This is a genomic window from Flagellimonas zhangzhouensis, from assembly GCF_900102925.1.
GTDB lineage: Bacteria > Bacteroidota > Bacteroidia > Flavobacteriales > Flavobacteriaceae > Flagellimonas > Flagellimonas zhangzhouensis.
Genome location: NZ_FNKI01000001.1, coordinates 173,015 through 230,685, shown reverse-complemented (window position 1 = coordinate 230,685; position 57,671 = coordinate 173,015). Strand labels below are relative to the sequence as shown.

Annotated in this window: 53 protein-coding genes (2 of these 53 running past the window's edge); 16 read left to right on the top strand and 37 right to left on the bottom strand. The window is 39.4% G+C overall.

Annotated features, from left to right (window positions below):
• Positions 1-3,032, bottom strand: partial view of a SusC/RagA family TonB-linked outer membrane protein gene (locus BLQ18_RS00965; RefSeq protein ID WP_090291775.1) — the 5' portion only. It extends 31 nt beyond the left edge of the window; only the first 3,032 of its 3,063 coding nucleotides appear in the window; it begins with the start codon at positions 3,030-3,032; its stop codon lies off the left edge, out of view.
• Between the two features lie 363 nt (positions 3,033-3,395).
• On the opposite strand from BLQ18_RS00965, the gene BLQ18_RS00960 reads away from it, so the two are divergent.
• The 4 genes from BLQ18_RS00960 to BLQ18_RS00945 all read left to right on the top strand — a co-directional run bounded on the left by BLQ18_RS00960 (position 3,396) and on the right by BLQ18_RS00945 (position 8,443).
• A complete protein-coding gene (locus BLQ18_RS00960; RefSeq protein WP_090291773.1) occupies positions 3,396-4,415 on the top strand; it encodes a LacI family DNA-binding transcriptional regulator in 1,020 nt (339 codons plus the stop codon).
• 30 nt (positions 4,416-4,445) lie between these two features.
• Positions 4,446-6,320, top strand: a complete 1,875-nt coding sequence (locus BLQ18_RS00955; RefSeq protein WP_090291771.1) for an alpha-amylase family glycosyl hydrolase — start codon at positions 4,446-4,448, stop codon at positions 6,318-6,320.
• Positions 6,321-6,476: 156 nt separating this feature from the next.
• Positions 6,477-7,172, top strand: a complete 696-nt coding sequence (locus BLQ18_RS00950) for a glycerophosphodiester phosphodiesterase (protein ID WP_090291769.1) — start codon at positions 6,477-6,479, stop codon at positions 7,170-7,172.
• A complete protein-coding gene (locus BLQ18_RS00945; protein ID WP_090291767.1) occupies positions 7,172-8,443 on the top strand; it encodes a BaiN/RdsA family NAD(P)/FAD-dependent oxidoreductase in 1,272 nt (423 codons plus the stop codon). Before BLQ18_RS00950 ends, BLQ18_RS00945 begins: the two co-directional genes overlap by 1 nt.
• Here BLQ18_RS00945 and BLQ18_RS00940 read toward each other — a convergent pair whose 3' ends face one another.
• Together BLQ18_RS00940 and glpK are read right to left on the bottom strand one after the other, a co-directional pair.
• Positions 8,444-9,172 (bottom strand): MIP/aquaporin family protein, encoded by a 729-nt coding sequence (locus tag BLQ18_RS00940; RefSeq protein ID WP_090291765.1) that lies wholly within the window; start codon positions 9,170-9,172, stop codon positions 8,444-8,446.
• 28 nt (positions 9,173-9,200) lie between these two features.
• Positions 9,201-10,697 carry a glycerol kinase GlpK gene (glpK, locus tag BLQ18_RS00935; protein WP_090291763.1) on the bottom strand — a complete coding sequence of 499 codons (1,497 nt, stop codon included), beginning with the start codon at positions 10,695-10,697 and terminating at the stop codon, positions 9,201-9,203.
• A 60-nt stretch (positions 10,698-10,757) separates the two neighbouring features.
• On the opposite strand from glpK, the gene BLQ18_RS00930 reads away from it, so the two are divergent.
• The gene (locus BLQ18_RS00930; RefSeq protein ID WP_090291761.1) at positions 10,758-11,300 is read left to right on the top strand and encodes a DUF1697 domain-containing protein; all 543 of its coding nucleotides are present in this window, start codon (positions 10,758-10,760) and stop codon (positions 11,298-11,300) included.
• Between the two features lie 64 nt (positions 11,301-11,364).
• On the opposite strand, the gene BLQ18_RS00925 is transcribed toward BLQ18_RS00930, so the two are convergent.
• Complete coding sequence (locus BLQ18_RS00925; protein ID WP_090291759.1) at positions 11,365-11,841, bottom strand: TspO/MBR family protein; 477 nt, start codon at positions 11,839-11,841, stop codon at positions 11,365-11,367.
• 91 nt (positions 11,842-11,932) lie between these two features.
• Between BLQ18_RS00925 and BLQ18_RS00920 the strand changes: the two genes are divergently transcribed.
• The 4 genes from BLQ18_RS00920 to BLQ18_RS00905 all read left to right on the top strand — a co-directional run bounded on the left by BLQ18_RS00920 (position 11,933) and on the right by BLQ18_RS00905 (position 15,924).
• A complete protein-coding gene (locus BLQ18_RS00920; protein WP_090291756.1) occupies positions 11,933-13,018 on the top strand; it encodes a diphosphomevalonate decarboxylase in 1,086 nt (361 codons plus the stop codon).
• Between the two features lie 138 nt (positions 13,019-13,156).
• Complete coding sequence (locus BLQ18_RS00915; protein ID WP_090291754.1) at positions 13,157-14,095, top strand: mevalonate kinase family protein; 939 nt, start codon at positions 13,157-13,159, stop codon at positions 14,093-14,095.
• Positions 14,096-14,107: 12 nt separating this feature from the next.
• Entirely contained in the window at positions 14,108-15,013 is a 906-nt protein-coding gene (locus BLQ18_RS00910; protein ID WP_090291751.1) for a geranylgeranylglycerol-phosphate geranylgeranyltransferase, read from the top strand.
• 62 nt (positions 15,014-15,075) lie between these two features.
• Positions 15,076-15,924, top strand: a complete 849-nt coding sequence (locus BLQ18_RS00905; protein ID WP_090291750.1) for a pseudouridine synthase — start codon at positions 15,076-15,078, stop codon at positions 15,922-15,924.
• A 238-nt stretch (positions 15,925-16,162) separates the two neighbouring features.
• On the opposite strand, the gene BLQ18_RS00900 is transcribed toward BLQ18_RS00905, so the two are convergent.
• The 23 genes from BLQ18_RS00900 to BLQ18_RS00790 form a co-directional block, all read right to left on the bottom strand.
• Positions 16,163-17,005: an alpha/beta hydrolase gene (locus tag BLQ18_RS00900; RefSeq protein ID WP_245668047.1), complete on the bottom strand. Its 843-nt coding sequence runs from the start codon at positions 17,003-17,005 to the stop codon at positions 16,163-16,165.
• 110 nt (positions 17,006-17,115) lie between these two features.
• Positions 17,116-17,868: a class I SAM-dependent methyltransferase gene (locus BLQ18_RS00895; protein WP_090291748.1), complete on the bottom strand. Its 753-nt coding sequence runs from the start codon at positions 17,866-17,868 to the stop codon at positions 17,116-17,118.
• A 324-nt stretch (positions 17,869-18,192) separates the two neighbouring features.
• A complete protein-coding gene (locus tag BLQ18_RS00890) occupies positions 18,193-18,840 on the bottom strand; it encodes a hypothetical protein (protein ID WP_139150346.1) in 648 nt (215 codons plus the stop codon).
• A gap of 177 nt (positions 18,841-19,017) precedes the next feature.
• Positions 19,018-19,563: a cupin domain-containing protein gene (locus BLQ18_RS00885; RefSeq protein ID WP_090291744.1), complete on the bottom strand. Its 546-nt coding sequence runs from the start codon at positions 19,561-19,563 to the stop codon at positions 19,018-19,020.
• A gap of 84 nt (positions 19,564-19,647) precedes the next feature.
• Positions 19,648-20,451 (bottom strand): helix-turn-helix domain-containing protein, encoded by an 804-nt coding sequence (locus BLQ18_RS00880; protein ID WP_090291742.1) that lies wholly within the window; start codon positions 20,449-20,451, stop codon positions 19,648-19,650.
• A 149-nt stretch (positions 20,452-20,600) separates the two neighbouring features.
• Positions 20,601-22,787 (bottom strand): DUF5916 domain-containing protein, encoded by a 2,187-nt coding sequence (locus BLQ18_RS00875; protein ID WP_090291740.1) that lies wholly within the window; start codon positions 22,785-22,787, stop codon positions 20,601-20,603.
• A gap of 154 nt (positions 22,788-22,941) precedes the next feature.
• Complete coding sequence (locus BLQ18_RS00870; protein ID WP_090291738.1) at positions 22,942-23,784, bottom strand: DUF5694 domain-containing protein; 843 nt, start codon at positions 23,782-23,784, stop codon at positions 22,942-22,944.
• A 102-nt stretch (positions 23,785-23,886) separates the two neighbouring features.
• Entirely contained in the window at positions 23,887-25,482 is a 1,596-nt protein-coding gene (locus BLQ18_RS00865; RefSeq protein WP_090291736.1) for a M1 family metallopeptidase, read from the bottom strand.
• A 47-nt stretch (positions 25,483-25,529) separates the two neighbouring features.
• Positions 25,530-26,813: an argininosuccinate lyase gene (gene argH / locus BLQ18_RS00860; RefSeq protein WP_090291734.1), complete on the bottom strand. Its 1,284-nt coding sequence runs from the start codon at positions 26,811-26,813 to the stop codon at positions 25,530-25,532.
• Between the two features lie 73 nt (positions 26,814-26,886).
• Positions 26,887-27,957, bottom strand: a complete 1,071-nt coding sequence (locus tag BLQ18_RS00855; protein ID WP_090291732.1) for a M20 family metallo-hydrolase — start codon at positions 27,955-27,957, stop codon at positions 26,887-26,889.
• Positions 27,954-28,733: an acetylglutamate kinase gene (argB, locus tag BLQ18_RS00850; RefSeq protein ID WP_090291730.1), complete on the bottom strand. Its 780-nt coding sequence runs from the start codon at positions 28,731-28,733 to the stop codon at positions 27,954-27,956. The genes BLQ18_RS00855 and argB overlap by 4 nt, the downstream gene beginning before the upstream one ends.
• Position 28,734: 1 nt before the next feature.
• Positions 28,735-29,481, bottom strand: a complete 747-nt coding sequence (locus tag BLQ18_RS00845) for an SDR family NAD(P)-dependent oxidoreductase (protein WP_090291728.1) — start codon at positions 29,479-29,481, stop codon at positions 28,735-28,737.
• On the bottom strand, positions 29,478-30,419 hold the full coding sequence (locus BLQ18_RS00840; RefSeq protein WP_090291726.1) for a Rossmann-fold NAD(P)-binding domain-containing protein: 942 nt from the start codon (positions 30,417-30,419) through the stop codon (positions 29,478-29,480). The genes BLQ18_RS00845 and BLQ18_RS00840 overlap by 4 nt, the downstream gene beginning before the upstream one ends.
• Positions 30,419-31,543: an aspartate aminotransferase family protein gene (locus tag BLQ18_RS00835; protein WP_090291724.1), complete on the bottom strand. Its 1,125-nt coding sequence runs from the start codon at positions 31,541-31,543 to the stop codon at positions 30,419-30,421. The genes BLQ18_RS00840 and BLQ18_RS00835 overlap by 1 nt, the downstream gene beginning before the upstream one ends.
• Before the next feature lie 48 nt (positions 31,544-31,591).
• Positions 31,592-32,386: a pyrroline-5-carboxylate reductase gene (gene proC, locus BLQ18_RS00830; RefSeq protein WP_090291722.1), complete on the bottom strand. Its 795-nt coding sequence runs from the start codon at positions 32,384-32,386 to the stop codon at positions 31,592-31,594.
• 103 nt (positions 32,387-32,489) lie between these two features.
• Positions 32,490-33,464: an N-acetyl-gamma-glutamyl-phosphate reductase gene (gene argC / locus BLQ18_RS00825; protein ID WP_090291720.1), complete on the bottom strand. Its 975-nt coding sequence runs from the start codon at positions 33,462-33,464 to the stop codon at positions 32,490-32,492.
• On the bottom strand, positions 33,461-34,648 hold the full coding sequence (locus BLQ18_RS00820; RefSeq protein ID WP_090291719.1) for an argininosuccinate synthase: 1,188 nt from the start codon (positions 34,646-34,648) through the stop codon (positions 33,461-33,463). The genes argC and BLQ18_RS00820 overlap by 4 nt, the downstream gene beginning before the upstream one ends.
• Before the next feature lie 82 nt (positions 34,649-34,730).
• Positions 34,731-35,345 carry a GNAT family N-acetyltransferase gene (locus BLQ18_RS00815; RefSeq protein ID WP_090291717.1) on the bottom strand — a complete coding sequence of 205 codons (615 nt, stop codon included), beginning with the start codon at positions 35,343-35,345 and terminating at the stop codon, positions 34,731-34,733.
• A gap of 224 nt (positions 35,346-35,569) precedes the next feature.
• Complete coding sequence (locus BLQ18_RS00810; RefSeq protein ID WP_470303224.1) at positions 35,570-36,868, bottom strand: MptA/MptB family glycosyltransferase; 1,299 nt, start codon at positions 36,866-36,868, stop codon at positions 35,570-35,572.
• Positions 36,869-36,927: 59 nt separating this feature from the next.
• Positions 36,928-38,412 carry a cellulose synthase family protein gene (locus tag BLQ18_RS00805; protein WP_090291713.1) on the bottom strand — a complete coding sequence of 495 codons (1,485 nt, stop codon included), beginning with the start codon at positions 38,410-38,412 and terminating at the stop codon, positions 36,928-36,930.
• A complete protein-coding gene (locus BLQ18_RS00800; RefSeq protein ID WP_090291710.1) occupies positions 38,413-39,102 on the bottom strand; it encodes a glycosyltransferase family 2 protein in 690 nt (229 codons plus the stop codon). It abuts the gene before it with no gap.
• 113 nt (positions 39,103-39,215) lie between these two features.
• The gene (locus tag BLQ18_RS00795; RefSeq protein ID WP_090291709.1) at positions 39,216-40,820 is read right to left on the bottom strand and encodes a 4Fe-4S binding protein; all 1,605 of its coding nucleotides are present in this window, start codon (positions 40,818-40,820) and stop codon (positions 39,216-39,218) included.
• A 4-nt stretch (positions 40,821-40,824) separates the two neighbouring features.
• Positions 40,825-42,174: an NAD(P)/FAD-dependent oxidoreductase gene (locus BLQ18_RS00790; protein WP_090291707.1), complete on the bottom strand. Its 1,350-nt coding sequence runs from the start codon at positions 42,172-42,174 to the stop codon at positions 40,825-40,827.
• A gap of 127 nt (positions 42,175-42,301) precedes the next feature.
• Between BLQ18_RS00790 and BLQ18_RS00785 the strand changes: the two genes are divergently transcribed.
• The 3 genes from BLQ18_RS00785 to BLQ18_RS00775 all read left to right on the top strand — a co-directional run bounded on the left by BLQ18_RS00785 (position 42,302) and on the right by BLQ18_RS00775 (position 45,364).
• On the top strand, positions 42,302-43,315 hold the full coding sequence (locus tag BLQ18_RS00785; protein ID WP_090291705.1) for a glycoside hydrolase family 113: 1,014 nt from the start codon (positions 42,302-42,304) through the stop codon (positions 43,313-43,315).
• A gap of 99 nt (positions 43,316-43,414) precedes the next feature.
• Positions 43,415-44,335 carry an N-acetylmuramoyl-L-alanine amidase gene (locus BLQ18_RS00780; protein WP_090291703.1) on the top strand — a complete coding sequence of 307 codons (921 nt, stop codon included), beginning with the start codon at positions 43,415-43,417 and terminating at the stop codon, positions 44,333-44,335.
• Positions 44,336-45,364: an N-acetylmuramoyl-L-alanine amidase family protein gene (locus BLQ18_RS00775; RefSeq protein WP_090291701.1), complete on the top strand. Its 1,029-nt coding sequence runs from the start codon at positions 44,336-44,338 to the stop codon at positions 45,362-45,364.
• Positions 45,365-45,375: 11 nt separating this feature from the next.
• On the opposite strand, the gene arsM is transcribed toward BLQ18_RS00775, so the two are convergent.
• Genes arsM through BLQ18_RS00760 form a run of 3 tightly spaced genes read right to left on the bottom strand, consistent with a single transcriptional unit; the run spans position 45,376 to position 47,764 of the window.
• On the bottom strand, positions 45,376-46,341 hold the full coding sequence (gene arsM / locus BLQ18_RS00770) for an arsenosugar biosynthesis arsenite methyltransferase ArsM (RefSeq protein ID WP_090291699.1): 966 nt from the start codon (positions 46,339-46,341) through the stop codon (positions 45,376-45,378).
• Entirely contained in the window at positions 46,338-47,153 is an 816-nt protein-coding gene (locus BLQ18_RS00765; RefSeq protein WP_090291697.1) for a purine-nucleoside phosphorylase, read from the bottom strand. Before BLQ18_RS00765 ends, arsM begins: the two co-directional genes overlap by 4 nt.
• Positions 47,150-47,764, bottom strand: a complete 615-nt coding sequence (locus BLQ18_RS00760; RefSeq protein WP_090293616.1) for a TIGR04282 family arsenosugar biosynthesis glycosyltransferase — start codon at positions 47,762-47,764, stop codon at positions 47,150-47,152. The genes BLQ18_RS00765 and BLQ18_RS00760 overlap by 4 nt, the downstream gene beginning before the upstream one ends.
• A 168-nt stretch (positions 47,765-47,932) precedes the next feature.
• Here BLQ18_RS00760 and BLQ18_RS00755 point away from each other — a divergent pair, with 168 nt between their 5' ends.
• Positions 47,933-49,750, top strand: coding sequence for a pyruvate kinase (locus tag BLQ18_RS00755; RefSeq protein WP_090291695.1), 1,818 nt, complete (start codon positions 47,933-47,935; stop codon positions 49,748-49,750).
• Between the two features lie 463 nt (positions 49,751-50,213).
• On the opposite strand, the gene BLQ18_RS00750 is transcribed toward BLQ18_RS00755, so the two are convergent.
• Positions 50,214-50,441 carry a hypothetical protein gene (locus BLQ18_RS00750; RefSeq protein ID WP_090291693.1) on the bottom strand — a complete coding sequence of 76 codons (228 nt, stop codon included), beginning with the start codon at positions 50,439-50,441 and terminating at the stop codon, positions 50,214-50,216.
• Between the two features lie 278 nt (positions 50,442-50,719).
• Between BLQ18_RS00750 and BLQ18_RS00745 the strand changes: the two genes are divergently transcribed.
• Together BLQ18_RS00745 and BLQ18_RS00740 are read left to right on the top strand one after the other, a co-directional pair.
• On the top strand, positions 50,720-51,022 hold the full coding sequence (locus tag BLQ18_RS00745; RefSeq protein WP_090291691.1) for a hypothetical protein: 303 nt from the start codon (positions 50,720-50,722) through the stop codon (positions 51,020-51,022).
• Between the two features lie 98 nt (positions 51,023-51,120).
• Entirely contained in the window at positions 51,121-52,650 is a 1,530-nt protein-coding gene (locus tag BLQ18_RS00740) for a GH3 family acyl-acid amido synthetase (protein WP_090291689.1), read from the top strand.
• On the opposite strand, the gene BLQ18_RS00735 is transcribed toward BLQ18_RS00740, so the two are convergent.
• From BLQ18_RS00735 to BLQ18_RS00710, 6 genes are all read right to left on the bottom strand, one after another.
• Positions 52,651-53,217, bottom strand: coding sequence for a M48 family metalloprotease (locus tag BLQ18_RS00735; RefSeq protein WP_175443694.1), 567 nt, complete (start codon positions 53,215-53,217; stop codon positions 52,651-52,653).
• Positions 53,218-53,354: 137 nt separating this feature from the next.
• A complete protein-coding gene (locus BLQ18_RS00730; RefSeq protein WP_090291687.1) occupies positions 53,355-53,819 on the bottom strand; it encodes a hypothetical protein in 465 nt (154 codons plus the stop codon).
• A gap of 93 nt (positions 53,820-53,912) precedes the next feature.
• Positions 53,913-55,334 (bottom strand): cardiolipin synthase, encoded by a 1,422-nt coding sequence (gene cls, locus BLQ18_RS00725; protein WP_090291685.1) that lies wholly within the window; start codon positions 55,332-55,334, stop codon positions 53,913-53,915.
• Between the two features lie 121 nt (positions 55,335-55,455).
• Positions 55,456-55,695: a YtxH domain-containing protein gene (locus BLQ18_RS00720; RefSeq protein WP_090291683.1), complete on the bottom strand. Its 240-nt coding sequence runs from the start codon at positions 55,693-55,695 to the stop codon at positions 55,456-55,458.
• 43 nt (positions 55,696-55,738) lie between these two features.
• Positions 55,739-55,900, bottom strand: coding sequence for a DUF1328 domain-containing protein (locus tag BLQ18_RS00715; protein WP_090291681.1), 162 nt, complete (start codon positions 55,898-55,900; stop codon positions 55,739-55,741).
• Positions 55,901-56,043: 143 nt separating this feature from the next.
• Positions 56,044-56,748 (bottom strand): SOS response-associated peptidase family protein, encoded by a 705-nt coding sequence (locus BLQ18_RS00710; protein ID WP_090291679.1) that lies wholly within the window; start codon positions 56,746-56,748, stop codon positions 56,044-56,046.
• 199 nt (positions 56,749-56,947) lie between these two features.
• Between BLQ18_RS00710 and BLQ18_RS00705 the strand changes: the two genes are divergently transcribed.
• Positions 56,948-57,671, top strand: partial view of a helix-turn-helix domain-containing protein gene (locus BLQ18_RS00705; protein ID WP_090291677.1) — the 5' portion only. 314 nt of this gene lie beyond the right edge of the window; only the first 724 of its 1,038 coding nucleotides appear in the window; its start codon is at positions 56,948-56,950; the stop codon falls past the right edge of the window.

The following is a 57,671-nucleotide window of genomic DNA, read 5'->3' as shown; positions in this document are numbered from 1 at the left end:
GTTCTCGGTCTTGGGTATTGAAGATAATCAATAGAGGCTGATGGCAAACCATTTGCAGGTACATCACTAGTGCTTACTTCGGGATCTAAACCGCTGTAGTCTGTAATTAACCACAAGTTCTGACCGTTTACACTAAGACGCATACTCTTTAATGAGCCATCGCCACTTAATGGAACGTTATATGAAATCGAAGCCGACTGAAGTCTTACAAAATCTCCTTTTTCCAAGAAATATGTACTTGGGTTTGTTGCAGATAGTGTAACCCCGTTGTCCACTACGCTTTTCAAGTTGTTTCTACTACCAATCTGTGGAGCTGCAAACAAAGCGTTAGCTGTGTTATTGTACACATAGTGTCCAAATTGACCTGAGAAGAATACTGATGCATCCCAGTTTTTGTAGGAAGCAGAAGTAGAGAAACCTGAAATAATTTTAGGAAGACCTGACTTGTCCAAAATGGTTGGGTCGGTATCTACATTAAAGTTTTCGTCTACCTCACGCAAGTTGTATGTAAACAATGGTTTTCCATTGGTCAAGATTTGGGAAGTTGTTCCCGTAAGACCTTGTCCGTAAAGGTTACCCGCTTGAATGTTCGGGCCATTGTAATTGGTCAACTCGTTTTGGTTGTAAGAAATATTGAAGTTGGCATTCCAGTTGAAGTCCTCTCCTCTAAGAATGTCGTAATCCAATCCAAATTCAATACCTTGGTTGATGATTTTACCATCAACATTCTGGAAAACGAATGGTGAAGTTGCAGGCTGTACAGCTGGCAAGTTCAAAAGAATGTCTGTTGTTTCTTTACGGTACAAATCAATGTTACCTGTGAAACGATCGTTGTTGAATCCAAAATCAATACCAAAACCGTATTGGGTTGTTGATTCCCATTTAAGGTCTGGGTTAGCGAATGCAATTTCAGATGTTGCAGGTGAAGTGATCTGTGAATTAGCACCGATACCTAATTGGTTCCATCTTGTTCTGTTCACAAACTGCCCATAACCAAGACCATCTTGGTTACCAGTGATACCCCAGCTCAATCTCATTTTCAAAGTAGAGAAGGCATCGCCCGTAAAGTCTTCTTCGTTTAATTTCCATGCGAAAGCCGCTGAAGGGAAGTAACCGTATTGGTTATTTCCACCAAATCTTGAAGAACCATCCGCTCTAACGGTCGCAGTAAACAAGTACTTATCCATTAGCGTGTAGTTAACCCTTCCAAAGAATGACTGTAACTCATCAGTATTATCAAAAGTATCTACTGTAAAGGCATCGATTGGAATGTTTGGCAATGTCAAGGTAGATTCGTTCACATTTGGAGTTAGTCCCAAAATTCTGAATTGATCACCAGCATCCGCATCATCTTGAAAAGTACCGATTCCATAGGCTTGATAGTTACTTGCCAAATTGTAAGTAGCATCATAAGCACTGTTGGTAGCATCAATAATAGCTCCTAAGTTGGCAGTTCCGTAACCTTGACCCAACATGTTTTGTCCTTTCCTATTGAAATCTTGGAAGGAGAAACCGATAAGGGCATCAAGACTAGAGTTTTCGTATTGTTTGTTGTAGTTTAAAGTAAGTTCTACCAAACGGTTTTCAGTGTCTAGATTACTTACAGCAGCACGACCATTGTTTTCTGCACCATTGTTCAAGGCTAGAATTTGTGGTCCTGAAACCTGACCTCTTGTTGAACTGGAAGTATCATAACCAACGTTCAATTTAGCTGTCAATTCTTCCGTAATGTCATACTCCAAAGATAGGTTTCCAAGGAATCTATCGGTATGGGTATTATCATCGTAGTAAGCCAAAAGGTTGGCAGGGTTTCTATCTGGTGCAGCACTAATGCCAGGGTTTGCTGTTAGCGTTGGGTTTGCATAATAAGCGGCTGCAAGCAAGTCACCAGTACTACCCGAAGTTCTACTGATAAACGGTGCTTGATCGTTGATTCTTGAAACAGTAGCTTGTAAGTTAACTCTAAACTTATCATCAAAGAAACGGTGAGCAGCGTTTACTCTACCTGTGATTCTTTCCAAGTTGGTATTTTCGATAACACCAAATTGCTTAGAGTAACCAAAAGTGGCTCTCACATTACCCTTACCATAGTTTTGGGCATATGAAAGGTTGTTGTCTGTAGAAGCAGAAGTTCTAAAGATGTAGTTCTGCCAATCTGTGGCACCTCCTAAGTTGGAACCTCCACGCTCAATAAACTCTTCAGCAGTCAACAAATCATAAGTGTTGGCCACTTTGGAGATACTTAAATTGGTTGTGAAACCCCATTGTCCTTGTGATCCTCCACCTTTTCCAGATTTAGTGGTAATTACCACAACACCATTAGCACCTCTAGAACCGTAGATGGCAGTTGCAGAAGCATCTTTCAAGATACTCATGCTTTCAATATCATTTGGATTCAAGAAGTTCAAAGGGTTTTTAGAACCACTGGTACCTACACCAACATCGGCACCACTGGCGGATACACTTTCGTTGGTTACAGGAACACCATCAATAACAAATAATGGACTGTTGTTTGATCGAACTGATGCAGTACCACGAATTCTCAAGGCAATACCAGCACCAGGCTCACCACTTGATTGGGTGATCTGAACACCGGATGTTTTACCTTGGATCAACTGTTCCGGGGATGAAATTACCCCACCGTTAAAATCTTCCGAGGTTACAGCGGCAACCGAACCGGTCGCATCTTTAACTGTAGTTTGACCGTAACCAATAATTACAACCTCGTCCAATGCCTGCGCATCTTCTTGAAGTGTAACGTTAATTGTGGATTGGCCATTTACAGGAATTTCTTGGGTACTGTAGCCAATGTAGCTAATCACCAATACAGCAGAACTTCCAATGTCGCTTAAGGTATAATTACCATCAAAATCGGTCTGCGTACCATTGGTAGTACCTTTTACCAACACGCTCGCTCCTGGTAGCGGTCCGTTAGCGTCCGAAACGGTACCAGATACGGTTTGAGCCTTTGCCAATCCGAAGCACAGAAATGCCCCAAGAAGCAAAAAGCTTTTCAGTAGCGTAATCTTCATAATTAATTTAAAGTTTAGTTAATTTTAATTCAAGTGTTAAACATATATAAAAAAAAGGTTAATCAAAATTTAAGCATATCGCATAATAATACGAAAACGTTTTAGTGTTAATAACTTCGACAAGTGTAAAAACAACAATTATTATTTCCTTATTTTTAATTAAATAATATAAGTGATTGTAGAAATTGCGAATTCCGCAATATATGCCCTAATATAGTATTTTATTTTTTGATTGCCCTGGGAAAGTGCAAATTGGGCATGTTAAACTGCTATTGAAATTGTTAAAAAGAAGCATTTTGACAATTTGTTAATGCTATATTGAGTAATTTTCCATGTTAATCCAGAATTGATAATTCCATATCGTTGAAAGCCAAGATTACGTTAAAAGATATTGCCCGGGAATTGGAGGTCTCCATCTCCACAGTTTCAAAAGCTTTAAAAAATAGTGAGGAAATAAGCCGTGATACCAAGGAGAAGGTACAGGCTTTTGCCAAACTCTATAATTACAAGCCGAATAATATTGCCATCAGTTTAAAAAACAAACGCACCAAAAATATTGGAGTGGTTATTCCGGATATAGTCCATCACTTTTTTACTACGGTTATTCGAGGTATTGAAAAGTATGCCAATGCCAAAGGGTATAATGTTATTGTATGTTTGTCCGAGGAATCTTTTGATAAAGAAGTGATCAATATGGAAATGTTGGCCAATGGGAGTATCGACGGATTTATTATGTCCCTTTCTTCCGAAACCCAACGCAAAGGCGATTACAATCATTTAAAGGAAGTTACCGAACAAGGAATTCCTGTTGTTTTGTTTGATAGGATTACTCAGGAAGTTGAATGCGATAAAGTGGTCATTGATGATGAATTGGGAGCTTATCAAGCAACCAAAAAATTTATCGATCAAGGGAAGAAAAAAATAGCCCTGATTACAACGGACGATTATTTGAGTGTAAGTAAGGAGCGTACCAACGGCTATAAAAAAGCATTGGAAGAAAGCCCACTTGGGATTAACACCGATCTAATGCTTAAAATGGATTCCATGGAAATGGATGAGCAAGCCATAAAATCCTTCTTGAATAAATATGAGCCAGATGCCGTTTTGTGCGTCAATGAAATTTTTGCCGTTTACAGCATGCGCCTAGTACAAGAAAAAGGACTTAGAATTCCAGAAGACATTGCCTTTATCGGATTTACTGATGGCGTTTTGTCCAAATATGCCAATCCAAGTTTAACTGTTGTGGCGCAACATGGCGAAAAAATGGGAGAGGTCTCCGCTCAAATGCTAATCGATAAAATCGAAAGCGAAGCCGAGGAAGAAACTTATCAAACCAAAATACTCGAACCTACTTTGGTCATCAGGGATTCCATTGCCCATTAATTCTTTGGACCAAAAAATAGTTTCAACTACATGAAAACAAATTCCCTACTCACTTTTTTGGTTGTTTTTGCCATTATATCTTCGTGTAAGCAGAAAACCGAAACAAAAACCACTCAGCCCATAACTATGAAAAAGAAAGAAGTAGTTTATCAGGTTTTTACCCGTTTGTTCGGAAACACCAACACCACCAATAAACCCTGGGGAACAATCGAGGAAAATGGCGTGGGTAAGTTTGCTGACTTTACCGAAGAAGCACTTCAAGAAATTAAAGATTTAGGGGTTACACATATTTGGTACACCGGGGTTCCTCACCATGCAGTAATAAACGATTATACAGCATATGGAATCTCTAATGATGATCCCGATGTTGTGAAGGGGCGAGCAGGGTCACCCTACGCTGTAAAAGATTATTATAATGTAAACCCAGATTTGGCCCTAGACCCTGCTATTCGGTTACAGGAGTTTAAAGAGCTGATTGAAAGAACTCATAAGTCGGGTTTAAAGGTAATTATCGACATTGTGCCCAATCATGTGGCCCGTAACTATGAGGGTGTGACCAACCCAGAGGGTGTGTCCGATTTTGGAGCAGCTGATGATACCACTAAAGAATACGATGTAAACAATAATTTCTATTATATCCCAGGGCAATCCTTTAAGGTACCTGAGTGGCAAGATGGTTATTTGCCTTTGGGCGGTGATAAAAACCCTTTGGCCGATTCCAAATTCGAAGAAAATCCAGCCAAATGGACAGGCAATGGTTCACGTTTAGCACAACCAAATTTTAACGATTGGTACGAAACGGTAAAGATAAATTACGGGGTGCGTCCCGATGGAACAAAAGATTTTGAACAGCTGCCAGAACCCTACCGAAATATGGATTATAAAGCCCATTTCGAGTTCTGGAAAGATAAAATAGTGCCCGATTCTTGGGATAAATTCAAAGATATTGCCCTTTATTGGTTGGATTTTGGTGTAGATGGCTTCCGTTTTGATATGGCTGAAATGGTTCCCGTTGAATTCTGGAGTTATATGAATTCCAGCATCAAAATGAAAAATCCAGATGCATTCTTGCTAGCTGAGGTTTACAATCCAAGTTTGTACAGAGATTACATCCATTTGGGCAAAATGGATTACCTCTACGATAAAGTCGAATTATACGATAGCATTAAACACATAATGAAAGGTTATGGTTGGACCGACCATATTCCGGTAGTGCAACGTGGCATGGAAGATATAGAACACCATATGCTTCACTTTTTGGAGAACCATGATGAGCAGCGGATAGCCAGTCCTGATTTTGTTGGTGATGCAACCCTCGCAAAACCTGCCATGGTGGTTTCGGCAACTTTGAGCACTTCCCCTACCATGATATATTTTGGACAAGAAGTGGGGGAGCCCGGTGCAGAAGATGCAGGTTTTGGAGACCCTACCCGAACCTCCATTTTTGATTACATTGGAGTGCCACATCATCAAAGATGGGTGAACAATAAAAAGTTTGATGGAGGTCAATTACTTCCGCAGGAAAAGGATCTTCGTGATTTTTATAAACGTTTGCTCAACTTTACAATTAAAAGTGATGCTTTGATGGGAGCGTATCAAGAAATTCACTTTTATAATAAAGATAATACAGAGAATTACGACCATCGTGTGCTATCCTATGTTCGATGGAGCGATGAAGAAAAACTGATCATAGTTTCCAATTTCGATGCACAAAAAAATTATGCCTTTGATTTAAAACTTCCTGAAGATGTGGTTTCCAAATGGAATCTCATGGATGGTGATTATAGATTGATGGATGAATTGTATGGAGAGGAAAAACCCGAGCTTCATATAAAAGAGGGCAAAGGCCAATTCAAAGTGAAACTGGAACCATTGCAATCCTATATTTTTAGTGTAAAGGAGTAATCCTGAATTAAATAGCGTAAAGTAGGATTTGAAGGATGATTCCTGTTGCTTAATTTCATTTTCAAATCGTATTTTTAGCATCCAACTAACAACCAAAATAAAATGAGAAACTTACTTGTAACTTTAGCTGCCATTATATGTTTAACAAGTTGCGAAATGACTAATTCTAAACCGTTGGTGATTGGACATAGAGGTGCCATGGGCCACGAAACAGAGAATACCTTGGCTTCAATTCAAAAAGCTATGGACTTGGGTGTTGACATGATTGAAATCGACGTTTTTAAAATCGAAAGTGGAGAAATTGTGGTTTTTCATGATGAAACTGTAGATAGACTTGCCAATGGAAGTGGTCCTTTGGAGCTTTTCAATATAATAGACATGAAAAAGTTGACCTTGGATGGAGGGCATAAAATCCCGATGCTTCAAGATGTGTTAAGATTAATTGACAACAAGGTCGCTCTCAATATCGAATTAAAAGGTGATGGTACTGCAGACAGGGTGAATTTCATCACCTCCAGCTATATTAAAAGACAAGGATGGTCTCCTGAAAATTTCATCATTTCCAGTTTTAAATGGAACGAGTTGGAAGATATGCGAGGGTATAACGATAGTATTCAAATAGCTGTACTTACCAGTGAAGACCCTTTAAAAGCCATTGCAAAAGCAAAAGAACTTAAGGCAACTGCAATTAATCCACAGTTTGAAACCTTGACCCAAGAAAATGTAAACCAAATGCATGAAGAAGGCTTAAAGGTGTACACTTGGACAGTAAACGAACCTGCTGACATCGAAAAAGTGAAGTCATTTGGGGTAGACGGGATTATCACCAATTATCCGGAAAGGGTGAACTAATGTTCGATGTAATCATTGTTGGTGGCGGTGCAGCTGGTTTTTATGGAGCCATTCATATTGCCGAGCAAGCCCCTCATCTCAATATTGCCATTTTTGAACGGGGTAAGACCGTTCTGTCCAAAGTAAAGGTTTCAGGTGGGGGTCGCTGCAATGTAACCCATGGGGAATTTATCCCAAAAGAACTAACTACAAATTACCCAAGGGGTAAAAAGGAGCTTTTGGGCCCTTTCCATAAATATGCCCCAATGGATGTCATGTCATTTTTTGAAGAAAGAGGAGTTCCTTTAAAAATTGAAGAAGATGGTCGAGTGTTTCCAAAAAGCGATTCATCGCAATCCATTATTGATTGTTTGTTGGGAGAAGCGGAACGATTAGGGGTAGATATCCTTAAAAATAGTTCGGTAAAACAAATAACCAAGTTGGAAGAAGGGTGGCAAGTTACCACCATGAACAAACACTATCATACCAAAAAATTATTGTTGGCCACAGGAAGCAATCCCAAAATCTGGAACATTCTGGAGGCATTGGGTCATAAAATCATCCCTCCCGTTCCTTCACTTTTTACCTTTAATATAAAAGATGAGCGGATTGAAGGAATTCCAGGGATAAGCACCTATGCCGAAGTTGAGGTGTTGCCCAAGAAAACGTTTATGGTCGACAAAGGAGCATTGAATCTTAAAAGTAAGGTGAGCCAAGAGTCGGCACTATTTTCTGATGGACCACTTTTGATCACGCATTGGGGATTGAGCGGACCAGCTATCTTAAAACTTTCAGCTTGGGGAGCTAATTTGCTAAATGATTATAAATACAATTTTAGAATCAAGGTGAATTGGTTGCCAGAGTATACAGCTGATTCCATAGAAGCCTTTTTAAGAGAGGTAAAACAAAAGGAACCTAAAAAAACTGTTTTTAGAACCCAAGCTGTGGATTTGCCCAATCGACTTTGGAAAAAATTGGTAGCTGGTGCCCAAATCTCACCCGAAGAACGCTGGGCTGATTTAACCAAAGAAAAACTGCAGGAGTTGGCCAATCAACTTACGGCATGCTCCTTTAAAGTGGAAGGGAAAAGCACCTTTAAAGAAGAATTTGTAACCGCAGGAGGAATTGATCTTAAGGAAATTGATTTTAAAACCTTCCAAAGTAAATTATATCCCGATCTCTATTTTGCAGGAGAAATCATTAATGTAGATGCCATAACGGGTGGATTCAATTTTCAAAATGCGTGGACAGGAGCTTATTTGGCGGCCCAATCCATTGCCTCTTCCACTTAATTACTGCAAAACTATAGCAACCACAGCTGCAATCGTAGCTCCTAAAATTGGTCCAACAATTGGAATCCAGGAATAGCTCCAACCCTTATCCGCTTTATTTTTTATAGGTACTAAAGCATGTACAATTCGTGGCCCCATATCACGTGCAGGGTTGATGGCATATCCAGTTAAACCTCCCAAGGAAAGTCCAATACTCCAAACAATAAAAGCAACGGGTAATGCACCAAGTGAACCCAATCCTATTATGGTATTGTCGGAACTTAATGTGGCATCAGTAAAAAAGAGTACCGCAAATATGAGCACAAATGTTCCCACGATTTCCGAACCCAAATTGAGCAATGTATTTGGGATTGCAGGGGAAGTGCAAAAAACAGCTCTTTTTAATGCACCATCCTCGGTAGCTTCAAAATGTTTTTTATTGATTAACCAAACAGTAAATGCACCGCCAATTGCTCCAATAAATTGCGCTACCACAAAACCAGGTACAGAGGCCCAATCAAACTCTCCTGCAACAGCCAATCCGATAGAAACTGCTGGGTTGAGGTGGGCACCACTATAAGGTCCTGCAACCACAACACCCGTATAAACAGCTAAGGCCCACCCCGTGGTAATCACGATCCAACCAGAATTGTTGCCATAAGTTTGTTGCAAGCACACATTGGCATTTACGCCGCACCCTAAAACAATGAGTAAAAAAGTGCCTATAATTTCAGAAATAAAAGGAGTCATAAATCAAAAATAAGTTTGAAAGGAAATATTATTCGGTTTCGGTCCAGTATTCCAAAGCTTTGATTGCTCGGTACCAGCCCTGAATGTTTTTTTCAATGGTTTCACGATCTTCAGTAGGCGTAAAGTGCACATCAGATTGCCATATATCCTGAATTTCGGCAGCATCTTCCCAATATCCAACAGCCAATCCAGCTAAATAAGCCGCACCCATTACGGTCGTTTCCACAATTTTGGGTCGAACAGTCGTCGTATTCAAAACATCAGCTTGAAACTGCATCAGTAAATTGTTGACTGTGGCGCCACCATCAACACGAAGTTCTTTTATGGAAATTCCAGAATCAGCCTCCATGGCTTTTAAAATATCCATGGTTTGGTAGGCAATGGATTCCAATGCGGCACGAGCAATATGCGCATCGGTACTCCCTCGAGTAAGGCCAAAAATGGTGCCTTGGGCATGTTGGTTCCAATGTGGGGCACCAAGCCCCGCAAATGCTGGAACAAAATACACCCCATCCGAACTATCAACAGATGTGGCCAACATTTCCACTTGGGACGATTTTTTAATAATTCCCAATCCATCTCGCAACCATTGCACCACAGCACCAGCAATAAAAATACTGCCTTCGAGGGCATAATGTGTTTTTCCATTTATTTTCCAAGCTACCGTGGTCAACAAATTGTTTTCTGAAATGATGGGTTTTTCCCCAATGTTCATCAACATAAAACACCCTGTACCATAAGTGTTTTTTACCATCCCTTTTTGAGTGCACATTTGTCCGAACAAAGCAGCTTGTTGATCACCTGCAATACCAGCAATCGGAATTTTGGAGGCAAAGAAATTTGGGCAAGTGTTTCCGTAAACTTCACTGGATTGTTTCACTTCGGGAAGCATACTTTTTGGAATGGTGAACAATTCCAACAAATCCTCATCCCAATCCATAGTGTTGATGTTGAAGAGTAACGTTCGACAAGCATTGGTTACATCCGTAATATGAAGATTGCCCTCGGTCATTTTCCAAATCAACCAGGAATCTATCGTCCCAAGAACCAAATCACCAGCTTTTGCCTTTTCGCGAGCGCCTTCCACATGATCCAATATCCATTTGACCTTGGTGGCCGAAAAATAGGAATCGATGACCAAGCCCGTTTTTTCACGAATCATTTTCGATTTCCCATCCTTTTTTAAAGCATCGCAATAATCGGCTGTACGTTTATCTTGCCAAACAATGGCATTGTAAACAGGATGACCTGTATTTTTATCCCAAACCACAACCGTTTCACGCTGATTGGTGATGCCAATGGCCGCCATTTGTTCCGCTTTAAGTCCTTTTTTGCTCACCACTTCGGCAGCGACACCAGCTTGGGTAGACCAAATTTCATCGGGATCATGTTCAACCCATCCAGGTTTAGGGAAAATTTGGGTAAATTCTTTTTGGGCAATGGAAATTATAGTCCCTTTTTTGTCAAAGATTACAGCACGGGAACTCGTGGTGCCTTGGTCCAAGGCAAGAATATATTGGTTCATTTAATAAATTTATGTGCCCTTGAATTTAATAAATTTAATCTGAGTAACAGTTAGCTAATTATGGAGAGTATGTTTGTAGCCCTTTTAAGGGGCATTAATGTTAGTGGTCAAAAGAAAATCAAAATGGCAGATTTGAGAGCTGTTTTGGAGGGAGTTGGCCTGCAAAATGTACAAACGTATATCCAAAGCGGTAATGTTGTTTTTGAAAGTAAGGAACAGGATAAATCCAAGCTTGAACAATTAATTTTCAATACCATTCAAAAACAATTTGGATTTGAAGTTCCGACTTTAACTTTGAGAGCGAAGGAGATTGATGCTATTATAAAATCCAATCCATTTTTAGGCAAAGAGGAAGAAAACAAACTTTATTTTGTCCTTCTTAAACAAAAACCTTCCACAGATGTTACCTCAGAATTCAATCAATTAAAATATGTACATGAGGATTTTCAGGTTTCCGATAATTGTGTCTATTTACTTTGTAAAAATGGATATGGAAATGCCAAACTCAACAATAACCTCATTGAAAAAAAGCTTAAGGTTGAAGCTACTACACGAAATTTAAAGACCATGCAAAAATTGCTGGAAATGACCCAAACCATGTAATTGAACTTTGAATTTGACCTAGGACTTGAGTTTGAACTTGAACTTGAATTTGTTTTTGCCCTCGCTACGGATTAAGCTCCCAAATTTTATAGTTCAATGCTGCGGCAAACGCAACCCATAATAAATAGGGAACCATCATCAAAGCGGCAGGTTTGCTGATTACACGGAACCATTTAATGGTCAATATGATCATGGTCAATAAGGCCAAGATGACAATCATACCACCAAAAGGATTTTTCAAACCGAAAAAAACAATGCTCCAGAGTGCATTCAATAATAATTGGAACACAAAGTGATAAAGAGCAGTTTTCACCCAAATGTGGTGGTATCCTTTAGACCAAACCACTCCTGCGGCAACACCCATTAAAGTGTACAACAAGGTCCAAACTGGTGCAAAAAGTTCATTTGGAGGCGTAAAGGAAGGCTTGTTCAGTGTTACATACCAGTCGTTTACAGAACTTTGCGTGGCAATTCCCGACAGAAAACCTATAACAAGGCAAACAGCAACACTAATCGCTATGTAAACAATTCTTTTTTTCATGGTTGGCGCAACTTTGACTAAAATAATAATTTATTTCAATCCAATTCCCTGAATGTGGCATGCACCGTATATTTGTCCAAACAGCTTTGGTATGACAGAACAAGATTTTTTGCCCAAATCCTATTCCAATTTTCCAGATAATGGTTTTGTAAAATGGAAGGCTCCAAGCAATATTGCATTGGTAAAATATTGGGGAAAAAAGCCAGTCCAGATTCCAGCAAATCCCTCTGTCAGTTTTACGTTGGATACCTGTGCAACCACCACTTCGATTGCATTTACAAAGAAAGATGAACAAGAAGCCTTCTCGTTTGATCTATTGTTTGAAGGAAAGCCAAGGGAAGATTTTAAACCAAAAATCCAGACATTTTTTGAGCGTGTCGAAAAATACCTTCCATTCCTAAAGGAATATCATTTTCAAATAGAAACTTCCAATTCATTTCCACATAGTAGTGGAATTGCATCTTCAGCCAGTGGGATGGCTGCATTGTCCATGTGTTTGATGGATATTGAAAAGCAGCTAAATCCAGAAATGGACGATACCTTGTTTTATACAAAAGCATCCTTTTTGGCTCGATTGGGTTCGGGAAGTGCTTGCAGAAGCGTAAAAGGGGATTTAGTACAGTGGGGCGCCCACGAAAATATTCCAAATAGTTCTGATGAATTTGGAGTTCCCTATCCGTTTGAAGTACATGAGGTATTCAAAAGTTATTGTGATACCATTCTTTTGGTCCACAAAGGTGAAAAACAAGTGAGCAGTACGGTTGGTCATAATTTGATGCACGGTCATCCGTATGCCGAAACCAGATTTCAACAAGCATTTGACAACTTGGATGCCTTGAAACCTATTTTGGCTAAAGGGGATTTGGAAGGCTTTATCAAAATCGTGGAGAGCGAGGCCTTGACCTTACATGCCATGATGATGACCAGTATGCCTTATTTTATTTTGATGAAGCCCAATACGTTGGAAATCATCAACAAGATTTGGGAATATCGCGAAGAAACCAAAGTTCCTGTTTGCTTTACGTTGGATGCTGGAGCTAATGTACATGTGTTGTACCCTTTAAATCATAAAGAAGAAGTGCAAAAGTTTATTGACCAAAAATTGGCCCAATATTGCGAAAATGGCCAATATATAAATGATCAAGTAGGAAAGGGTGCCGTTGAAATAAAGGGTTAAAAATGAACAGCTAAGCCATTTTTTTGCGTTATTTGCCATGAATTTTGACAACAATACAGGATTTTAAAGATGATATAGTTTTGTTTATCGATTTAAATTAAAAATCAAACAAAATTGTTTGTATCTTAGTATCAGCATATGAAAGGTCCATTATTTTATTCCAAGATTTTACTTTTCGGAGAGTATGGCATCATCAAAGATTCCAAAGGGCTTTCCATACCGTACAACTTTTTTAAGGGTGCCTTAAAACGGGATAAGAATGATTCCGAAATGGCTCGGAACTCCAACAAAAGTCTTAAGGGATTTGCAGCTTATTTAAAAAATCTAGAGCAAGAGGAAGAGAACTTGGTTTCTTTTGACTTGGAAGCTTTGGAGACCGATATTGCCAATGGGATGTATTTTGACAGTTCTATCCCCCAAGGGTACGGTGTCGGAAGTAGTGGTGCTTTGGTGGCTGCGATTTATGATCGTTATGCCAACGATAAAATCACCATTTTGGAAAACCTTACTCGTGAAAAATTGTTGTTGTTGAAGAAGATTTTCGGTAAAATGGAATCTTTCTTTCACGGAAAATCCTCTGGTTTGGATCCTTTGAACAGCTATTTGAGCCTACCTATTCTAATCAATTCACAAGATAATATTGAATCGACCAGTATTCCTTCGCAAAATACCGAAGGAAAGGGAGCCGTTTTCTTATTGGATAGTGGAATCACTGGGGAAACAGCACCGATGGTTCAGATTTTCATGGAAAAAATGAAGCAGGAAGGGTTCAGAAATATGGTAAAAGACCAATTTGTGAAGCATACTGATGCCTGTGTGGAAGATTTTTTGAGTGGCAACGTAAAATCGTTGTTCGGAAATCTAAAACAACTTTCGCATGTCGTTTTTGACCACTTCAAACCTATGATTCCTTCCAAGTTCCATCAACTATGGCAACAGGGAATCGAAACCAACGACTACTATCTTAAACTATGTGGTTCTGGTGGTGGTGGATATATTTTGGGCTTCACCCAAGATCTTGAAAAAGCAAAAACTGCCCTAAAAGGCCACAAATTGGAAGTGGTCTACAACTTCTAAAAAAGCCATTTCATGCTAAGCAGAAAAAACAAACTCTTGCTGTTTAAGCTATTGAGTCTGTTCTCTGTGGTTCGGGGCTACAATATTTTGGTAATTACCCTCGCCCAATATTTGGCATCCATTTATATTTTGGCACCCAACACACGTTTGCGCGATGTGGTATTGGATCTCAATCTTTTTTTAATTGTGACTGCTTCCGCACTGACCATTGCCAGTGGTTATATCATCAATAATTTTTACGATGCTGAAAAGGATTTGATCAACAAACCCACCAAAAGTATGCTGGATCGTTTGGTGAGTCAGAGGTTTAAGTTGACCACCTATTTTATCTTGAATTTCATGGCTGTTTTTGCAGCCAGTTATATTTCCTTCAGGGCAGTGTTGTTTTTTTCAGCATATATTTTCGGCATTTGGATTTACTCCCATAAGCTTAAACGCATTCCTTTTATTGGAAATCTGGTATCATCGACCTTGGCAATTGCGCCTTTTTTTGTGGTTTTTGTGTATTATGGCAATTTTCAAACGGTGATATTCGTGCACGCCATTTTTCTCTTTTTGCTGATTTTGGCACGCGAAATGATCAAGGATTTGGAAAGTATGCCTGGTGATATGGCCCAAAATTACAGGACCATCCCAATTATTTATGGCCCTAAAGTTTCGAAATTTTTGATTGGATTGCTCATTGTTCTCACTTTGATTCCAGCTTTATTGCTCATCAAAACTTTTGATATTGGCTACATGTATCTCTATTTTTCAGCTTGTATTCTGTTATTGGTAATTTTCCTGTTTTTACTTTGGAAGGCTGAAGCAAAGAAACATTACTTCTGGTTACATAACATACTTAAATTCATTATTGTAGCTGGGGTTTTTAGTATTTTATTGATCGATGTGGATGTAGTGCTGAACAGAATTTTGTAATTCTTTGTGCTTAAGGTTTTTTGGAACCGAAAAAGAGTACATTTGCAAAAAAATTACGACTGATGGCGAAATCAGACAATAACAGAGGCAGAAGACCTGCAAGACCTACCCGAGGGGGTGATTCAAGAAAACCGTTTGGCAAGAATTTTTCTTCACGACCAAGACCCAAACAAGATCAACCACAGAAAAAATCCAATCCCGATGAGATTCGATTGAATCGCTTTATTGCGAATGCAGGGATTTGCTCGCGTAGGGAGGCTGATACTTACATTGCTGCTGGGAATGTGACCGTAAACGGGAAACCTGTTACCGAAATGGGTTATAAGGTAAAGCGTTCCGATGATGTTCGTTTTGATGGCAAACGCCTTAGTTTGGAGAAAAAGGAATATATTCTTTTAAACAAGCCCAAAAACTTTATCACCACAACTAGTGATGAAAAGGGCAGAAGAACCGTAATGGAATTGATCAGTAGTGCCACCAATGCCCGATTGTTGCCAGTTGGCCGTTTGGATAGAAATACAACAGGATTGCTGTTGTTCACCAACGATGGTGATCTTACCAAAAAATTGACCCACCCAAAACATGGCGTTCGTAAGATCTATCATGTGCATTTGGACAATGCGCTAAGTCTTCGTGATTTGCACCAAATTGAAGAAGGCTTGGAATTGGAAGACGGACCTATTCATGTGGACAGTATCAGTTTTATTCAAGGGGCACCCAAGCGTGAGTTAGGGATCGAAATTCACAGTGGACGTAACCGCATTGTACGCCGTATTTTTGAGCATTTGGGCTATCAAGTAACCAAGCTTGATCGTGTTATTTTTGCCGGACTTACCAAAAAAGATTTGCCACGAGGTCATTGGCGACATTTGACCGAGCAGGAGGTGATTAATTTGAAGAATATAAAGTAAGAAAGTAAATTTAAACTTATAGGTTCAGTATTTTCATGTACCAATGGTTTTATACGATAAATCCTGTTGTTCATATAGGAATTTTCAAGTTTTGGGTATTTATTTAGTAAATTTTATTATCCATTACAGGGTATAATGTATTTAACTCCATATCTCTCATGTTTATCAAGGTTGCCTTAATTTGGGTTCCTTAAGTAATTCCAGTATATTAAACTCAATTCTTTTTACCAGTAGTGATTTATTCTATTTTTATAATAGGAGCTGTATCTAGGTATCTTAAAGAGACCAAAAATTTATCGGCTTCTAAAAGAGTATTTTTGTAAAGTTTAAAATTATTTCGATTAAAAAATCCATGTTTCTCTCCTTGATAAAGTTTTAAATCACACCTGCCACCAATTTTTTCAACAACATATTGAAAATATTGTGCTGTTACCACAGGAATATATTGATCTTCAGTCCCCAGAAATATTACTATGGGAGGTGCCTCTTTTTTAATGTTGTGCAAGGGAGAAAAGTTTTTATAGTTCTTTCCGATTCTTTCATAGCCATATCCTCCTGGACCATTATCAATTACAGGATTAAATAGTATCAATGCATTGGGCCTGCAATCTTGTGATAAATCATCAGTTGCTTCGTTATAATCATCAATGAAAGCGGTTGCAGCGGCTAAATGTCCGCCTGCAGAACCTCCTAATGCAATAATTTTGGATTTGTCAATGTTAAATTGAGATGCATGCTTTCTTAAAAACCTAATGGCAGATTTGGCATCTTTAAGTGATTCAAATGGGGTTGTATGATTCTTGCTTTCTGTTCTGTAATCAGCCAAAAAGCATACAACTCCTCTTTTAGAAAAGTATTTGGCGTGATTAAGAAAGTGTTTGCGATTGCCGTTTTTCCAACCGCCACCGAAAAAAAAAATTAATGCGGGATAGTCTTTATTTTGTTCTATTGTTTCTGGATAATAGGTTTCTAAGTATAATTTTATTGAATCTATTTCCTTGAAGAGAATTTTGTCCTGTGAGGAGCAACTTGAATAAACACTAAGAGCAAATAAAAGTGGTAAAAAACAATTTCTCATCATATTCAAGCAATTTTGGATGTTTTCTATCAACTGATTGAATTAAGCTTTTTTTGACTTAAAAAGCCACTAGTAATTGACGAATGCCCCTTTTGGGTTGATGGATGAAGATTTTATTTAGGTTTTTTACACAAATAAATCTTCTCCTTTGGATCCAACCCAAATCGAAATTGCTCTTCGACGGAAAAAGATGATACGTAGTCATCTTCGGTAACCTGAAACCCCATTTTTGCCAACCGATCTTTATAATCTTGTCCATACCAACGCACATGATCTTTTTGACCAAAGGCCTTTAATCTTCCTTTTTTGGAGGTGATGGAAAAATCTTCGTAGGTATGCTCTCGGTTATAATCCAGTGGAACTTGAAAAATACCTGAGCCACTAGGTTTCATTACCCGATATAACTGATTCATGGCAAGGTGGTCGTTTTCGATATGTTCCAAAACATGGTTGCACAATATTAAATCGAAGTAATTGTCCTCAAAGGGGATTTCGGTAATATCAACTTTATGGATTTTCACAGTCCCACCATATGTATAAAGGTTAGGATAGAGATCACAAGGATAGTACTCCAAATTTTCCAAAGCCGAAAATGATTTGTAAAAAGCCTTGGCTGGGGCAAAATGGAGCAATCTAACCGTGTGCTCCATTAAATTTTTATATTGAATATATTTCCAAATCAATCGATGCCTTTCTAGTGATCCACAATTATGGCATTGTGCATTGGGCCTGTTTTGTTTGCCAAAGACCCCAAATTCCATGTAGGTTGCATTACAGATGCAGCAAACAACTTTGTCTCCTTTAAATTGTTTTTCCTTTCTTCTTTTGCGGATTTCTTGCAAAGAGAAAATGCGAGGGTTCTTCATTCTTCAAACGTGTATTATAACTTGAAAAATGAAGATCAGGAAAAAGTGAAGCTAAATTTTCCACCAATTGACGAATGCCCCTTTTGGGTTGATGGATTTAAATTAATGAGGCTCCCATACCGTTTCTAAAAACTATAGATATGCTCAATAGATAAAGTATCAATGACATAATTAGTTCTAATCCAAGTCCCCAGAGAATTCTGTAAATTTTTCTGCTGTTACTCAATTTACAGATGATGGGAATTGTGAACAATGGTGTAAAAGGTATGGCGAACCATACTATTTGTCCCAAAGTATCCACCTTGTCTTTAAACATTAAGTATTTTAATTCGAAATATATAACTCATATACCTCATCCAGCTGCTTACTTTTAAACTCTCCATCATCTATGCGTTTTGCTAGGGACTTATAATCGCTTAAATAGGTAGAGGCCGCATTTCGAAAACTTTTTTCGTGCCCAATTTGAAAACCTGACATTTGGGCGGTAATGTATGTGACCACATCCTCGCTGGGTCGCCTAAAATAATAGCCGATACCCGTGAACCCCACTTGACCAGAACTGGTTATTTTAAAATCTCCGTCCTTATCAATCTTGTATCGCTGTCCAGCGGTGTAGTAATTCAATTTTTTATGGGTTCTGGCCAGTAACAACCAGCCTTTCTTTTTGGTGATATTCGTGTATAGTTCTCCATTTTTACGGGTGAGTTGCATTTTAATGGCGTTTCTTTCCAAGACATATTGATGTCCATCTTCCAGTGTAAAAAGGATTTGAAACAAGTCATCACTTTTTAAGCTGATGGGTTGATCATCCTCAGTACCTTTAAAACTGACTTTTTTTTGGTTTCCATTTGGAAGTTTGGCATAACCGGATTGCGTAGAGCCATCGGCAAAAAGGATATCGGCCTTATAATAGGATTGGCCAAACATAAAGTAAGCAATAAATAGGGATAGGATAAGTAATCGGTTTTTCATGACGATACGGGATTTATTGATTTACCTCAAGTGGTATTTACCGTAAGATCATAAATCAAAGGGCTAAAAATAACTGCCAATTGACGAATGCCCCTTTTGGGTTGATGGATGGATCTAAAAACAAAAAGCGGCTTGATTTTTAAATCAAACCGCCTTTACTATATTTTGAAGCGTTTTTTATACAAAACTGATGCCTTGTTTGGCACAAATTTCAGTCACTTTGGCAAAATCTGGCGGTCCAGGTGGCAATTGCGCCAATTCGGCAAACATAACTTCTATTCCCGCTGGGAATGCGCTTGAAATCATTTGAGCCTTTTCAGTGCCTACAACCTTCCAAGCATGCACAACATCCCTAGGTGCAAAAGCGATATCTCCAGCCTTTAAGAGGGTAGTTTTTCCACCAACCATAATTTCCACTTCACCTTTGATCACCCTAAAAATTTCATCCTCTTTGGTATGGATATGTGGAGGAATCCCAACACCCGGATCTACATTGCTCACCCATTCCACAATTTGGTTGCCCGTATCTTTTCCAGAAACTTTATGGGTCTGAATATCTCCAATCACATTCAGAACATTCCCTTCAGTTTCTTTAATAATTTTTGGGTCGTTGGCTTTGGTAAAATTGGTTTCGGAGTTGCGGTTTTGTCCCTGAAGTAATCCAGGTATAAGAGCCAACCCCAATCCCACTCCAGAGGTTTTAATAAATTTTTTTCGGTCCATAATTTAAAGTTTGGTTCAAATTAGGTCGAGAACATAGAAAAGACAATGTGAAAATCTCGGTAAAACCCTAGATTATGGGTGCAACTAATTGTTTCTAAGGGCAGAGGGTGTTGTTCCTGTATGGGACTTAAAGAAGTAACTAAAATAATCAGGGGAGGTAAAACCCAGTTCAAAGCTGATTTCCTTAATGGTTTTACTCGAAAATTTAAGGGCGTGTCTGGAGCGCATCAATAGTTGCTCAATAATAATGCTCTTGGACTCTACATTGAGCACCTCCTTTACACACTCGTTCAAATATTTGGGTGAAATATGGAGAAGGTCCGCATAATGTGCAACCTCGTGATGTTTGGAGACATGCTTGTTCACCAGCGACTTAAAATTATAGACCACATTGGTTTTGGAACTGTTGTTGGATGCAATGGACTTAATATTACATTGTCCATCACAATACACAAAAAAGGTGTTTAACAAGGATAAAATAGCATCATCTTTATGATTGAGGTGGGAACCCAAAAGTTCGTCGATCATCTCCAAAATGGCCTGTGTTCTTTTCTCAATACCAGGGCTTAATTTGAACAAGGGAATTTCACCTCCATTAAAAATTCGAACTTGGTTGATGTGAAGATGGCTCAATGAGGGTTGGTTCAACACTTCAGGGGCTAGGTATAAAATATAACCGCAAGAAGAGATATTGTCCTTTTTTAAAACCTTCCATTGATGCTTTGGGTTGATAAAATAGATGGAATTGGATACGTTTTTATACTGAACATGGTCAATCTCAATCGCATCCACTTCATCCTTAATCCAGCAAACAGCAAAATCTTCGGCCCGTTCCTTTTCGGTAGTTTCATGAATGATCTGAGCAATGGTAATGGAATCTGGCTTCATTTCTAACCAATACGATATTAAAAGCGGTATTGTTTGTTGGGTTGATTTTTAAATGTGATGTATCACACATAGTCAATATCGAAAAAATCAGTCATAAAAACAAGACCATTCGTCCAGAGGTAATCGTGTGAAGATGTAAGGTTAAGATTCTATTTGTTGAACCAATACGTGAACTTAAGCGTCAACGACCATAAATTTCCCTCTAAAGGCGATAACTGCTCATTGTTGTTAAACACCAAAAATAAATCAGAGGCAGGGGCGTAGCGCCATTGCAATCTGGAGTTAATGCCAAAATTATTGTTCTGCTCATTGTATTGGAACAAAGTATTCCAGAATAATTTATTGGTAAAAGTGATATCTGCCTCTGTACCTACCAACCAAAAATCAGTAGTGTACCAAGGTTCGGGCAAATCCAAATTATTATAGCTCAATGTGGCTCCTATACGGGCGTAGGGTTGAAAACGATACCCCAATTGCGCATTTAGATTGGTGCGGTATCCTCCTGAAAAATAACGTCCCAAACGACTGCTCATCTCATAAGTGAATAGGCTTTTTGGTCGAGAACGGTATTGCATAAATACCCCGTTCCAATGGTGTTGTGATCCTGCCTCCAATTCCTCCTGGCCAGTGTTAGTGGGGTCAAATGGAGCTAAAAGTTGCACATATTCATTAAAAACATCCAAGCTCACGGAACTTCTATCCAAAAAATTCACTTCATAACCTACTATGGATACGTAATCGGTGGAGTTCATGTTTGGGTCAAAAAAGTAAAAACCAGTATACTTTGGTCCGTGACTTACTATCTTTTTACTGGCAGGTAAAAATTGATACCCCAGCGAACCACTAAATTTGATGTAATTGGTTCTCGGTACAAATCCCACCTCAGAAGTAAAATCATCCGAGATATATTCTTCCTGAATTCTCCAGTTCCATTTTCTACTGTTGTAGGCCAAGTGTGCACCCTGTGCAATTCCGTTGTAAGAAGAATCAGGGCCAAAAGACTTCAACATAAAAACCTTACCATTGTATTTGTTATCGGCGGATGCAAGGTTGTATTCAAGCCCTAAATTTCGATTGAATTTGGTGTATTCCGTCTGTAAACTGTCCGAAAGTGAATTGTAGTTCAATGATTCTTTGTTCACGAACATAAAACCAATGTTGGAACGGGAAAACACCTTTTGCTGTAATGAAAGCACAGCAAAATTCTGACTGGGTAGCCCCGTTTCGTCCAATTTGTCTGTTTGCATGTCCATTAATCCCAAACGTAAATTACGGTTGAGGTTACCGCTCACTCTGGCACCTGCAATAATGGGAACGCCCAACCCAATACGTCTTGAAAAGAACGGGCGAATAGATCCGTATCCAAAACTGGCAAAGAGGTCGGCATTTTCAAGGAAAAACTGTCTGCGTTCTGGAAAAAAGAGCTCAAAACGGGTCAAGTTGGCTACTTGACGGTCCACTTCGACCTGTGAAAAATCAGGATTTAAGGTCAAATCTAGATTCAGCGAAGAAGAAAGTCCGAGTTTTACATCACCACCTACTTTCACCTCATTATCATATTGTAAATCTTCAATGGTTGAATTGCCCACCGTTCCCAAAACATAGGGGATAATGGAATAATTGAGACCTTGGTTAGGGGGAGGATTGTCCCAAATCAGATTTCCTGTGTATGCCAATGAAGCGGTCGGAAACTGTCTCGGAATTGGCGTCCAACTCGATTTTTCATTCGTACTCAAATCCAATCTAGAGAAGTTGATACCCCATTCTTTCACTCCTTTTTCATAGCGAATGGATTTAAAGGGTATGGCCATTTCTACGACCCATTTGTCTTCAAGAACCTGCACTTCGGATACCCATTTACTGTCCCAATTCAGGTCAATGCTACCACCGTTGGACATGGTGCCGTCCCACTGTGCGCCATAGGCGTTGGCCCCAAAACTAAAACCAGTGGTAAGGTTATTGAAAGGATCCATGAACAACAAAAAGTTATCGTTGCCACCAAAGGAAAAATCCCTACGAAGCGATTCTACCACATAGGTGTTCCCTGGTGTTTTAAAGAACGTGGCCAAAAGGTAGATGTGCTTGTCATCGTAGGCCATTTTAATCTCCGAGGGTTGGGTGGCTTTACGGTCGTCCATGGGGAGGACCATATAAAAATCTTGGGCTGGTTCGGCAGTTTTCCAAGTTTCTTCGTCGCCCTTACCATCTATGATAAAGGTTTCGGTGGTTTTGTTGATGTGAATGTTGAAATTCGCATTTTTCTTTTGGGCAAAAAGACTTTGGGCACCAAAGAAAAGAACAACAAAAAGGTTGGGGGCTAGGAGTTTGTTTGTCATTGTTAGTTTGTGCGCCAAAAGTAATAAATTACTTTAATTTTTAACAATGAATCAATATTCAATACCTCAATTTATTGATTGTGTAATTTTAGCTGGTTTTTAGAGATTGAATGGATGTCTTAAAAACTACTTTCTAAAGATTATCCAGCTCATTTTACTTCTCTTCCAAACTGCTAAACTCCACAAATTCGTATTGAGGTGATGCCTCCAATAATTGACGCAAAATGGCAGCATGACCGTTACCAAAAACCACTAAAATTCGTTCTTCAGGACTTTCGGTGATTTGTACCAATTTGGAAAAAATACGGGCATTGCGGTTGTACCACCAAATGGACAAATTATCCGCACCCTGCATACCGCCAGTGGAAAATGCACCTGTAAGATATAGTCCAAAATTGGCATTGTGAGCTTCTCTGGAATTCATGGATTTGAAATAGTCCAACAAATGAACTTGTTTCATCATCTTATCGCGATGTTCAAAATAAGCTTCTGCGTATTTCCAATAAGGATCTTCCATGTCCCAATTCACTTCACCAACCAAAGATTTTAAGTAAATGGAATCTTTCTTGTACAAATCGTCACTCAAAGCCCAAGTGTCTATGCCGTAAACGGAATCCAATCCCATTTCCATGGCGATACGCATGCCCAATTGGTAGCGCTCGTCACGATTGTCGCGATGCTCTCCATTTTTGTACGCCTCATATTTTTCCATAGTGTTCCATTTAGGCTGGGCCTCAATGGCAATTTTAGTGGGTTTAAATTTTTTGATGTAGGCCACCAATTCCTCTAATTCTGACTTTTTGGGTTCTTTGAGTACATCAATTTTGTTCTCATCGGTAGTCTTTAATTGATCCAAGCCAGGAAAATCAAAATGAAAAGTGCCCACCACCAATACTTTGGTTTTTTGTTTGGGGTAAAATTCGGATGGCGGTTTTAGTTGGGTTTGTCCAAATGCAAAGGAGGAAACAAATACAAGAAAGAAAACTATTCGATACATGGTTATGGTTTTCTTGTAAGGAGATTGAAGTGGTTAGATTGTTACAGTTGGACTGGAAAACGATGGAATTATAGGAATGTACTTATCGTTTAAGATATGAATCTAAAATTTCCCCATATCCTCAAACAACGTCCACTCGTTGGGATCCAAAACAACGGATTCGGGTTGGCCGTCAAATTCAACTTCCAAATTTTCCTTTTGGTTTTTAATGTCTAGGGTTTTGATGGTCATTTTCCCATCTTTTACCAAACCTATTTCCAAAGGAAACTGAAACACATGATGGTCTTGTTGTTGTTCCAATTTGATTTTTACCTTGCCATTCAAATACGTCCATCCCCATTTGATCTGTGGATGGCCTTTTACATACAACCATTGCTTAAAAAAGGATTCCAAATCTTGGCCTGAAGCTTCCTCCATGGATTTTTGGAAATCCTCACTAAGCACATTGCCGTTTTGGTAGGTGGCGTAGTAGTGACGAATACCCTCCCAAAAAACACCATCACCCAATTTGTGGCGAAGCATGTTCAATACCCAACCTCCTTTTTGGTAAGAGTTGGTGCTCAATACCTTCATCGGATCTTTTATGGATAGGTCTACAATGGGAGCAGGATTTTTTCGGTAATAATCAAAGATTTGTTGTTTGTCTGTGGCCAAATCCTCTTTTCTACGCTCATCGCCATACACACTTTCGAGGTATAAAATGCTGAAATAGGTTGCGAATCCCTCGCTCACCCAAACATGGTTCCAACTTTTCTCCGTAGCCGAGTTCCCAAACCATTGATGTGCAATTTCGTGGGCAATTAAAGGCTCCACGGTTTTGTTTCCCGTGACCGAATTTTCAAAATAGGCGATGGTGCCCGCATTTTCCAATCCGCCCCACTGGGTCTTGGCCTGCATATTGGCCAATTTTGCATAGGAATAGGGCCCAATATGGTCGATAAAATATTCAAGGACATTTCCAGCGACTTCATAATCGCCAAAACCTTCCAATCTATTTTGCGGGTACACCCAGGCCGAAACCTCGATGTCGTCCACGTAGTCCACCACTCGACTTGCAAATTCGGTAACCCCAATGGTCACCACTTTGATGGCAACTGGGGCAGGTTCTTTGTAAATGGTAAGTTTATACCCGTTTTCGAGATTGCTTTCCTCCACTTTTTTGCCCGTAGCCACAACATCATAATGCTCGGGAGCGGTAATTCGAAATTCCAAACTGGCTTTATCGTACGGATGATCCACGGAGGGCAACCAATGTCTTCCCAAATTGGGCCAATTGTCGCCAAAAAAGGAGCGTTTTCCATATTTGGTGGTGTCGATCACCAAACCTCTTTCGGGAACGCCTTGATATTTGATGGTATACGTCTGAATGGAATCTGTTGAAGTGTTTGGAACAATATTGATTTTATTGTTGGCATAGGAATAATTGGCTTTGGAATCTCCATCCAGTACTTCGGTCACTTCCATACCAAACTCACCCAATTTTTGAATTAAATCCAAAGCAAAAGGAACAGCCTTTTCTTTGAAAAGGACGGTTACCTGAGCTTCCCCCTTAATTTGGTTATTCTCATCGTTTAGCTCCAGTGCAAAAACATAGTGTTGCACATCTACTCCCTCATTTTTTTGGTAGATGTCTTGGGCCGAAACAAAGCAAACAACCGAAAAACAAAGAAGAATACAGAGGGTAATGGATTTATGCATAGTTGATGTTTAAATCATGGTTTGAATTCCACCACAATTTATCCAATTTATCCTAATACCTTTTCCATTTTCTTTTTTATCTCCTCCAAACACAAATTGCCCAAACTGCCTTCGTGGTTATGTTCGATATCACGTTTGGGTTTAAAATTGCCATTTTCTATGGCCTTACCCATGGTTTTATAGGCATCACGGAACGGCATGCCACTTTTTACCAATTCGTTCAAGGTATCCACACTAAAAAGGTAGTCGTATTTTGGATCTTCCAAAATAGATTTGTTCACCTTGATTTCCTTTAAGCTGAAAGTCATCAATTCCAAACAAGCTTGCATATCTTGTAATGCAGGAACAATCACTTCTTTTACCAATTGCAGGTCACGGTGGTAACCACTCGGTAAATTATTGGTGATCAATATCAGTTGGTTGGGCACCGCTTGGATCTTATTGCATTTTGCTCGGATCAATTCAAAAACGTCTGGGTTTTTCTTGTGCGGCATTATGCTACTTCCCGTAGTCAACTCGTTAGGGAAAGAGATAAAATCAAAATTCTGGCTCATGTACAGGCAAATGTCCATTGCCATTTTGGATAGGGTAGCTGCCACGCTCGAAATTCCGAATGCAGTTGCCTTTTCCGCTTTCCCACGGCCCATTTGAGCAGCAACCACATTATATTTAAGGGTATCGAAGCCCATTTCTTGAGTTGTAAAACTTCTATCGATAGGAAAAGAGCTTCCGTAACCTGCGGCACTTCCCAATGGATTTTGGTCGGCCACTTTATAGGCGGCCTGTACAAAGTAGAGGTCATCTATCAAGCTTTCGGCATAGGCAGAAAACCAAAGTCCAAAAGAGGAGGGCATAGCAATTTGCAAGTGGGTGTAACCAGGTAGCAAAACACTTTTATGTTTCTCAGCCAACTTCATCAACAAATCAAAAAGTTCTTTTACTTGATTTTTGATCTCTGTGAGTTCATCCTTTAAGTACAATTGCATGGCCACCAAAACTTGGTCGTTTCTGGAACGCGCGGAATGGATTTTTTTACCAGTGTCACCCAATTTCTCGGTCAACATAAATTCGATTTTGGAGTGCATATCCTCAAAATCGTTTTCAATGGTGAACTTGCCTTTTTCGATATCCTTGGCAATTTCATCCAACCCTTTGGTCAAATCTTTGGCCTCATCTTCGGTCAATAGTCCAACTTTGCCCAACATTTTGGCGTGCGCCTTGGAGGCAATCACATCGTATTTCGCGAGGACCAAATCGAGTTCTCGGTCGTTGCCTACGGTAAATTGGTCTATTTTTTTATCGGTACTGAATCCTTTATCCCAGAGTTTCATAATTTCAGTTTTGTCATTCCCACGAAGGTGGGAATCATATTATTTTGTTCTCGACTGCGCTCGAACTGACAGCCTATTGTAAAAATCCTGTTAGGATTTTGATGTAAAGGTCAATCCCCTCCACAATTTCGTCTACATAAATAAATTCGTTGGCGGAGTGGGAGCGAGTGCTATCACCAGGGCCCAATTTTACCGATTGACAGCTCAATGCTGCTTGGTCGGATAAGGTGGGTGACCCATAGGTGCCTCGACCCAAGGCCAATCCGCTTTTTACCAAATCGTGATTTGGGTCAATGTTTGATGAATTTAATCGAAGGGAACGAGGTATCATTTTGCAAGGTGCTTCTTTTTGAAGCAAATCTGCAATTTCTTGGTTGGTATAGCAATCGTTCACGCGTACATCCACTACCATATCTACTTGTGAAGGTACTACGTTATGCTGTTTTCCCGCATTGATTTGGGTTACGGTCAATTTTACTTCACCCAAGGCTTCGGACACTTTTTCAAAAGTATAATCCTTGAACCATTGGAGTACTTCAATAGTGTTGTAAATGGAATTGTCATCGTTCGGATGCGCTGCGTGCGATGGAGTTCCTTCTACCACTGCATCAAATACGACCAAACCTTTTTCTGCGATGGCCAAATCCATCAAAGTGGGTTCTCCTACGATGGCCACGTCAATTTTTGGTAGAATAGGAAGGAGGGCACGAATGCTTTTTTCACCTGCATCTTCTTCCTCTGCCGTGGCGGCCATAATTATATTATGGCTCAACCCTTCTTTATCATAAAAGTGAACAAAAGTGGCCAAAAGGGATACCAAACAGCCCCCTGCATCATTACTGCCCAGACCATAGAGTTTTCCATCTTCCACATGGGCATCAAACGGGTCTTTGGTATAGGCATTGTTCGGTTTCACCGTATCGTGGTGCGAATTGAGCAAAAGGGTAGGCTTACTTTCATCAAAATACTTGTTGAACGCATAGATGTTATGGTATTGCCTTTGGGTTTCAATTCCAAAACTTTGAAGAAAAGCGACAATGGCATCTCCTGTTTTGTCCTCTTCACCCGAAAATGAGGGGATGGAAATGAGTTCCCTTAATAAGGCGATGGCTTTTTCCGTAAGTATGTCTTGTGTTATTTTCATAAAGTCAATGTCGTAAAATCGGGGTTGTTGGCTTCGAGCATGCTACTGTTTCCTACACATACTTTGGCTACGTGGTTGCGTAGCGCATAAAAACAATTGTGCATTTTGGGAAGCATACCGTCAGCAATTATACCGTAAGCTAAAAGCTCATCGTATCCTTTGGAGTCGATATGTCGAATCACAGAATTTTCATCATTTACATCTTGAAGCACCCCTTTCTTTTCAAAACAATAGTAAAGGGTTGTTTCAAATTGGTCGGACATAGCAATGGCGATTTCAGCCGCGATGGTATCTGCATTGGTGTTCAACATCTGCCCTTTTCCATCGTGTGTTAAAGCACAAAAAATGGGTGTAAAACCAGCTTGAAGCAATTTAAAAATCGCATAGGTGTTTACGGTGTCCACATCACCCACCAAACCAAAATCTACATTTTTCTTCGGTCGTTTATGCGCACGGATGGCATCACCATCAGCACCACTCATGCCTATGGCATCGGTACCCAAAGCTTGAAGTTTTGCCACGATTTTTTTACTCACCAAACCTCCGTACACCATGAGTGCAATATCCAAGGTATCGGCATCCGTAATTCTTCTGCCATTCACCATTTTGGATTCTATTCCTAGTTTGTTACCCAGCTCGGTTGCTTTTCTTCCGCCACCATGAACCAAGATTTTATTTCCTTCCATTTTGGAAAACAGACCGAGTACGTGCTCAAATCCTTCGGCATCCTCAATAACGTTGCCACCAATTTTTACTATGGATAATTTTTGTTTCATACTAAGTGTTTATAATACCACCATCTATAGTTACTGTGGTTCCCGTAATCCATGAACTATCTTCGGAAACCAGAAAAAGTACTAGCTTGGCCACATCTGCTGGTGTGCCCAATCTATTTAGTAGTGTTGCATTTTTTGCGTCTTCAACCGCTTTATCGGGATTTTTGAATGCCTTGGCAGATTCCCATAACAAAGGAGTGTCCACTGGGCCAGGACATATGGCATTTACCCTAATTTTAGGCGCATATTCAACCGCCATTTGCTTCATTAAAGCCACTGATGCTGCCTTTGAGGCACAGTAGGCTGGATGATTTGGAAAACTTTTAAAAGCTGCAATTGATGCATTTATCAGGATGTTACCCTGAGGTTCTTTTTGCAAGTAGGGAAGCGCATATTTACAAAGATAAAATATGGAACTGAGATTGGTATTGATTGTATTTTGCCATGAATCAATAGACAGTTCCTCAACATTTCCCAATCCAAGAACCCCTGCATTCAATGATAGGATGTCCAGTTTACCATACAATTCGATTGCGGTATCGACCAATTTTTTGTTATAGGATGGGTCTGTTATATCACCAGAAAGGAAAATAGCATTGTCCAAACTTTCTTCCAAGGCCGCACCTCTTTCTTGGTTGCGACCAGAAAGTACAAGCTGGGCACCTTCAGCAGCAAGGGATTGAGCAATTGCTTTTCCCATTCCACTGGTTGCTCCAGTAACAATACAGACCTTTCCTTTTAATTTCATTTTAGGTTTTCCAATATTTTTTTCAATACGATCTGTGCGGAAAAAATCCTGTTTTTGGATTGCTCCACCACCAAAGATTGATTTCCATCCAACACTGCATCTTCCACCACCATATTTCGTCGAACAGGTAGGCAATGCATGAATTTTGCCTTCCCTAATTTCTTCTCGGTCATGGTCCAGTTGGTGTCTTTGTTCAGCACTTGGCCATAATACGTATAATTGCTCCAGTTTTTAACGTATACAAAGTCGGCATCTTCCAAAGCTTTGTCTTGATCATGCTCAATGGTACAACCTTCGGTGATGGCTGGATTCAGCTCGTAACCTTCTGGATGGGTGATCACAAATTCAGCATCTTGCAATTTCATCATCTCCACAAAAGAATTGGCCACGGCGTGTGGCAATGCTTTAGGATGAGGTGCCCAGGACAGTACCACTTTAGGTTTTTTGTCCAATTTGTTTTCTTCCAGTGTGATGGCATCTGCCAACGCCTGTAAGGGGTGACCCACTGAACTTTCCATATTCACCACTGGAATCGAGGCATATTTGGCAAATCCGTTGATGACCTCTTCGGATTCGTCTTTTGCTTTGTCCTGAAGACCTGCAAATGCCCTAATAGCCACAATATCGCAATATTGCGAAACCACTTGTGCAGCTTCTTTGATATGTTCCGATGTGCCTTGGTCCATTACTGTGCCGTCACCATATTCCAAAGCCCAACCTTCATTGCCAAAATTCATTACCATCACTTCCATGCCCAAATACATGGCCGCTTTTTGTGTACTCAAACGTGTTCTTAGACTATTGTTGAAAAACAACAGGCAAATGGTTTTATGCTTGCCCAAATCTTCAAATTGATAAGGGTCTTTTTTTAGTTTAATTGCTTCGTCCACCCATTGGGGGAGCGATTCTATATCGTTAACAGATAAATAATGCTTCATTATAATGCTTTTTTAAGACCATCAAAAAATAGGTCGATATCGGCTTTGGTGATGTTCAACGCTGGTAGGAATCGCAAAAGCTTTTTGTTCTTGGCACTACCTGTAAACATGTGCTGTTCCACAATCATTTTTTTGCGGAGTTCGGCTACCTCAAAATCAAATTCAAGTCCGATCATTAATCCTCTCCCTTTCACTTTTTTGATTTCAGGAATCTCAGCTGCTTTTGTTTTGAAATAAGCGCCAAGCTCTGCAGCATTTTTAATCAAGTTTTCGTTTTCCAAAACTTCCAAAACAGCTAAACTTGCGGCACAGGCCAAGTGATTTCCACCAAAAGTGGTTCCCAAAAGTCCGTAAGAGGGTGTGAATTTTTCATGGATCAATACACCACCAACAGGGAAACCATTGCCCATTCCTTTGGCTATGGAAATAATGTCGGGTTGCACCCCATGATGTTGAAATCCAAAGAATTTTCCGCTACGGCCATAGCCTGATTGTACTTCATCGGCAATCAAAACTACATTGTTTTCCTTGCACTTTTCAGCAATAAACTGATAAAACGCGGTAGTGGGTTCATCCAATCCACCTACACCTTGAATAGCTTCCAAAATCACCGCGCAATAATCATCCGAGGTGATGGCTTTTTCAAAGGCATCAAAATCGTTCAAGGCCAAAAAAGTGACTTCTTGCTGTTTGTTGATGGGTGCATTGATGCTTGGATTGTCCGTTGCGGCAACCGCCGCCGAGGTTCTTCCGTGGAATCCGTTGTTGAATGCAATAACTTTGGATTTCCCCGTGTGAAAGGAAGCCATTTTCAGCGCATTTTCGTTGGCTTCTGCCCCAGAATTGCACATAAATAGGTCGTACTCCTCACAACCAGATAAAACACCAAGTTTTTCAGCTACGGCTTCCTGCAACGGGTTTTGAACCGAGTTGCTGTAAAAAGCCATTTGGTCCAATTGATCCTTGATCCGTTTTACGTAATGCGGATGTGTGTGTCCGATAGAAATCACGGCGTGACCACCATAAAAATCCAAATACTTTTCCCCTTTGTCGTCCCAAACTTCAATGCCCTTGGCAGAAATTGGGGTTACATTGTAAAGAGGGTATACGTCGAATAATTTCATTTTTTTGTTTTTACACCCCTAAAGTCCCCTTAAGGGGACAATAAAGGTTTATGCTTTTCTGATGTGGCTAATTTTTTCATAGGAGGAAACAATTCCCTTGATCAATGATGAACTCAATCCTTGGTGCTCCATTTCGTTCAAACCTTCAATGGTGCAACCTTTTGGTGTAGTTACCCTGTCGATTTCTTCTTCTGGGTGACTTCCTGATTCAATCAATAGGCTAGCGGCACCGTTGCAGGTATGCATAGCCAATTCTTGGGCTTCCTTGGCATCGAACCCTAATTGAATGGCACCTTGTGTGGTTGCTCTTATCAATCGCATCCAAAAAGCAATACCACTGGCACAGATTACCGTTGCAGCTTGCATTTGTTCCTCAGGAATTTCCAAGGTGTGGCCCATACGGTTGAAAATGGCTTTCGCCAAATCAATGCGTTTTTTGCCCAATTCGTTGGAGCAAATACAGGTCATGGATTTGCCCACCGATATGGCCGTATTCGGCATGCTTCGGATGATGTACTTATCCGAACCGATGATTTCTTCAATTCTTGGAATACGGAAACCTGTGATGGTACTAATGATCACATGCTTTTCGGTCAAAAGGTCTTTGGTTTGTTCCAAAATGGTAGTAAAATGACCTGGTTGCACGGCGAAAATCAAGATGTCCGAGTTTTTTACGGCTTCCTGGTTATCTGAGGTCACGGTTACATTCCCGTATTTTTCAAATTCCTGAATGGACTTTGTGTTTCTTTTGGTGAGGTACATGGTGGTGGCTCCATTGCTGTGCAAAATGCCTTTTGCAATGGCCAATCCCAAGTTTCCTGCTCCTATGATGGCTACTTTCATATTTTACTTTTTTGTCATCTCGAGCGCAGTCGAGAGATGTGTATTTTGATAAAGGTCTCGCATCTCGACTCCGCTCGATGTGACAGCTCGACCCAGTCTTTATTTAAAATACCCCCGCTTTTAACAATAGACCTTCGGTTTCAGGGAAACCGAACATCAAGTTCATGTTCTGAACGGCTTGTCCAGAAGCTCCTTTTAATAAATTATCGATGGCCGATGTCACTAACAAAAGGTCTTCGTGTTTGTGCAAATGGATGTGACACTGGTTGGTGTTCACAACTTGCTTTAAATGCAGTTCCTCATCCGAAAGATGGGTAAAAACGGCATCTTTATAAAAATCTTGGTAAAGCGCTTTAGCTTTTTCCAAGGTTCCTTCGTATTTGGTGTAGGCAGTGGCCAAAATACCACGTGTGAAATTTCCTCGATTCGGCATAAAAAATAGTTTGCCCACAGCATTTCCAAAGGAACTCAAGCTTTCACCTATTTCTCCCAAATGTTGGTGGGTGAAAGGTTTGTACCAAGAAACGTTGTTGTTTCTCCAGCTAAAATGGGAGGTGGCAGATAATCCAACACCTGCTCCTGTGCTTCCCGTAACGGCATTAATGTGCACTTCGTTGTTCAACAATCCAGCTTTGGATAATGGCAATAATGCCAATTGAATGGCGGTGGCAAAACATCCTGGGTTTGCAATGGCGTTAGCAGCTTTTATAGCAGACTTGTTCAATTCTGGAAGCCCGTAAATAAAGCGTTGCCCATTAAAATTAGCATCTGCCTGCAACCTGAAATCATTGCTGAGGTCGATAATCTTTGTGGAGGCTGAAAATTGGTTTTCGTTTAAAAATGAGGTTGAATTCCCATGCCCCAAACAAAGAAAAACCACATCTACATTCGGGTTGATTTCCCCTGAAAACTTCAAATCTGTTTGTCCCAAAAGGTCTTGATGTGCGGATGAAATGGATTTGCCAGCCCTAGTGGTACTGAAAACAAAGTCGATTTCGGTTTGGGGGTGATTGAGCAAAATTCTAATCAATTCCCCGCCCGTATATCCAGAACCTCCTATGATTCCTGCTTTGATCATGAATCTTGGTTTACGTGGTTTGCAATTTTACCTGGGTTGGACAATATTTTAATGAATCCTTTGGCATCGTCAGCGGTCCAACCTTTGTTCATTTCACCATAACTTCCAAAGGAAGCGTTCATCAAATCATGTTCGGAAGCGATTCCGTTCAATTCAAATCGGTAAGGATGTAAAGTGATGAATACATCACCCGAAACATTTTTCTGGGTATCGGTTAAAAAGGCTTCGATGTTGCGCATTACTTCATCCAAATAATTACCCTCGTGCAACAACATGCCATAGAAATTGCCCAATTGCTCTTTTTGGTATTGTTGCCATTTGCTCAAGGTGTGTTTCTCCAACAAATGGTGCGCTTTTATAATGATCAAAGGGGCAGCGGCTTCAAAACCAACCCTTCCTTTAATTCCGATGATAGTATCTCCTACGTGGATATCCCTTCCAATGGCATATTTTGATGCGATTGCTGAAAGTTTTTCAATATTTGCCACAGGTGAGTTTTCTTCACCATCAATTGCAACCAATTCCCCTTTTTTAAAGGTCAATTTCAATTCTTTGGGCAATTCTTTTTCCAATTGACTCGGGTAAGCACTTTCTGGAAGTGAAAGATGAGAGGTCAAAGTTTCCGAACCTCCAACTGATGTTCCCCATAGACCACGGTTGATGGAATATTTGGCCTTTTCCCAAGAATATTCAATTCCATTTTGCTGTAGGTAATTGATTTCTTCTTCTCTTGCCAATTTTTTATCTCGAATTGGGGTAATGATCTCAATTTCTGGTGCCAAAATTTGGAAGATCATATCGAAACGCACTTGGTCGTTTCCAGCTCCTGTACTTCCATGAGCAATGTATCCAGCTCCCAATTTTTTGGCGTGGTTTACAATTTCGATGGCCTGAACGATTCGTTCTGCACTTACGGAAAGTGGGTAGGTGTTGTTCTTCAGTACGTTTCCGAAAATGAGATATTTTACTACTTTATCATAAAAGGTGGTCACAGCATCAATGGAAGTATAGGAACTGGCACCCAAAGCAAGGGCTTTGGTTTCAATTTCTTTGATTTCTTCTTGGCTAAATCCACCAGTGTTCACACTTACAGCATGTACTTCAAAGCCTTCTTCTTGCGATAAGTGCTTTGCACAATAGGAGGTGTCCAATCCGCCACTGTAGGCTAAAACTAATTTTTTCATTTTGAAATGCTTTATATTTTGTTGTCACATCGAGCGCAGTCGAGATGTGTTGCACATTCGTTGCGCAGTCGAACAGACCTTATTATTTATCTTTCTTTTTAAGGAAAAGGGTTTCTTTAATGCTTTTCAATCGTTGAAAAGCCTTTTTATTAATTTTTTCTGGTTCCGATTTTTTGGCATGAGGGTCGTGCAACATACCTGTACATAAACACATTTTTCTATCGGTTCGGGTCAGTATATCAAAATTCTTGCAAGTCTGACATCCTTTCCAAAATTCTGGATCATCTGTAAGTTCTGAAAACGTAACGGGTTTGTAACCAAGTTCATAGTTCATTTTCATTACGGCCAAACCAGTAGTAATTCCAAAAATTTTGGCATCAGGGAATTTTTTTCTTGATAGATCAAATACAGCCTTTTTAATTTGTTTGGCCAAACCTTGATTCCTATAATCTGGGTGGACTATCAATCCTGAATTGGCAACAAAGTCTTTGTTTCCCCAAACTTCGATGTAACAGAAACCAGCAAATTTATCGCCATCCAAAGCAATGATTGCATTTCCGTTTTGAAGTCTTTTAATGATATATTCTGGGGTGCGGCGAGCGATACCTGTACCGCGTACCTTGGCTGATTCAGTGATGGTGTCACTGATGATCTGTGCGTATTTAAAATGTGATTCGTTAGCAACTACAATGTCCATTGCAAGCGTTTATTCTGAAAAAAATAATAATAAATAATTGGAAGTTCAATGCGGAAATGGACTCACCTATTTCCATAAGAATATATGCACCCTTACGGGCGACGACGGCGGGGTGTAAATGGACTGATTGGCGTAAGTACGCTCAATGGGAATAATATGTGGTTTTGTCCTTTCATTACGAGGTTAAAAGTACAAATTAATTCGAATAGTGATAGGAGTGTAGGTTAATTTTTAAAGAAATATAACTTTTTTGAACCTTTACCTATCATTTCATAAAGAAAAACCCCAAAGACCAAAATGTATTCAACGGCCAATAACCATAAATTTTCTTTGTTGTCGGGATTGGTGTAGGCGAAATAACTTAAGATTACCGTGGCAGTCCAGACCAAGGGAAAGTTCAATTCGGTGAAAATGGCAATGCCCAACAAGAAAACAATATACCAAGGGTGCACAGTGCTGGATAAAAAGTAATAGGATGCCAATAACAGCGTCATGGAAGTAATCACGGATTGAAGACTACGATTTTTTCTAAGAAAGGTGATGAGCAAAGCCAACCCCAACACAATTTTGGTGATTATATTTCCATAAGTGTCGATGAGTTCCCAAGGTTTTGCTTCGTAATAGGTCACCGCAATTTTCTTTACTACATTATATATGCTGGCATTGAACTCGAAGTTATGGAACCAAAGTGCTAGGGTGTCTGAATAATTTTCAATAAAAACGGATGAGTAAAAAGGAAGCAAGAGGGCCAAACAACTTACTCCGATCAATGTATAGAAAATGGCACTCTTTTTAATGCCAAGATATTTCAAGAAAATGGGCAAAAATAGGAGTGGCATTAATTTGACCATGATGGAAAGGGCATAAATTGGTGTGGCCCACAACCATTTGTTTTTTGAAACCAAGTAAAGCGCCCAAACAAAAAAGAACAACATTACTCCTTCAAAATGGAGGTTGCCTGTAAGCTCGATGATCACCAATGGGTTGATGAAATACCAAAATGCCATGTGATTGGCTTGGTTGATATTTTGAAGCAACTTCCGACCGAAATAGAGGATTCCCAAATCAGCCAAAATAATGGTAAGTCGTAAAACGATTATGGAACTCATTACACTTCCGTTACCCAAAAAGGCTGAAAGCGCAAAAAATAGTTGGTTAACTGGAGGGTAATTACTGAAGTGTCTTGCGTTGAGATCTGTCATCCCCTCACGAAGCTCCTTCATGTTGGCAAAAACGATCTTGCCCTGTTCTAAAATTTGGTCTGGGGTGTAGAGATAGGGATTGATGCCATTTTTAATGAGTTCACCATCCCAAATAAAGCGGTAAAAGTCTTGTGATAGATTGGGTTCGGCAAACAAAAACACCAATCGGAATAGGATACCGACAACCAAAAGAAACTTAAAGTTCCATTTTTCAAACTGCATTAATTTGAAGCACAAATAAAAAAGTGCCCCAAACAGCATAAAAAACTTTACATAATCGGTGCGAACCAGGTTGTAAGCAAAACTCCAGTAAAATAACATACAAGCGACAGCAAAAATAATGGGATATCTATGCAGTCGCCAGTAAGATTGCATATGGGTTAGGCCTTAGAGGTAAGGGATTTGAAAAACACAAATCCAAAACCTAGGAACAACATTAAATGGAATGGGAACAATCCGTAGTCGTTCAAAGGTACTGCACTGTACATTCCGAATAGGAAGTATATCATTAAAGCAAATTCCAAAATCATGTTCGGAGACAATTTTTTGGTCAGGTATTTATTGCCCTTCCAACTGTCCGTAAGATTGTTGATGTTGAATTTTGGCGTGCGCACAAATTCACTTCTTTTACCCAAATGTCCTTCCAAAACAGCAACGGTGTTGTGCAATGAAAAGCCCAAAGCAACTGAAAAGAAAGTAAAGAAGAGTTTGATGTAATCTACAAAGTTGTCGAAACTACTTCCCTGAATACTTTTATAAGTGAACCAATAACAAACAAACAGAATTATAGTGCTCAGGATGAAGAAGCTTGTTACTTCAAAAATCCAATCCAAATGACCGTATGTGTTTTTGATGTACAACATCGGTATGCTCAACAAGGCCACGATGAACACACAAAGGAACATGGAGCTGTTCAACAAGTGCATTACACCATGGAATTTTGTTTTGAATGGTATATTCTTTGATTTGACTACACTCGCAACCGTTTTTCTGAAGTTTTCGGCACCCCCTTTGTTCCAACGGAATTGTTGGGAACGTGCTGCACTGATCACTACTGGAAGTTCGGCTGGAGTTTCAACATCCTCCAAATACTTGAATTTCCAGTTTTTCAATTGGGCACGGTAGCTCAAATCTAAATCTTCGGTCAAAGTATCGCCTTCCCAGTTACCCGCATCCAAGATGCATTCTTTTCTCCAGATACCTGCGGTTCCGTTAAAGTTGATAAAGTGTCCTTTTGAGTTTCTACCTACTTGTTCCAAAGTAAAGTGGGCATCCAAAGCAAATGCCTGAATTCTTGTCAGTGTAGAGTAATCACGATTGATGTGTCCCCAACGGGTTTGCACCACACCGATTTCTTGGTCTTTAAAGTAGGGAACTGTTTTCTTCAACCAATCACCTTCGGGCAAAAAGTCTGCATCGAAAATGGCGATAAATTCACCTTTGGCGATTTCAAGACCTTCCTTTAAGGCTCCAGCTTTATATCCTTTTCTGTTTTCCCTACGGATATGTTGAATGTCCAATCCAGTTTTTTGAAGCTCTTCGATTCTGCTTGCAGTTTCCAACACTGAATCGTCAGTAGAGTCATCCAACACCTGGATTTCCAATTTACTTTTTGGGTATTCTATCTTGGCGATGTTGTCCAACAAACGCTCAACAACATATTCTTCGTTGTAAATAGGAAGTTGAATTGTGACAAATGGAATCTCTTTAGGATCCAAAAGGTTGAACTTAGGAGCTTCCTCGTTTCGTTTTTTGTAGCCCAAGTAGTTGATCAGAAGATTCAACTGTGAAAGACTGTACATAAAAATCAAAATCAAGGCTGTACTGTAAATTCCTATGATGATGTAAGCGATTGTTAGTCCCATTTATTTTAAACTGTATTTAAAGATCCAACCTAAGATTTTTATGCCAGCAAATATAGTACCTTTTACCGTACCTGATACTTTTGAAACCCCAATTCTTCGTTTGTAACGCACTGGTACTTCGATATATGGCATTTTTTTTCTTAAAATTTTTAACTGCATTTCCACAGTCCACCCATAAGTTGTGTCCTGCATTTTCAATTCTTTGAGATTATCATATTTAATTGCCCTAAAAGGTCCTAAATCCGTAAATTTTGACCTAAAAAACAGGCGCATTAAAAATGTGGCCAAATCGTTCCCAAAAACCTGTTGTGGAGTCATCGAACCTGGCTCGCGAAGTGATTTTTTTCGCGCTCCAACCACAAAAACCACCCTATTTTCCAAAATTGGGGCAACAATCTTGTCTAATTCCTCTGGATAATCGGAATAATCTCCATCGATAAATACGATTATATCGGGTGCTTTGGATTGTTCGGAAATGTATTTCAATCCTTTTAGGCAGGCAAAACCATACCCTTTGTTGCTTTCGGATAAAACAGTAGCCCCAGCTTTGCTAGCATTGGCAGCTGTTTCATCGGTGGAGGCATTGTCCACAACAATAATTTCAGAAACGTGTTTGGGAAGTTCAGCAACCACTTTACCGATGGAATCCTCTTCGTTGTAAGCAGGGATAATGACTTTAATATCAGCCACTAGGCAAATTGGTTTAAGTTAGTGTTAGCAGTTGCCAAAACTAAACTTTTAAATGGAACTTGGACTATTTTACCGTTGAAATGCAAATGGGTTAATCCACTTTTACGAGATGCTTACTTCTGGTTGACTAATGTCATCAAATCCACATCGTTGCCCAACAAAACTTGATTACTGTCTATTCTTCCGTCGGTTGGACCGTTTTCCAATTTAAGTACACCACGGGGACATACGGCAGAACAAATACCGCAACCCACACAGCTAGCACGGACAATATTTTCTCCTTTTTGAGCGTAGGCGCGAACATCGATTCCCATTTCGCAATAGGTGGAACAATTGCCGCAAGAAATGCACTGACCACCATTGGTGGTTATCCTAAATCTTGAAAATAATTTTTGCTGAATCCCCATAATTGCAGCCATTGGACATCCAAAACGACACCAAACACGACTTCCAAAAATGGGATAAAATCCTGTTCCGATAACTCCAGAAAAGATACTTCCGATTAAAAAGGAATAGGTTTTGCGAAGTGTTTCAGATTTGAACAAAAACACATAACCATCTCCACTAAAAAAATGGAAACCTATCAGCGCCATGATGATCACAAAGTACCCGATGGCCCCATATTGGGCATCTTTTTGTAATTGTTTTCTCTTAAATATCATGATCCAGCCAAAAACCAAAGTCAAAAAGGAAGCAACCCCTATTAAAAAGGTGCTTTTGGTCAACCAATATTTGCTGGTGTCTTTTCCGAGATAGGAATAGATAACGGCAGTGGTCATTAAGGTTACAAAAACCACAACACTGTGTACCACCCAGCGTTCAATTTTCCATGCTTTGACCGATTTGTCACTCAATTGTCGAAAAGCATCACCAGCAGTTTCGGCAAGTCCACCACAACCACATACCCAAGAGCAGTACCATCTTTTACCATATTTATAAGTGAGATATGGAGTGATGATAAAAACCGAGGCAATCGCAAAAATCAATAAAGCAAAGCCAATATTACCCGAACTCAAAAACATTTTGATGCGATATCCTTCAAAATTGTAATAGTTGAGTGGCCAAATACTTTTAAGATCATAATAAGGAAGACTTCCACCATCTAAAATTTTATGTCCGTTTAAGCGTGCCATCAATTCAGGAATAATGAACGCAAAAGCGGTTTGGAAGAACATCACACTTAACGTACGCAATCGCTCGTATCGATTGTGACGGTATTTCCACAGAAATTTGATGCCAAAGATCAGAATAGCGACAGTGTAAAGCGTGCCGTAAACAAACCATTGACTTGCAGGATTTCCGTTCAACAATTTGCTCAAAGGGTCAAAAAGGGAGATAACTCCCGTATTTTCACCTTTGCTTGCTAACCCCAAATATTCAGGGTAAAAATAAAGTACAATATAAAACCCAGTGAGGGCCAAACCTGTCATCCATCCCAAAAGTCCACGGCTCGAAATGGATTTGAACCAAACCCCATCGTTTTTAATTCCAGGTAATTTATGGGAATAAGCATCCCACGAAAACCAGAGGGTCCCCAACGATATGGCCAACATGGAAATGGTGAGCCAAAGGCTTTTATTGGGAAAGGTCACGTTGAAAAGGGCCAATAGTAAAATGCCCATTCCGCCCATGCCCAAAACCACAGCCAATTTTTGGTTTAAACTTAAACTTGCTGGTGGTTGCCCAGTGAGGGCCATGCTTTTATCTACAGTGCTCATAGGCTTAATTGAACTGGAATATTCGTTTTAAACTTTTCTTTTTGGGTTGGATGGATTTACCAAAGGTGGAATTATAATTGGCTATAATTTCCTTTTCATAGTGTTTATAAAACTCAGGATCAAAATTGGCATCGACCAAATGTTCAATGACAAAATCAATGGTTTTGTTTGAAGACAACCATCGGTCAAAAATTTCATGTCGCATGCGAATACCCAGAGTGTTGATGCCCAAAAAAGTTTGAGATGCTGCATCAAAGGCAAGGGTAATGCATATTTTTTCTTTGGGATGTCGCCAATGAAAATGGATTTCGTTCTCGGCTTTGCGTCTTTCCGAAAATACCCAACCATAGGTTTGATACTCAATATCAAAAAACTTGGCAGAATTAAACCAATGTCCTGGTTTGTATTCCATTCGATTGCCACAAATGGTCTGCGCAACCGTTTCACCCATCATTCGTCCAGTGTACCAAACGGCTTCAACGGATTTTCGGTTTCCGATGGCTTCGTGCTGTTCGGTACAATCGCCAATGGCATATATGTTTTTAATGTTGGTTTCCAGAAAACGGTTGACTTTTACCCCTTTCCCAGTTTCAATGCCTGAATCTTTTAAAAAATCAATATTTGGGGTTACCCCTGCGGTGAGGCCAACAAAGTTGCAGGGAATTTCCTCTCCTGTTTCTTTTATGATGATCGATTTTGCCCTTCCATTTTCATCGGAGACTATTTTATCCAACGAAGCATTTAGGCGTAAATCTACATGATGCTCCAAAATATGTTCATTGATCATTTGGGAATCTCCTTTTGGCAACACTCCGTTCCAAAAACTGTTTTCACGTACCAAAAAAGTCACTGGAATATTTCGAGTTCGAAGCATTTCAACCATTTCAATACCTATAAGTCCTCCACCGACGACCACAGCTCTTTTACAAACTTTGTTATTGGGAGCGAATTCTTCCATCGACTCCAAGTCTTGTTTGGAATAAAGACCTTGAACGCCCTCCAAATCTTGACCAGGCCACCCAAATTTATTGGGTTTCGATCCCGTAGCTATAATCAATTGATCGTATTGAATCTCTTTTTGATCTGTTGTAATTAATATTTGATTCTCAGCATCAATTTTCGTGACAAACCCTTTCAACAAATCAATTCGATTCTTTTTCCAAAAACCCTTTTCGTAGGGTTGGGTATGCTCAAATTTCATGTGGCCCATGTACACATACATTAAGGCGGTTCGGGAGAAAAAATATTCAGATTCCGCGGAAATTATGGTAATTCTTTTGTCCGACAACTTACGTATATGTCTGGCAGCCGTTACACCTGCGATTCCATTACCTATAATTACAATGTGTTCCATGGGTTCGATTCAATACCAGTTTCAGTCGTACTAAAGTAAAAGAACTTAATCCATTGCCATAATTTAGAAGGATTTTAATATAGTTGACACTATATTTAATGTATTTTAGGAAGGTATTAAGTTGGTTATGAATAAATTAATTTGGGTTTTATTCCTAGTTTTTTTGTCTTGTACATCTCCAAAACCTGAAAAGGTAAATGGGATTAGCTTTGTGGGTTCCCGTAAAGAAGTAGCACAAGTACATGTGAATCCCGTATTGGATATCCATGCCAATTATGCCGCTATTATGCCCTACGGGTTTATTAGGGATATAGAAGCACCCGAACTTGTTTTTAATACCGACCGACAATGGTTTGGGGAACGTAGGGAAGGGTGTATGCAATACATAAAAACTCTTCATGAAAATGGGGTAAAAGTAATGTTGAAACCCCAACTTTGGATTTGGCGTGGTGAGTTTACTGGTCATATGGTGATGAAAACCGAAGAGGAATGGGAAAAATTTGAAAACTCTTATGCTCAATTTATTTTGCTCTATGCCGAGTTGGCGGAAGAGACCCAAACCGATATTTTTTGCATCGGAACCGAATTGGAAGCCTTTGTAAAAAACCGTCCCGAATTTTGGAACCAATTGATTGCTGATGTACGAAAGGTGTATAAAGGTAAAATCACCTACGCCGCTAATTGGGATGAATACGATGAAACTCCTTTTTGGAACCAATTGGATTACATTGGAGTGAATGCCTATTTTCCGCTTACGGATGATAAAGACCCAACCATGCAAGCCTTGAAAGAAGGTTGGAAACCTTGGAAAACTAAATTACAGGCTTTGGTTGAAAAGGAAAACAAGCCCATTATGTTTACCGAGTTCGGTTATCGCAGTATGGATTTTACGGGCAAAAAACCATGGTTGGTAGATCGCGGAGAAATGAATGTGAACCTTCAGGCTCAAGCAGATGCCATTCAAGTGATTTTTGATGAGTTTTGGAGTGAAGAATGGTTTGCTGGCGGATTTCTTTGGAAATGGTTTATTGATCATGAAGAAGTTGGAGGTCATGCCGATAATCGATTTACACCTCAAAATAAGCCTGCTGAATTGGTGGTTCGCAACCACTTTGCACAAGGCAAAAGAACTGGCAGTTAATAAGTTGGTCTGTTTTGTGGGAAAATTTCCCCGTACACTTTAACATCGTCTGTATTTTTTCTTCATATTTGTAGTGCATCCCACCCAAAATTTACATGTATGAAGTTTGTTTTATCCCTTTTCCTTTGGGTTTGGGCCTGCTTTTCCATTGCCGCACAAGATGACTTTTATTGGGTAACCGCTGAACAAGGAGATGGCATTTTTTCCCTCCTAAGAAAGCAAGGTTTGGATCCCGCAAAGCATTATAAAGATTTTCTGGAGTTAAATACAGAAGGTCTAAAAAATGGTAGTGATTTAAAAGTTGGTGTTGCCTATAAAGTTCCTGTGTCTAAAGACTCTTTTAAAAAGACAGGAGTTTTGGTGGAGTCGGAAGAAAATGTGGAAGCCCCCATTTTTGATAAGGAGTTGGGAAAGATGTCCCTAAAAAGTGAGACGCTCAGGGAGGCCGTTTATTATCTGATTGCATATGCTGGCGAACAAGGTGATGAAAGTTTTGTGCAGGATATTGCCAAAAGTGTCGCCGCTGATTTAATTACCAACGGTGCCCAGGTGTACATAATGGATAAAATTGAATTGGATGACGCATCCTTGTCCGACACCCAAAAAATGAATTCTTTCATTGAGACCATCAACAAAAAATACTTGCAGAACAGTGGTAAATACCAGCGAGTTTTGATCATTAGGGCGGACAACAAAGTGGAGAAAAGGAATATGAATATTGCCGTTTATCATCATAATAAGAGCGAGCAAGGTCAGCGTTTTGCCGATAACATTCAGAATGTATTCGAACAAAACAGTGTTTCCAATATTTCTTCAACCAAAGCTGATAGAGTTTTTAAGGATAAAACCAGTTTGTATTTAGCGCGGAATATACTTCCTGCTATTAGTTTGATTACGTTGGATGATGATGCCAAAACTGCGAATGAAAAAATATCGTTGAAGACCGATAAACAAAAATTGGCAAGTTTATTGAGCAATGGTATTATGAATGATTTTGTTGATCTAGAAATTGAAAATTAAATGAAACTCTATTTTCAGCCTTCTTTTATAGTACTTCTTTGTTTGAATTTGATGCCGACAGCTTTACTGGCCCAAGAATCTCTGTCCGAAGTTACCGCTGAACAGGGAGATGGAGTTTATTCTTTACTTCGAAGACATGGCGTAAGTCCAACAAAGTATTACAACGAGTTTGTGGAACTGAATGCTGAAAATTTGGGTTCCGATGAAGCTTTGTATGTTGGTCGTACCTATGTGTTGCCCGATACATTGGCCAATAAAAAGGTAGAGACAGAAATTTTAAGACCTTCTTACCCCATATTCGGAAAGGATTTTGTCCATGTGGATACTGTTAGTGATCGATTGGAAGACACCGTTTATTATTTGATTTCAGGGCATGGCGGACCTGACCCAGGAGCAGTTGAAAAATATGATGGAAAACTGATTGCCGAGGATGAATATGCCTACGATGTTACTTTGAGATTGGCTAGAGAACTTATTTCCCACGGAGCGGAGGTACATATTATTGTTCAGGATGAAAACGATGGCATTCGAGATGCAAGGGTTTTGGAATTGGATACCGACGAAATGGTAGGTTCTGAAGCAATTCCGTTAGGGCAATTGGCACGTTTGAAACAACGCACTGAAGCTGTAAATGAATTGTATCATGCTAACCGAGGAAAATACCAACGTTTATTGGTAACCCATGTAGATAGTCGAAGTAAAGGAACCAATATTGATGTGTTCTTTTATCACCATGAAAAGAGCAAGAATGGGAAACAACTTGCCGAAAGCATCCATCAAACCTTTATGCGGAAGTATAAAAAGTTTCAGCCTTATCGAAATTACAATGGATCCTTTAGTGATCGAAGCGGGTTGTACGTGGTCAAAAACACCTTACCAGCTGTTGCTTATATTGAAATAGGCAATATTCGAAGTAAAAAGGACCAGCGTAGAATCTTGGATCCTGATAACAGACAAGCTTTGGCCAAATGGATTTCCGAGGGTATTCTTTTGGACTACGAAACGTCAAATTCCGTGATAGCAAAATAAAAGGAGGAGGGTTAGCAACACCCCCCACCATTGTAATGCCATGTACTTTCACTGATAAAAATCTCATCGGAGACTTCGGCTAGGGCAGCTGCAGTTTTGTCACAAACGGCCAAAGGCTGGTTTTGAATCAAAACATGTCCTTTTTTATCGTCCAAGTATTCTTCCTTGCCAAAATAAATAGCCGTTTTTCCCGTGAACATACAAGGGCCGTCTTCGGGCATGGGGTCTTTTATGGCAGCTATTTCTATGGATTCAATATGGATAAGTTCATCCGTTGGATAATGGTTGGGAGAAAGAACGCGATATGATCTTTTTCCTCTGATTTCGATGGTGCCAAAACCAGCATCGGTCAAAACTTTTACGTAGTCTTTTAATGGAATACTTCCGCTGAGGCATTGTGCACGAAGACGGTCATCGTTACGAAGCTCATCGCTCATGGGCTGTTCGCAAATAGGATCGCTCATCACCAGCCTTCCGTGTGGTTTCAGTACGCGATACATTTCTGAAACGGCCTTTTTAAGGTCTTCCATTTTAAAAATATTGAAAAGGCAGTTCTGTGCCGCCACATCAATACTTTCATCTTCAACAGGAAGGTTAAGGGCATCTCCCTTCACCAAATTCACAAAATCACTTTTAAACCAGTCATTTTCCTGTTCGGCAACTTTAAAATTCTTACGGGAAGCTTCCAGCATTTCATCCACAGAATCCACACCGATCACCCCATTTTGCTGTCTAGAGAAATAGGAAAATTGTAGCAGTTCCATGCCCCCACCAACGCCAACGTATAAGATTTTGGGATTGTTCACCAAGTCTTGGGCCGAAACGGTGCTGCCACAACCGTAGTTCATATCCAACATAATTTGTGGGATAGAAAGTCCAGGGAATTGCCAAACGGGATTGGTGGTACAGCACAAACCAACATCTGGCGTTAGTGCTGCTTCTTTATATAAATCTTGGGTGGCTTCTAAATAGCTCATATTTCTTTGATTAATTCAGTGAACAATTTGATCATTTTGGGCTCGGTCTGTGCTGCAATATCCAAAATCTCTTGAATATTAACAGGTTCCAAGTTGTCGGGGTCGCACTCATCCGTTAAAACGGAAACCGCGACAATGGGTAGTCGTAAATGATTGGCAACTATTACTTCGGGTACCGTACTCATGCCAACGGCGTCTGCACCAAGGGTTTTAATCATGCGGTATTCAGCCTTGGTTTCCAACTGTGGTCCCACAACTGAAGCATACACGCCTTTTTGGAGTGAAATGCCTTCTTTTTCGGCAATTTTCTCCATTTTGCTGCGCATGGAAACATCATAGGGTTCGCTCATATCTACAAAGCGGTTGCCGAATTGCGATACATTTTTGAAGGCTAAAGGAGATCCACCTTGCAAGTTAATGTGGTCTTCAATCAACATAATATCCCCTTTTTTATAGTTGAGGTTCACCGCACCTGCAGCATTCGAAACAAATAGTTTTTGAACACCCAACTGGTGCATTACCCGAATTGGATAGGTAATATCTACAAAGTCATATCCTTCGTACAAATGGAACCGACCTTGCATTACCACTGCTTTTTTTCCTTCAATGGTTCCGTAAATTAATTTACCTGTATGAAACTCGACTGTGGCCAATGGAAAATGTGGAATATGATTGTAATGGGCCTCAATAGGATTTTCAATATTATCTATCAATTGCCCCAGTCCAGTTCCTAAAACGATACCTATTTCTGGAATTTCAAATCCTCGTTTTTTTAAATATTCAACGGATTCGTTCAATTGCTCTTGTGTCATTCTTTTATATGTTTTAAAAAAGGTTCGAACACCTTAATGTCTTTTATGTCTTCGTAATAATCTATGTCGTTTTTTTCTTCCAAAAGTGACACTTTAAAATTTGAAATGTCTTTTAAGGTATCTTTCAAAACGGTATCTGTGCCCCATGCTTTTTGTTGAAACAATTCTTCTTTTAAAGATTTCATGCCTAAAAGGTAATACCCACCATCTTGCGCAGGCCCCACTACAAAATCATGATTTTCGAGTTGCGCAAAAGCTTCTTCCAAATCGGATGGGTTGAGGTGGTACATATCACTTCCGATAATAATGACATTTTTGAAACCAGCATTAAAACCTTCGGAAAATGCATTTTTCATGCGTTCGCCTAAATCAGTTCCTTTTTGAAGCTTTTTACTATAAATCGTATGGTCCCAAATATCATCTTCCCAAATCTTCTCAGAATAAAAAACCCATTTATCAACCGCTAAGTCTTTGGTGAAATCAACTGTGCGCTCAATTAGGAATTTATAGATTTCCAGAGCAGCTTCATCACCCACTTTGGCTGCCAATCGGGTTTTGCATTTACCAAGTTCAGGATTTCTGGTAAGGATTAAAAGTAGGTTCTTGTTCAACACATTTGTTTTTAGAAAGGGTTCGTCAAATGCTGTTTAAAGATAGGTAGATTTTTGATTTTACTTGGTTAGGTTGGGGTGCTAAAGTTTTTCTAAAATAATCCAGACTGATGAATGTCAGTATTTTGAAAATGACCAATCCCGATATTTGTGGTTTAACCAGAACTCATGGGGATTAACAAGGAACAGCTTCAAACTATTGCATTGCGAATTGACGAGGTGATTGGCTTGATTCAAAAGGAAAACTTAGAGAATCATGCCTTGTTGGATGAGGTGTGTCCCAGTTATAAAAAAAGTGCCCAAAATCTTTCGCACTATGCTGCATTTCGTGGTTTTGATGCCCGAAGTATGCAAAAGGAGCTCAAACATTTAGGGTTAACAAGATTGGCCAATTCTGAGGGGAATATTCTTGGGAGTTTGATCAATTTAAAAGAGATAGTGCATAGTTTGCTTGGTGATTTTCCAAAATCAATGGATGATGATTTTCTCAATATTGGGGAAGGAAAAAAACTGTTGCAAAAGCATACCGATTATCTTTTTGGTGAAAGTGGGAATCATAGAAGGGTTAGAATCATGGTGACTCAGCCATCTGAGGCTGCCAATAATTATGATCTGGTTTTGGACATGGTGAAGGGTGGGATGGATTGTGCCCGAGTAAATTGTGCGCATGATCATCCTGAGGTTTGGAAAAAAATCATTGAAAACGTTCGAAAGGCGGAAGAAGAGTGTGGAATCAAAGTCAAAGTGGCCATGGACCTATCTGGACCAAAAATTAGGACGGGTGATATTGTGATGGGACCGAAAATAAAGCGGTTTAAAGCTCCCAAAGACCAAAATGGAGTCAGAAGGCCAGCTATTGTAAAGTTTGTTCCAGCTTCCAAATCGGTATTGGATCCTTTGGATGTGCCCGTTGATGAAGTTTGGCTGAAGCAATTACAGGTTGGGGACGATATTAAAACCAAAGATTGTAGAGGCAAGTCTCATAAAATAAAAGTGGTTAAGATATTGGAAGATGGCGTTTTATTGGAAAACCCTAAAACCATTTACCTAGAAACAGAAACAATTTTGAAACCTAAGCGGGCCAAACTGGGTGAAACTCAAATTGGCGAACTGCCTCCAGTAGAACAATCCATATTGGTGCGAGAGGGAGATGTTATTACGGTAACTGGAGAGGTTGGTGCATCCAGTTTGCCAAAGTTCGATGCAAAAGGAAACCTAGTGCACCCAGGGGTGATTGGTTGCATACCTGCCCAAATTGTAGAGCGGGTTAAAGTAGGAGACCGAATTTTGTTCGATGATGGAAAAATATCAGGGGAAGTCGAAACTTTGGGCAATGGAACTTTTCAAGTTAAAATTACTAGGGCAAAAGAAGGGGGAGCTATGCTCAAGGCTGAAAAGGGAATCAACCTTCCTGCATTGGATCTGGGTATTTCTGGTTTAACCGAAAAAGACCGCGAAGATTTAAAATTTGTGGTACAGCATGCGGATATCGTAAATGTATCCTATGTAAATTCCGAAGCGGATGTGGTTGAACTTTTAAGCGAGTTGGAAAGTTTGGGTGCCAAGCCAGAATTGGGTGTCATTTTAAAAATCGAGACACAATCAGCCTATAAAAACTTGATTGGAATACTCCTGACTGCCATGCAACGAAAACATTTGGGGGTTATGATCGCAAGGGGAGATTTAGCCCTTGAGGTAGGTTGGAAAAATATGGGGATGGTGCAAGAGGGCATTCTTTCCTTTTGCAGTGCAGCGCACATTCCAGTGGTTTGGGCCACACAAGTTTTGGAAAGTCTGGCCAAAAAAGGATTGCCATTCAGATCAGAAATAACCGATATAACCTCATCCGTTCAGGCTGAGTGTGTAATGCTGAACAAAGGGCCGCACATCAACAAAGCGATTTCATTTTTGCACGAGGTACTTTTGAACAGTGAAACCTCACACGATAAAAAAGAAGTGATGTTGCCCAAGATGAAATGGGATTAAAAGGAAAGGGCACCCATTGGGCGCCCTTAAAGAGAGACATTATTAACTATAAGAATTCTTGGTAGTGTTTAGTATAGTTTAATAAAGATATTGGTATATGCTATTGACCAGAGCATATACTGACATTGCAATGGTAAAATACCAAAAAAGGTATCCTAGTTTAGATTCAATAGTGTTCATTTTTTGAGTCTTTTCTTTTCGTGTTCTGATTACTTGGGATACCGAAATTATCCAAAACTTCGCAGCTATAAACCTAAATTATATTCGTTGTAAGAAAATGAACATAACTGGTATCAATGACTATATAAATGGTAATTGGGTATAAGTAATAGGTGGCAGGTTGTAAAAAGTATTAAATGTCTTGTAGTCAATAAATTAGAATGCTTCTGGTAAGTAAAGGCAAAAAAGAAAGGGTGTCTGGTTAGAATTCCAAACACCCTTTTAATTTATTTAAGACTTATGCTTATACCAATGGTGTGCCTTTCAAACGCTTTTCAATTTTGCGTTTCTTTTCTGTAAGGCTTTTCATGGTTTCCATTAATTTGGAATCCTTGGTACGCTTGTATATCTCGTTTAGGGAAAGAATTAAACTTTTGGCCTCTCGGGACGCCTCAACCCTGTCACTGGTGGACATGTGGCTCATGGGCCTTTTCTCAAATTCTTCCGCCTGTTGTAGTAACTCTTGAGTCATTTTTGTTTAAAATTATTCTGAATTCGCTAAATATAAGAGTTAGTTTGATATTTTCTAACTATAGTGCCATTTGATTTTCATATTTATGAAAATATTAAGAGGTTGACCCGAAAGCAGATAACACAATTTAACATTAATTGTTGGTAGGATTCAGCGTATTTTAGCGCTCTAATAAGCTTCAATTTTTAGCACAACTGAAATATTTTTCAATGTTAATTTAATGTTTCTTAATTGTAAAATTAATTTCTTTTCGGTTATTTTTGCTTAAAATTAGTTCCGTGGAAATCATTTGGAAATCATCAACATCAAAACAGCAATTGGCATATGTTCAAAGGTTGGAATTGGAATATGCCGTTCGCTTACAGGTCATCAAGATTTTGATTTCTGAAGCCGAACATTTGATGGATTATCTTTCTTTGATTACCGTCGAAATTAATGCACATTACGGAAGTGTTTCTGTGCACGATGATACACCTGAACCATTACTTTCCATGGTGTCCAAAAAATTGGTTCAACCGCTACAAAAGGCTTCGCCAAAAATTAAGAACAAAACATTGGCAGCGATTTCTTTTATAGGGTAAATCCCAATTCGTATTTCAGTCAATCTTAAAATCAAATGAGTAAAGCTACGCTATGTGGTTAGGGTAATTTTGATTGTATAAAATCAAAAATACACAGCATGGCAATTATAGGAAACATCATAAAAGGGATTATCGAAGCTAAAGATACGCTTAGCGGTGATGAAAACCCTGTTGAAGAACAGCAGAAAGTACTGAAAGAACTCTTGGAAACTGCCAAGGACACTCAATTTGGAAAACATTATAGATTTGAAGAGATTTTAGCGTCTGACAACATTCAAGAAGCCTTTTCAAAAGCAATTCCTTATCACGATTATCATAAAATTTCAGAAGAGTGGTGGCATAAAACCATTGAAGGTGAACCTGATGTAACATGGCCAGGCAGCCCCGATTTTTTTGCTTTGAGTTCAGGAACCACTGGTAAAAAGTCCAAGCGAATTCCTGTGACCAATGCAATGATTGACTCCATTAAAAGTGCTGGAAAAAAACAAATTTTTGCATTGAGCAATTTTGATATGCCTGCAGATTTTTTTGAAAAGGAAATCATGATGTTGGGTAGTTCCACAGATTTGCAGGAGCGAGATGGCCATAAAGAGGGGGAAATAAGTGGTATAAGTGCCAGTAATATTCCCTTTTGGTTTAAAAAATATTACAAACCTGGAGACGAAATCGCTCAAATAGATGATTGGGACGAACGCGTTTTGACCATTGCCAAGCAAGCCAAGCAATGGGATATTGGGGCTTTAAGTGGAATTCCATCTTGGTTGGAATTGATGCTGAAGAAGGTAATTGAATACCATAAAGTTGACCATATCCATGAAATTTGGCCCAATCTGCAGGTGTACACTTCTGGCGGGGTGGCTTTTGATCCTTATGAAAAAAGTTTCAATGCCCTACTAGGCAAACCGATACAAATTATCGATACCTATTTGGCTTCCGAAGGATTTTTGGCTTTCCAAAGTCGACCAGAGACTACTTCCATGAAGCTGGTGACGGACAATGGTGTTTATTTTGAGTTTGTTCCCTTTAAACCCGAGTATGTAAACCAAGATGGTTCATTAACGAACGAAGCCCCATCTTTAACCTTAGATCAGGTAGAGGAAGATGAAGACTATGTTTTGATTATTTCTACGGTTACTGGGGCTTGGCGCTACATTATTGGCGATACCATTGCCTTTACAGATGTGGAAAGAGCTGAAATCAAAATTACGGGTCGTACCAAGTTTTTCTTGAACACTGTAGGTTCGCAACTTTCTGTAAACAAGTTGAACGACGCGGTAAAGCATTTGGAGGAAACTTTGGATATTAAAATTCCTGAATACACCCTTTGTGCAAAACGTTTTGATGATGGCTTTTACCATTCTTGGTATTTGGGTACTGATTCTGAAAAAAGTATAGCAGGAGAAAAAGCTGCGCAAATTTTGGATGACTTTTTAAAGGATGCCAATAAAAATTACAAAGTGGCCCGAAGCAAAGCTTTGGAAGGTGTAAAAGTGAAGTTTGTGCCCCAACAAGTATTTGCCGATTGGAGTGGTGCCAACAAGAAAAAAGGAGGTCAGGTTAAAATGGAACGGGTTATGGGAGAAGAGAAGTTTGCCGAATGGGAAGCTTTTGTTTCGCAGGAAGTCTAATTATTCAATTCCTTTGAGGGAATCTTGTTCCTTCACCATTTCTAAAATTTCATCTGGGGATAGGTAGTATTTTTTGATTCTGGCTTTGTACGAATCTTGTATTTCCGAATTCCCCAGAATAAAATTCTTCGTTTTTAAAATATAGTCGGACATCCCTCTGGACACCGCAAAAGAGTCAGCAGTTCGCTCCGCTTTTCGCACAAAACTATCCGAGAACAGATACCCAAGTCCAAACCCGATAAGGTTCAATCCGTTTCGTTGTCGGTAATCCATAATATGGCCCAGTTCGTGGCCAATCCATCCGATCAATACTTCCGAAGGAACATCAACGGTTCTAAATTTCTTTCCTGATATTTTAAAATTCTCACTGATCAATATTTTATAGCCACGGTTCTTTTTGGGTTTAAAAATGTCGTTCCAAGAAGGTTGTGCCAACATAACCGATTTCTTGATGTCCTTTTTGAATTTAAACTCAATGGGGGTGTTTTTAAGCTCTGGAAAATGCATTAAGGCAAGCTCTACTTCAGTTTTAATGGGTTGGGGTATTTTGGCAATAGGCTCTGACATAAAAAGGGTTAGGGTTATAAATAGTATAAAAAATAGAATGATAAGTCTTAATCGTTCTTTCAAAAAATTAAAATTTATGGATTAAAAAAAAGGGCAAATTCAATTTGCCCTTTTCCTAGTTAGTGTTTAAGCTGTTATTAGAACTGATATCTAAGCCCTAGTGCAATATCTAGGTCCAGATCATCGGAATAGTTATCGTTAAATCCAAGTTCTGGTCGCATATCCAGGGAAATGAGCAAAGGGAAATCAAAATCGTATTCAATACCTAGGTCACCTGCAACAAGTGCAAATACGCCATCATTTTCGCCAGCGTCGAAAGAACCGACACCACCACCAGCACCTACATACCAATGGAAACCGCCATCAATTGGCATTACCCATTGGTAAAGCCCTACCAGTTTAAAAGCATCTACATTATTGGAGTCTCTCCATCCAAGGTCGAACTCTAGTCGATTGTTTTCTTTTAGGTAGTGTTGATAAGAGATTTCACCTCCAAATCCGTCATTATCTCCAACTCGAATACCAAGTGCGTTTTTAGAAATACTTTGCGCGCTTACCGCTGTTCCTACTATTAAAAAAAGAATTAAAATTAAGTTTTTCATGATTGTTTTATTTGATGACAAATTTAGGGCAGGGGTGTAATCGGGCTTGTCTCATTTCATTTAATGATTGATGCAAAACCGTTTAAAAAAATGTTAAAGTAGGGGTCTGAAAAATTTGAAGAGGCCTTCTAAAAATCGCTGTACAAAGGTTCTGTTCTTAAAATCTTCCAAATGGAGCAAATTGGCCCTGTCACATTGTAGTTTGTACTCTTTCAACACTTCTTTTGTGATTGCTTCATCATAAATCAAGATGTTGGTTTCGTAATTGAGTTCAAAACTGCGCACATCAAAGTTTCCCGAACCGATTGAGGTAATATCGTCATCGACAATCATAATCTTACTATGGGAAAAGTCCTCTCGTAGATAAATTTTAACCCCCACTTCCAAAAGTTCTTCAAATTGGGAGAACATGGCATACTTTGCCATTTTGGAATCGGATTTTTTGGGAACCAACAAGGTGATTTCAACCCCTTGCAATGCCCGTATTTTTAGGTTTTGAAGAAAGGCTTCTCCAGGAACAAAATAGGGGTTGGCAATATAAATGGAATGCTCGGCCTCGTTCATCATTCCCAAATATTGTTGCAAAATTGTGGGGTGTTTGGAATCTGGACCACCTGCTACCACCTGTGCGACTGCATTTCCTTTAGGTTCTTGCTCCACCAAATAGTCATCGATGTTAAATTCATCATCGCGGCTAGCAAAATAGTAGTCTTTTAAAAACACCAAATGCAGATCGTTTACAATAGGCCCTTCCAATTTAACATGAATGTCCTTCCATTTTCCCAGCTCGTTTCTTCCTTTAATGTATTTGTCTGAAATGTTTACCCCGCCTGTAAATGCCACCTCGTTATCTATCACTACAATTTTTCGGTGATTACGGAAATTGAGCGAAAACAATAAATTTTTTATTCGGATGGGCATAATCGGGTAAATTTTTACACCGATCTCTTGAAAGTGCTTTCTAGGTCTGCCCCGAAGATGATAGCTGCCCAAAGAATCGTAAATGATTCGAATCTCGACCCCTTCGTTGATCTTGCGTTTAAATAAGTCGATCATTTTATTGAGCAAATCGCCTCGTTCCAATATATAATATTGCAGATGGATGAATTCTTTGGCTTCTTCCATTGCCTTGAACAAGGTGTTGAAGGTTTCCCCACCATCTTGCAGAACGGAAACCTTGTTCTCATTTGTGGCTTTGGTTCCTGAACTTTTTTTAATCAGGTCGTTCAGCTTTTTTTTGCGTAAATCGGATTCGAAATTAACCCAGTAAGGTTGATCTAAAGATTTTAGGGAGTAGGTATATTTTTTCTTTCGTTCAAATTCACGGTTGTTAAAGAATTTGAATTTTCTGCGGTTCATTCCAAATAGGTAATACAGCAAGGCACCTAAAAAAGGGAAAATAATGATCAGCATTACCCAGCTTATAGAACGGCTTGGTCGCTGACCATGATAAATTATGGCGCCAATGGCCCAAATGGAGGTAATAATATATAATATGGTCAGTGTAGTGTTCAAATAGGTTGAGAGTTTAAATCAATTTCTAATGTAAGCATCTATTGGCTAATTTAAATGTGGTGTAAACTAAAAAAACTCTGGTAGGTTGTACCAGAGTTTAGTTGTAATGGTTATTCAGTGTTTATGAAATAGTATCAGTTGCTTTGTCAATTTCATCTTCAACTTCGTCTGCGGCATCTTCCAATTTATCTCCTACATCTTCAGCAGCGTCTTCGATGTCTTCTCCAGCTTCTTCAAGACCATCTCCTACATCTTCAATGGCATCTTCAACTTTATCTTCGGTTGTTTCTCTGCAGCTTGTCATGCTCAAGGTCATTGCCATGGCCATGAAAAGCATAAATATACTTAGTGACTTTCTCATATTTGTGTGTTTTAGGTTAATGATAGTTTTATATGTTTCTTTTTTAGATTCGTTTTCTTCCTGTAATCAGTGAAATGATAAAAAGTACAACGAATATGAAGAATAGTATTTTAGCTATACTTGCGGCACCAGCGGCAATACCACCGAATCCGAAAATACCTGCCACAATGGCTAAAATTATAAAGGTGATTGTCCAACGTAACATAATGATAGTGTTTTAAGTTAATGTCTGACTATCTCTTAATCAGTACATTACAAATTTCCATTAATTTTTGTTTGATCATTGTCGCTTTTACGTTTAACATTAACTCAAAAGCTAATTTTCTTGTGCTTTTTCCCAAATTCCTGTTAAGAATTGCTCATAAGCTTTTCAAACCTAGTGGTCGATGGGGTGTTTTGAGTAGTGATGTAATGGTCAAAAAAATCACTGGAAAGTTGTTCGGCTTTCAATTCAATCTTAACAGGTTCTCCCATTATTTTCTTCAAGTCTTTGGTGCTTGTAGATTTGGATAACCACGTGTCTGCTTTTTCTTTAGGGATGATAACGGGTGCCAAATGACTCAAGTCGTGATAATTTGAGGTAAAGCTGTCCATAGTGTCCGTAATCAAGGCCGTACATCGAAAACCGTCTTCCAAAATATTATAGGTGCCTGCCAAGTAAAAGGGCTTGTTGGAAGGTTGGTGCAAATAAAAACTCAAGGTTTTTCCTTTTTTAACCAAATGCGTGTAAAACCCAGTAACAATTATTAAGCACCGTCTTTCGGTAAGAGATTCCTTCATCCAATTGATATGTTCAAGATCCTGAATAGGAACATTAAGGGTGTTGGCCTTATCTTGAAAATTGGCCCACTCCTCTTCAAAGTCCTGAGGCATGAGTCCCCAAATGGCAAATGTGATCTCTGATTTGTTTGCCATGGTCACCACGCTCAAATTGCTTTCGTTAAATCCGTTAATGACAGGGTTTGGTTTGTATAAATTTGGATATCTAAAAGAAAGTCCAAACTCCTCCTCAATCATTTCGCGTTCCGCTACATTAGAAAGTTTGTAAATCATGATACATTAATTTATGTGTTTGCAAGTAACTGGATTTAGGTAAATTGGGTTGACCCAAATGATTTTAATTGTGATGCTTTTCAAAATGAAACTGTAAAACCTTGCCTAATCCATATTTTAAACTGGCTCGTATATAAACAAAGCCTATCTTTATAAGTTCGGGAATTTGGAATAAATTTTAACAACAACCTCAACCTATATGATTACAATTAAAGTCGATGCTCAAGATACCGCCGAATCGGTTGCGCAGTTACAAAATGTACTTGGTGGTAGAATTACCGAGCGTTGGGGGGAGCATGTTCTTGAAATTGATAATGAAAAGGCCAAAGGAAGCATAAAGTTCATCACTTTTGGGTGGGGCGGAAGTTTGCTTTTATTGGATATCATTTTTCATGATGAGGTGTATATTGAAGTGGATACCTCCAACTTTAACCCAATTAGTTTTTATTATTGTTTGGAGGGGTATTGCGGGCACAAATTTGGGTATCAGCCAGAGGATGCCATTCAGTTTATGGAGCAATACCATTCTGCAATTCTTACCAATCGCGATGGAGGTATTTCCGATCGCTATTTCCCAAAAGATGAAAAACTCAATATCAGCATCATTCAAGTGAAGCGCAAGCAGTTTTTGCGTAAAAGATTAAATCAAGGGGAGAACTTGAACAAAGAACTGTACCGTGTATTTATGGATACCGACTATGAGCAGGTGTTCGCCTATTTTGGATCGTACAATCTTAAGATTGCCGATGTAATGGCCCAAATGAACAAAATAGAGGCCAAAGGAATGATTCGCATAATGCAGATTGAAGGCATGGTGTACCAAATATTGTCCATGCACATGATGCAACACAACAAGGAGATCAATAATAGAAGGCCAGCCACTACCTTGTTAAAAAGAGAATTGAAGCAGATTCGCAACTTCG

Bases quoted from the DNA above. Each gene is read 5' to 3' on its own strand.
- BLQ18_RS00955 (WP_090291771.1), top strand. From the start codon at position 4,446: ATGAAAACAAATTCCCTACTCACTTTTTTGGTTGTTTTTGCCATTATA.
- BLQ18_RS00950 (WP_090291769.1), top strand. From the start codon at position 6,477: ATGACTAATTCTAAACCGTTGGTGATTGGACATAGAGGTGCCATGGGC.
- BLQ18_RS00945 (WP_090291767.1), top strand. From the start codon at position 7,172: ATGTTCGATGTAATCATTGTTGGTGGCGGTGCAGCTGGTTTTTATGGA.
- BLQ18_RS00940 (WP_090291765.1), bottom strand. From the start codon at position 9,172: ATGACTCCTTTTATTTCTGAAATTATAGGCACTTTTTTACTCATTGTT.
- glpK (WP_090291763.1), bottom strand. From the start codon at position 10,697: ATGAACCAATATATTCTTGCCTTGGACCAAGGCACCACGAGTTCCCGT.
- BLQ18_RS00930 (WP_090291761.1), top strand. From the start codon at position 10,758: ATGGAGAGTATGTTTGTAGCCCTTTTAAGGGGCATTAATGTTAGTGGT.
- BLQ18_RS00925 (WP_090291759.1), bottom strand. From the start codon at position 11,841: ATGAAAAAAAGAATTGTTTACATAGCGATTAGTGTTGCTGTTTGCCTT.
- BLQ18_RS00920 (WP_090291756.1), top strand. From the start codon at position 11,933: ATGACAGAACAAGATTTTTTGCCCAAATCCTATTCCAATTTTCCAGAT.
- BLQ18_RS00915 (WP_090291754.1), top strand. From the start codon at position 13,157: ATGAAAGGTCCATTATTTTATTCCAAGATTTTACTTTTCGGAGAGTAT.
- BLQ18_RS00910 (WP_090291751.1), top strand. From the start codon at position 14,108: ATGCTAAGCAGAAAAAACAAACTCTTGCTGTTTAAGCTATTGAGTCTG.
- BLQ18_RS00905 (WP_090291750.1), top strand. From the start codon at position 15,076: ATGGCGAAATCAGACAATAACAGAGGCAGAAGACCTGCAAGACCTACC.
- BLQ18_RS00900 (WP_245668047.1), bottom strand. From the start codon at position 17,005: ATGATGAGAAATTGTTTTTTACCACTTTTATTTGCTCTTAGTGTTTAT.
- BLQ18_RS00895 (WP_090291748.1), bottom strand. From the start codon at position 17,868: ATGAAGAACCCTCGCATTTTCTCTTTGCAAGAAATCCGCAAAAGAAGA.
- BLQ18_RS00890 (WP_139150346.1), bottom strand. From the start codon at position 18,840: ATGAAAAACCGATTACTTATCCTATCCCTATTTATTGCTTACTTTATG.
- BLQ18_RS00885 (WP_090291744.1), bottom strand. From the start codon at position 19,563: ATGGACCGAAAAAAATTTATTAAAACCTCTGGAGTGGGATTGGGGTTG.
- BLQ18_RS00880 (WP_090291742.1), bottom strand. From the start codon at position 20,451: ATGAAGCCAGATTCCATTACCATTGCTCAGATCATTCATGAAACTACC.
- BLQ18_RS00875 (WP_090291740.1), bottom strand. From the start codon at position 22,787: ATGACAAACAAACTCCTAGCCCCCAACCTTTTTGTTGTTCTTTTCTTT.
- BLQ18_RS00870 (WP_090291738.1), bottom strand. From the start codon at position 23,784: ATGTATCGAATAGTTTTCTTTCTTGTATTTGTTTCCTCCTTTGCATTT.
- BLQ18_RS00865 (WP_090291736.1), bottom strand. From the start codon at position 25,482: ATGCATAAATCCATTACCCTCTGTATTCTTCTTTGTTTTTCGGTTGTT.
- argH (WP_090291734.1), bottom strand. From the start codon at position 26,813: ATGAAACTCTGGGATAAAGGATTCAGTACCGATAAAAAAATAGACCAA.
- BLQ18_RS00855 (WP_090291732.1), bottom strand. From the start codon at position 27,957: ATGAAAATAACACAAGACATACTTACGGAAAAAGCCATCGCCTTATTA.
- argB (WP_090291730.1), bottom strand. From the start codon at position 28,733: ATGAAACAAAAATTATCCATAGTAAAAATTGGTGGCAACGTTATTGAG.
- BLQ18_RS00845 (WP_090291728.1), bottom strand. From the start codon at position 29,481: ATGAAATTAAAAGGAAAGGTCTGTATTGTTACTGGAGCAACCAGTGGA.
- BLQ18_RS00840 (WP_090291726.1), bottom strand. From the start codon at position 30,419: ATGAAGCATTATTTATCTGTTAACGATATAGAATCGCTCCCCCAATGG.
- BLQ18_RS00835 (WP_090291724.1), bottom strand. From the start codon at position 31,543: ATGAAATTATTCGACGTATACCCTCTTTACAATGTAACCCCAATTTCT.
- proC (WP_090291722.1), bottom strand. From the start codon at position 32,386: ATGAAAGTAGCCATCATAGGAGCAGGAAACTTGGGATTGGCCATTGCA.
- argC (WP_090291720.1), bottom strand. From the start codon at position 33,464: ATGATCAAAGCAGGAATCATAGGAGGTTCTGGATATACGGGCGGGGAA.
- BLQ18_RS00820 (WP_090291719.1), bottom strand. From the start codon at position 34,648: ATGAAAAAATTAGTTTTAGCCTACAGTGGCGGATTGGACACCTCCTAT.
- BLQ18_RS00815 (WP_090291717.1), bottom strand. From the start codon at position 35,345: ATGGACATTGTAGTTGCTAACGAATCACATTTTAAATACGCACAGATC.
- BLQ18_RS00810 (WP_470303224.1), bottom strand. From the start codon at position 36,868: ATGTTATTTTACTGGAGTTTTGCTTACAACCTGGTTCGCACCGATTAT.
- BLQ18_RS00805 (WP_090291713.1), bottom strand. From the start codon at position 38,412: ATGGGACTAACAATCGCTTACATCATCATAGGAATTTACAGTACAGCC.
- BLQ18_RS00795 (WP_090291709.1), bottom strand. From the start codon at position 40,820: ATGAGCACTGTAGATAAAAGCATGGCCCTCACTGGGCAACCACCAGCA.
- BLQ18_RS00790 (WP_090291707.1), bottom strand. From the start codon at position 42,174: ATGGAACACATTGTAATTATAGGTAATGGAATCGCAGGTGTAACGGCT.
- BLQ18_RS00785 (WP_090291705.1), top strand. From the start codon at position 42,302: ATGAATAAATTAATTTGGGTTTTATTCCTAGTTTTTTTGTCTTGTACA.
- BLQ18_RS00780 (WP_090291703.1), top strand. From the start codon at position 43,415: ATGAAGTTTGTTTTATCCCTTTTCCTTTGGGTTTGGGCCTGCTTTTCC.
- BLQ18_RS00775 (WP_090291701.1), top strand. From the start codon at position 44,336: ATGAAACTCTATTTTCAGCCTTCTTTTATAGTACTTCTTTGTTTGAAT.
- arsM (WP_090291699.1), bottom strand. From the start codon at position 46,341: ATGAGCTATTTAGAAGCCACCCAAGATTTATATAAAGAAGCAGCACTA.
- BLQ18_RS00765 (WP_090291697.1), bottom strand. From the start codon at position 47,153: ATGACACAAGAGCAATTGAACGAATCCGTTGAATATTTAAAAAAACGA.
- BLQ18_RS00755 (WP_090291695.1), top strand. From the start codon at position 47,933: ATGGGGATTAACAAGGAACAGCTTCAAACTATTGCATTGCGAATTGAC.
- BLQ18_RS00750 (WP_090291693.1), bottom strand. From the start codon at position 50,441: ATGACTCAAGAGTTACTACAACAGGCGGAAGAATTTGAGAAAAGGCCC.
- BLQ18_RS00740 (WP_090291689.1), top strand. From the start codon at position 51,121: ATGGCAATTATAGGAAACATCATAAAAGGGATTATCGAAGCTAAAGAT.
- BLQ18_RS00735 (WP_175443694.1), bottom strand. From the start codon at position 53,217: ATGTCAGAGCCTATTGCCAAAATACCCCAACCCATTAAAACTGAAGTA.
- BLQ18_RS00730 (WP_090291687.1), bottom strand. From the start codon at position 53,819: ATGAAAAACTTAATTTTAATTCTTTTTTTAATAGTAGGAACAGCGGTA.
- BLQ18_RS00720 (WP_090291683.1), bottom strand. From the start codon at position 55,695: ATGAGAAAGTCACTAAGTATATTTATGCTTTTCATGGCCATGGCAATG.
- BLQ18_RS00715 (WP_090291681.1), bottom strand. From the start codon at position 55,900: ATGTTACGTTGGACAATCACCTTTATAATTTTAGCCATTGTGGCAGGT.
- BLQ18_RS00710 (WP_090291679.1), bottom strand. From the start codon at position 56,748: ATGATTTACAAACTTTCTAATGTAGCGGAACGCGAAATGATTGAGGAG.